Source organism: Rhodoferax sp. U2-2l, from assembly GCF_020594515.1.
GTDB lineage: Bacteria > Pseudomonadota > Gammaproteobacteria > Burkholderiales > Burkholderiaceae_C > Rhodoferax.
In genome coordinates this window covers 112257-153325 of sequence record NZ_JAJCTH010000011.1, presented here as the reverse complement: position 1 = coordinate 153325, position 41069 = coordinate 112257, and the positions used below count along the sequence as shown (strand labels likewise).

The window sequence follows — 41069 nt, the reverse complement described above, 5'->3', positions numbered from 1 at the left end:
TCCACTTGCTCCACCACCGACAGCTTAAAAGCCAACGTGTAGTCGCGCTGTGTGCGCTTCACTCCTGTATCCATCACACCTGCCCTTTCTTGACGGCAAATGTGTCAACTTCTGGCAGGACGGGTCATAGCCCACAAAAAAGCCCGCATCGAGCGGGCTTTTTTGTGTCAGGAACAAAGGCCGAATTACTTCAGCTTGATTTCCTTGTAGTCCACATGCTTGCGAGCTACCGGATCAAATTTCTTGATCAGCAGCTTTTCAGGAGTGGTTTTCTTGTTCTTGTCGGTCGTGTAGAAGTGACCGGTGCCGGCTGTCGATTCCAGCTTAATTTTTTCGCGTCCGCCTTTGGTTGCCATGATGATGCCTCTTAATTAGAAAGTTTCAGGCCTGGCCACGGGCGCGCAGGTCTGCGAGCACGGCGTCGATGCCATTTTTGTCGATCAAACGCAGACCGGCGTTGGAAATGCGCAGGCGAACCCAGCGATTTTCTGACTCAACCCAGAAACGGCGATATTGCAGGTTCGGCAGGAACCGGCGCTTGTTTTTGTTGTTGGCGTGGGAAACCGTGTTCCCGACCATCGGGCCTTTGCCCGTGACTTCACATACGCGTGCCATGTGGACACTCCGATACTTTTTAACGGCCCTGACTGACGCCAGGAGCCTCACCTCGCCAAGAAAAGGGTGGCGGTAACCCGATTGCTGACCGATTCCCTCACGGGGGCGTTCAGCAAAGCCCGGCATTATAGCCCGGTATCGAATTACGCCTGCTGTTCCAGAAAGCGCTGGGCATCTAGCGCTGCCATACAACCGGTGCCGGCGCTGGTGATGGCCTGGCGGTAAACGTGGTCTTGCACGTCACCGGCGGCAAAAATGCCCGGCACGCTGGTCTGGGTGGCAAAACCCTTGTTGCCGCCTTGGGTGATGATGTAGCCGTTTTCCATCGCCAACTGGCCTTCGAAAATGCCGGTGTTGGGGCTGTGGCCGATGGCGATGAAGCAGCCTTTGAGCGCCAGGTCTTCCAGCGCGCCGGTGGCCACGTTTTTGATGCGTACACCGGTCACGCCGGTTTCGTCACCCAGCACTTCGTCCAGCGTGCTGAAGGTGCGCAGTTCGATCTTGCCAGCAGCCACTTTTTCCATCAGCTTGTCGATCATGATCGGCTCGGCGCGGAACTTGTCGCGGCGGTGGATCAGGTAGACCTTGTTGGCAATGTTGGACAGGTACATGGCCTCTTCGACGGCGGTGTTGCCGCCGCCCACCACACAGCAGACCTCGTTGCGGTAGAAAAAGCCGTCGCACGTGGCGCAGCCGGACACGCCGCGGCCCATGAACGCTTCTTCAGAGGGCAGACCGAGGTACTTGGCCGAGGCGCCGGTGGCCAGGATCAGTGCGTCGCAGGTGTAGGTGGCGTTGTCGCCTTCCAGCGTGAACGGCTGTTTGGAAAAATCCACCTTGCTGATCTGGTCGAACACGATCTCAGTCTTGAAGCGCTCGGCGTGCTCCAGAAAACGTTGCATCAAATCCGGCCCTTGCACGCCATGCACGTCGGCGGGCCAGTTGTCGACCTCGGTGGTGGTCATGAGTTGTCCACCCTGGGCCATGCCGGTGATGATCACCGGCGACAGGTTGGCGCGGGCGGCGTAAATGGCGGCGGTGTAACCGGCAGGGCCCGATCCGAGGATCAGGACTTGGGTGTGGCGTTGGGTGGTCATCAGTTACCTTTTAATACATGTGAGAGTGGTGCGCGCAGCAGCGATTCGTTCTTAAACTAACGAGTTGCTTCGGACCCGGCATTTTTGTGGGTTTCAATCCTATCCGGTTCCTGGAAGGCTAGTTTATGAGGGTGATGCGATGGTCATGTTGACGACGCCATGCCTGCTGTGCAGGCGGTCGATTTTCTCAGGACGTTCACTGGCACAGATGTCGCAGGGGTACCAAGCGCTGCTCACGCCGTGCGACGAGCGGTATGCCCGGCGTGTGACGGGGTGGGTGCAGCGCCTGTGCCGTGTGCGCGGCACTGGCTGGCCGGTGCGGAGGGCACGATGACCTATTCCCTCAACACCCTGAATACGCCCCGCGGTGGCGCACCCAAGGGCGAGCGCACCGGTTTGGGGCGTTTTGCCGCCGAACTCTGGCTGGTGGTGGCCTCGGTGGCGCTGGCGCTGTGGTTGCTGGCGCTGCTGAGTTATTCGCCGCTGGATCTGGCCTGGTCAACCTCGGGCACGGGCGCGCCGGTGGGCAATGCCGCGGGCCAGGTGGGTGCCTGGCTGGCGGATGGCAGCTATTTCCTGCTCGGTTATTCCGTCTGGTGGTGCGTGGCAGCGGGACTGCGCGCCTGGTTGTCGGCCTTGGCGCGCTGGCTGCGCGGCCATGACGAGCCCTTGGCCAACCGCGCCCAGGTGGTGGATGGGCCGTCAACCGGCGGCAGCCGGGCGCTGTTCTGGCTGGGCCTGGTGTTGCTGACCTGTGCCAGCGCGACGCTGGAATGGACCCGTTTTTACAGCCTGGAGGCGCATTTGCCCGGCCACAGCGGTGGCGTTCTGGGGTATTTGCTGGGGCCGCTGGGCCTGGAGAGTTTGGGTTTTACCGGGTCGGGCCTGGTGGCCATTGCGGCCGGTGTGGTTGGCTCGTCGCTGGTGTTTGGTTTTTCATGGGGTTACCTGGCCGAGCGGCTGGGTGCCTGGATGTTTGGCCAGATCGAGACACACCGCGAAAAAGTGGCCCTGGAAGAAGATGTGGCGCTGGGCCAGCAGGCGGCGCAGGCGCGTGCCGAGGTGCTGGTGGAAGAGCGTCAGGACACCCTGGTGCTTCACCCCAAGCCGGTCGTGGTGGTGGAGCCACCGCTGGCCGATGTGCCCAAGAGCGACCGCGTGGTCAAAGAGCGCCAGAAGCCGCTGTTTCGCGAACTCGATGGCAAATTACCGCAGGTGGACCTGCTCGACGCCGCGCTGGTGCGCCAGGAAACCGTCGCCCCTGAGACGCTGGAGATGACCAGCCGCATGATCGAGAAAAAGCTCAATGACTTCGGCGTGGAGGTGAACGTGGTGCTGGCGCAGCCTGGCCCGGTCATCACGCGCTACGAAATTGAACCCGCCACCGGCATCAAAGGCTCGCAAATTGTCGGGCTGGCCAAAGATTTGGCGCGCAGTTTGAGCCTGGTGTCGATCCGCGTGGTGGAAACCATTCCCGGCAAAACCACCATGGCCCTCGAATTGCCCAACGCCAAACGCCAGACCATCAAGCTGTCCGAGATTTTGGGCTCCAAGATCTACAACGAGGCCAAGTCAATGCTGACCATGGGCCTGGGCAAAGACATTGTGGGCAACCCGGTGGTGGCTGATCTGGCCAAAATGCCGCACGTGCTGGTGGCAGGCACCACCGGTTCGGGCAAGTCGGTGGGCATCAACGCGATGATTCTGAGCCTGCTGTACAAGGCTGAGGCGCATGACGTCCGGCTGCTGATGATCGACCCCAAGATGCTGGAAATGTCGGTCTACGAAGGTATTCCGCACCTGCTGTGCCCGGTGGTGACCGACATGAAACAAGCGGCCAACGGCCTGACCTGGTGTGTGGCCGAGATGGAGCGCCGCTACAAACTGATGAGCAAGATGGGCGTGCGTAACCTGGCCGGTTTCAACACCCGTATGGACGAAGCCAAGGCGCGCGGTGAACTCATCGGCAACCCGTTCAGCCTGACGCCTGAAGCCCCTGAGCCGCTGGACCGCCTGCCGCACATTGTGGTGGTGATCGACGAACTGGCCGACCTGATGATGGTGGTCGGCAAGAAGATTGAAGAGCTGATTGCCCGCCTCGCCCAAAAAGCCCGTGCGGCCGGTATCCACCTGATTCTGGCGACCCAGCGTCCCAGCGTGGACGTGATCACCGGGCTGATCAAGGCCAACATCCCGACCCGCATTGCGTTCCAGGTCAGTAGCAAGATCGACAGCCGCACCATTTTGGACCAAATGGGGGCCGAAGCCCTGCTGGGCATGGGCGACATGCTCTACATGCCTAGTGGCACCGGCTTGCCGATTCGCGTGCACGGGGCGTTTGTCAGTGACGAAGAGGTGCACCGCGTGGTCAGCTACCTGAAAAGTCAGGGTGAACCCAATTACATTGAAGGGATTCTGGAGGGCGGCACGGTGGACGGTGAAGACGGTGCAGGCACACTCGACGGCGGTGGCGGTGAAAAAGATCCGATGTACGACCAGGCCGTGGAAGTGGTGCTGAAGAACCGCAAAGCCAGCATTTCGCTGGTGCAGCGCCACCTCAAAATTGGCTACAACCGCGCCGCCCGGCTGGTGGAAGATATGGAAAAAGCCGGTCTGGTGAGCAGCATGAGCAGCAGCGGCCAGCGCGACATTCTGGTGCCCGCGCGCAACGATTGATGGGTCATTCAATGCAATTTCAACGGTTTGTGATCACGGCGGCGTTACTGCTTGCCGGGGCGGGTTCCACCTGGGCCAGCGGCCTGAAAAGCCTGGAAGACTTCGTGAAAACGGTAAAAACCGGGCAGGCCGATTTCACCCAGGTGGTGACCTCGCCAGCCAAGGAAGGGCAGACGCCGCGCGTCAAAACGTCGAGCGGCCAGTTTGAGTTTTCCCGCCCCCATCGTTTCAAATTCATCTACGTCAAACCTTTTGCCCAGACCATCGTCGCCGACGGCCAGACGCTGTGGTTGTATGACCAAGACCTGAACCAGGTCACGACCCGTCAGCAGTCGCAGGTGTTGGGTTCAACCCCGGCGGCGCTGATTGCCTCAGCCGCCGATCTGAAGGCGCTGCAGGCCGACTTCACCCTCACCGATGCACCTGATAAGGATGGCCTGCAGTGGGTGCTGGCCGTGCCCAAGTCGAAAGACGGACAGTTGCAGTCGGTGCGGGTGGGCTTCAAGTCGAGCAGCGCCGAGGTGCCCACGCTGGAAGTGCTGGAGATACTGGACAGTTTTGGCCAGCGCTCGGTGCTGAGTTTTGCCGGTTTTCAGGTCAACCCGGCCTTGTCGGCCAAAGCCTTTGAGTTCAGGCCGCCTGCCGGCGCCGATGTGTTGAAGCAGTGACGTGTGTTCGCTGACCGTTGCGCCACGTTGGCGAAGTCGTCACCCACCGGCAAGCCAGGTTGAGGTTGATCAGCCTGGCCGGTTCAGCCGCCCCAGGGTGTTGAACGGGCCCGCTCGGCCACAATAGCGTCATGCGTATCGCGCCCCCGAACCACCCGCCACTTGCCGAACGACTGCGCCCCAAGACCTTGAGCGAGGTCATTGGCCAGCAGCACATGCTGGGTGAGGGCATGGCCCTGCGGCTGGCATTTGAGTCGGGCCAGCCGCACAGTTGCATTCTCTGGGGGCCACCCGGCACGGGCAAAACCACCATCGCGCGGTTGATGGCGGACGCGTTTGATGCGCAATTCATCACCATCAGCGCGGTGCTCGGCGGGGTCAAGGACATCCGCGAAGCGGTGGAGCAGGCCCAGTTGGCGCAAGCCCAGGGCAGGCGCACGCTGGTGTTTGTCGATGAGGTGCACCGGTTCAACAAAAGCCAGCAGGACGCCTTCTTGCCGCATGTGGAAAGCGGCCTGTTCACCTTCATCGGTGCCACCACCGAGAACCCGTCGTTCGAGGTGAACTCGGCGCTGCTGTCGCGCGCGGCAGTCTATGTGTTGCAGGCGCTGACACCTGACGATTTGAAGAAAATTGTGGCGTCAGCCCAGGCCCTGCAAGGGCTGCCAGCGATCGAGGAAGCAGCCGTTGAGCGGCTGGTGGCGTATGCCGATGGCGACGCCCGGCGCCTGCTGAACACGCTGGAAACCTTGGCGGTGGCCGCTGCGCAGGAGCGTCGCAGCGAGATCACCGACGTGTGGCTTCTCAAAGTCCTGGGTGAACGTTTGCGCCGTTACGACAAGGGTGGCGAGCAGTTTTACGACACCATCTCGGCCTTGCACAAAAGTGTGCGTGGCAGCGACCCCGATGCGGCGCTGTACTGGCTGGTGCGCATGCTCGATGGCGGCGCCGACCCCAACTACATGGCGCGCCGCCTGATCCGCATGGCCAGCGAGGACATCGGCCTGGCCGACCCGCGGGCACTGCGTCTGGCGCTGGACGCCGCCGAGGTGTATGAACGTCTGGGCACGCCCGAGGGTGAATTGGCGCTGGCCGAGTGTGTGGTGTATCTGGCCATCGCGCCCAAAAGCAATGCGGTCTACAAGGCGTTCAATGCGGCCAAGGCCTGGGTCAAACAGGACAGCACCCGCCCGGTGCCGATGCACCTTCGCAACGCGCCGACCAAGCTCATGAAGCAACTGGATTACGGCAAAGGCTACCGCTACGCGCATGACGAGGCGGGTGGTTTCGCCGCCGGGGCCACTTATTTACCCGACGGCATGGCCGAGCCGGGCTTTTACCGCCCGGTGGAACGCGGACTGGAAATCAAAATCGCCGAAAAGCTGCGCAGCCTGCGCGCTCAAAACCAGGCCGCGGCGCAGGCTGTCGGACCGTCAGCCAAAAGTTAGCCTGGCTGGTGATCGGGGCCATGGTCGTGACCGATGCCGTGATGGCTGTCACAGTCATGCGCTGGCCCGGTGACCAGTGGTAGCGTACCGTTCAACCATGCCGTGACGGCGCGGTCCGGGTCGGTTTCGGTGGTGACGGCGACCTGGATGCCTTTTTGTGCCAGCCGCGTCTGCAGGCCGCGTCCGGCACTGGCCGCAATCAGCAAACAGGTGCCGTCCAGCGGATGCGCGGCTTGGGGCCCGGCGGCATGGGCGCTTTCGTGAAAACTTTGTTCCAGAGGGAGTTCCAGAAGCGCCTTGCCGGCAATTTGCCGGTTGTGAATGTCATACACCCAGAACTTGCGGCATTTGCCGGCATGTTCGGTGATGGTTTTGCGGTTTTGACTGGTGACGGCGATTTTCATGGCGGTGTATCTGTGAAGCGGCTGGCGTCGGATGATGCCGCCAGTCAGGTATTGAGCAACCGCCGTGCCAACTTGAAAATTGATCCTAAGCTTTTGAAATTATTGTATTTTTCATCTGGGGTGTGTATCGCCGGGCATGCCAGGTGACAAAAATGGCAGCGTACCCGGCAGCGCGTTGGTTGCCTGCGCTGGCAGAGGCTTGACGGATTTGCAGCCTGGCTTAGGTGGGCGGGGCTCATCCCATCGCGCTGATCTGTTGTCGTGCGTGCTCAAGGGAAAACCCGCGGGCGCAAGTTCAAGACCCTCGGGCCACCTTGACTACAATCGCGGCCACTTCCGCCCCGGGCGGCACCGTTCTGGCAAGTTTATTGCTTGACGATTTGGGTTGTTGGTAGCGCAGGGTTTGGCAGGTTCACCACGTGAGCCGACGTACCGGCCGACACAGCTTTCGGCTAATTTCGGAGAACAAATATTTATGGAAACCTTGATACAGCAGATCATCAATGGTCTGGTGTTGGGAAGCATGTATGCCTTGGTGGCGTTGGGCTACACCATGGTGTACGGCATCATCGGCCTGATCAACTTCGCCCATGGCGAGGTGCTGATGGTCGGCGCCATGACCAGTTGGAGCATCATCGGTTTGATGCAAGAGTCCATGCCCGGCACGCCGGGCTGGATCATCCTGATTGTGGCCATGGTCATCGCGGCGGTGGTTGCGGCCACCTTGAACTTTTCCATTGAGAAACTGGCGTATCGGCCGCTGCGCAACAGCCCCCGGCTGGCGCCGCTGATCACCGCGATTGGAATGTCGCTGCTGCTGCAGACGCTGGCCATGATCATCTGGAAACCCAATTACAAGCCTTATCCCAACTTGCTGCCAATGGTGCCTTACGAGATTGGCGGTGCGGTCATCACGCTGACGCAGATCTTGATTCTGGCGATGACGGTGGTCTCGCTGGCGGTGCTGATGTGGCTGGTGAACTACACCCGGCTGGGTCGCGCCATGCGCGCCACGGCTGAAAACCCGCGCGTGGCCGCGTTGATGGGGGTCAAGCCTGATCTGGTGATTTCTGCCACCTTTGTGATTGGTGCCGTGCTGGCCGCCATTGCCGGCATCATGTGGGCGGCCAATTACGGCACGGTGCAGCACACCATGGGCTTCCTGCCTGGCCTGAAGGCGTTCACGGCGGCGGTGTTTGGCGGCATTGGCAACCTGGCTGGTGCGGTGGTGGGCGGTATTGCGCTGGGCCTGATCGAATCACTGGGCGCGGGTTACATCGGTGCCATCACCGGCGGTGTGCTGGGCAGCCATTACTCGGATATTTTTGCGTTCATCGTGCTGATCATTGTGCTGACGCTGCGGCCCTCGGGCCTGCTGGGTGAGCGTGTGGCGGACAGAGCCTAGGAGACCCGTCGTGCGACAAAAACAAATCATCGTTTTCCTGCTGGCAGCTGTTGGGCTGTTGGTGGCCCCCCTGATCCTGCAGAGCTTTGGCAACGCCTGGGTGCGTATTGCCGACATGGCGCTGCTGTATGTGTTGCTGGCCCTGGGCCTGAACATTGTGGTCGGTTACGCGGGTCTGCTGGACTTGGGTTATGTGGCGTTTTTTGCCATTGGCGCCTACATGTACGGTCTGCTGGCCTCGCCCCACCTGACCGACAACTTTCCCGCCATTGCCGCCATGTTCCCGGACGGTTTGCACATGCCGATCTGGATCATCATCCCGGCGGCGGCGGGTCTGGCCGCGCTGTTTGGCGTGTTGCTGGGGGCGCCCACGCTGCGCCTGCGCGGTGATTACCTGGCCATCGTGACGCTGGGGTTTGGCGAGATCATCCGCGTGTTCATGAACAACCTGGATCACCCGGTCAACATCACCAACGGCCCCAAGGGCATGGGTCAGATCGATTCGCTGACGTTTTTTGGCATGAGTTTTGGCAAACGCATCGAGGTGTTCGGCTACGACATCTCATCGGTCACGCTGTATTACTACCTGTTCCTGGTGCTGGTGGTGGTCAGTGTGATCATTTCGCATCGGCTGCAGTTGTCGCGCGTGGGCCGTGCCTGGATGGCCATTCGCGAAGATGAAATCGCCGCCAAGGCCATGGGCATCAACACCCGCAACCTGAAACTGTTGGCGTTCGGCATGGGCGCCACGTTTGGCGGTGTGTCGGGGGCCATGTTTGCCTCTTTCCAGGGCTTTATTTCGCCCGAGTCGTTCAGTCTGATGGAGTCGGTGATGATTGTGGCGATGGTGGTGCTGGGCGGCATCGGTCACCTGCCGGGCGTGATTCTCGGGGCCGTTTGCCTGTCGGCCTTGCCCGAGGTGCTGCGTTATGTGGCCGGGCCACTGCAGAGTCTGACGGGGGGGCGGCTGGACGCCTCCATCCTGCGCCAGTTGCTTATCGCCACCGCCATGATCAGCGTCATGCTGTTGCGCCCGCGTGGTCTGTGGCCCGCGCCCGAGCATGGCAAATCACTCGCCAGCACCAAGCCTTGAGCTGTGCTTGACAGTGCTTCAAAGGAATCGATAACCATGACAGACACAGTTCTCAACGTCTCTGGCGTGTCCAAGCGCTTCGGTGGCCTGCAGGCCCTGAGCGATGTGGGCATCCAGATCCAGCGCGGCCAGGTGTACGGCCTGATTGGCCCTAACGGCGCGGGCAAAACCACCTTTTTCAACGTGCTCACCGGTCTGTACACGCCCGACACCGGCAAGTTCGAGCTGGCCGGCAAGCCTTACCGGCCCACCGCCGTGCATGAGGTGGCCAAGGCGGGGATTGCCCGCACCTTCCAGAACATCCGCCTGTTTGCCGAAATGACGGCGTTGGAGAACGTGATGGTGGGGCGCCATGTGCGCACCCATTCCGGGCTGGTGGGCGCCGTGTTTCGCACCGCGGGTTTCAAGGCCGAAGAGGCTGCCATTGCGCAGCGCGCGCAGGAGTTGCTGGATTACGTGGGCATTGGCCGCCTGGCGGACTTCAAGGCGCGCACGCTCAGTTACGGTGACCAGCGTCGCCTAGAGATTGCCCGCGCGCTGGCCACCGACCCGCAACTCATCGCCTTGGATGAGCCCGCCGCCGGCATGAACAGCACCGAAAAGGTGATGCTGCGCGAGCTGATCGACAAGATCCGCAATGACAACCGCACCATTTTGCTGATCGAGCACGACGTGAAACTGGTCATGGGACTGTGTGACCGGGTGACGGTGCTTGATTACGGCAAACAGATTGTCGAGGGCACACCCGCCGAGGTGCAGCGTAACGAGAAAGTGATCGAAGCCTATTTGGGCACAGGTGGCCACTGATATGACAAAAACTCTTCTGAAAGTAAAAAGCCTCAAGGTCGCTTACGGCGGCATTCAGGCTGTCAAGGGCGTGGACTTTGAGGTGCGTGAGGGCGAACTGGTGTCGCTGATCGGCTCCAACGGCGCTGGCAAAACCACCACCATGAAGGCCATCACCGGTTCGCTGCCGATCAACGACGGTGACATCGAGTACCTGGGTAAAAGCATTCGCGGCCAGGGCCCGTGGGACCTGGTGAAGCAGGGCCTGGCCATGGTGCCGGAAGGCCGCGGCATCTTCACCCGCATGACGATTCTGGAAAACCTGCAGATGGGTGCCTACATCCGCAACGACAAGGCTGACATTCTGAAAGACATCGACAAGGTGTTTGGCATTTTTCCGCGCCTGCAAGAGCGCAAGGATCAGTTGGCTGGCACCTTGAGTGGTGGCGAGCAGCAGATGTTGGCCATGGGACGTGCGTTGATCAGCCGGCCCAAGGTCTTGCTGCTGGACGAACCCTCGATGGGTCTGTCGCCCATCATGGTCGACAAGATCTTTGAAGTGGTGCGTGATGTGTACGCACAAGGGGTCACCGTGCTGCTGGTGGAGCAAAACGCCAGCCGTGCGTTGGCGATTGCCGACCGTGGTTATGTGATGGATTCCGGCTTGATCACCATGACCGGTGAAGGCAAAACCATGCTCAAGGATCCCAAGGTGCGCGCCGCCTACCTGGGCGAGTAGTTCGTGCACTTTGGATGTCAGGCCACCGTTTGGTGCGGGCAGGTCGCTGATGACATCCGCCTTTCAAAGCGGGCAGGTTGACTCAGGCCGCACCGTTGGCCAACTGAATCGCCAGACGGTTGTGCTGTTCGATCAGCGGACCCAGATCCAGCGTGGTCAGCTGGCCTTCGCGCACCACCACCCGGCCATTGACCACCGTGTAGGCTGCCTGCTGGCTGGCGCACAGCAGCAGGGCACCGACCGGGTCGTGCACGGCGCCGCCGGCAAAACCCAGCGTGTTCAGATCAAACAGCGCCAGGTCCGCACACATGCCCGGTGCCAGGTGACCAATGTCGCTGCGGCCCAGCACCTGTGCCCCGCCCCGTGTGGCCATGCTCAGGGCGTCGCGGGCGGTCATCTCGGCCGGGCCCAGATCACAGCCAAAAAAGCCACGTGACTGGCCCGTGGCGTTGATGCGCACCTCGGGCGGCTGCATGGCGCGGCCCACGCGGGCCAGCAGCAGCGCCTGGCGGGCTTCATTCACCATGTGCGCGGCATCGTTGCTGGCGCTGCCATCCACCCCCAGGCCCACTGGCACGCCGGCATTGAGCATCTTGCGAATTGGCGCAATGCCACTGGCCAGGCGCATGTTGCTGCACGGGCAGTGCGCCACACCCGTGCGGGTGGCGGCAAACAGGCTGATGCCGACATCGTCGAGTTTGACGCAGTGCGCGTGCCACACGTCATGGCCCAGCCAACCCAGGTCTTGTGCGTATTGCGTGGGGGTGCAGTTGAACTTTTCGCGGCTGTAGGCCAGGTCGTGGTCGTTTTCGGCCAGATGGGTATGCAAGCGCACGCCATAACTGCGTGCCAGCAGGGCCGACTGGCGCATCAGGTCGCGGCTGACGCTGAACGGCGAACACGGCGCCACGGCCACGTTCACCATGGCGCCGTGCGCCGTGTTGTGCCAGGTCTCGATCAGGCGCTGGGTGTCTTTCAGGATGACGTCCTCTTTTTCCACCACCCGGTCGGGTGGCAGGCCGCCCTGGCTTTGCCCAACGCTCATGCCGCCGCGCGTTGCCACAAAACGCATGCCGATGCGCTGCGCCGCCTCGATGCTGTCGTCCAGCCGCACGCCATTGGGGTAGATGTAGAGGTGGTCGCTGCTGGTGGTGCAGCCGCTGAGCAACAGTTCGGCCATGGCGACCTGGGTGCTGACCTGGACCATCTCTGGCGTCAATCCGGCCCAGATCGGGTACAGGCCGCGCAGCCAGCCAAACAGCTCGGCGTTTTGCACCTGGGGGATGGCCCGCGTCAGGCTTTGGCTCATGTGGTGATGGGTGTTGATCAGGCCGGGTGTGACCAGGTGGTGCCGGGCGTCAATGACCTCGTCAGCCGTTGAGGGCAACTCGGCGGCCGGCCCGATGGTCTCGATGCGGTGGCCACGAATGAATACCGAAGCGTCATGCCACTCGCGGGCCTCAGACGGTTTGGCATGGTCAAAGGTGGCAATACAACGGGCGTTTTTGATCAGCAAGGTGGGCATGCGAGGCGTTTCGGGTGGCGTTGACATGGCTCCGATGTTCGCACCAAGCAGAAGCTGGCGAGGCGTTTCGTCGCAGCCGTGCGCTTGGTGGCAACACATTTGTCGGCAAAACTGAACAATAGCCGGATCCATGTCGTTGTTTTACATCATTTGACCTTCTATTTGATCTGGCTCAAGGTTGTCATGGGCGCGATACACCATATTAGAGGCTATGTTTACAGTCCACACCATCAATCCGCTCGCGCAAACGCGAACACTGGGCCGCGGCCAGGTGTTGCTGAGACGCGGTTTCGAAGCTGACCAGGTCAGTTTTATTGAATCCGGCCGGGTTGCACTGGGTGTGATGGGCTCGGACGAGATGGCGCACCAGATTGGTGTGCTGGAAGGCCCTTGCTGGCTGGACGCGAGTTCGGTCGTGTTGGGCCTGCCCCATTTGGTCGATGCCGTGGCGGACACCCCGCTGAAGCTCTGCACGGTAGCCGCCGTTGATTTCAAAAAAGCGATCGCCGAGATGCCGGGCGCTGCACAAGCCGTGTTGACCGACGTGGCGATGGCGCACCGCCGACAAACCGAATTTGCGATGAGCCGTCTGGCCAAGGACGCTGAGGCCCGTTGTGCCGAATGGTTGCTCAGCCATGCACGTTTTGGTGCCAAGGGTGATCTGGCGGTGGAGTTGCAGCAGCGCAAACGCAGCATCGCGGCGCAACTTGGCATCGCACCCGAGACCTTGTCGCGCGTGCTGCGTCATTTGCGTGAAAAGCGCCTGATCAGTGGGTCGGGCCGCGTGTTGAATCTGCTGAACCCCGGCGCCTTGCGTTCCCTGGCTGGTTTTTAAGCCAGCCCCAGCCCCAGGCCGAGCCAGAGCTTCGCAAGAGGGAAGCTCTTTTCATTTGGAGCGTCAGGATTGGCCCAGTGCCTGGAGCACGCGTTCAGGCGTGGCGGGCGCGTTGAGCTTCACACTTGCATCGCTGCGCGCCCGCGCCACCGCGTCGCGCAGCGCCTCAAACACGCTAATGGCCAGCATGAAGGGGGGTTCCCCCACCGCTTTGGAGCCCCCGACGTTGTCCTCGGTGTTGGGGGCGTCCCACAAATCAACCTTGAAATGGGCGGGAATGTCACCCGCTGTTGGGATCTTGTAGGTGCTGGGGGCGTGGGTGGTCAACAAACCCTTGTCATTCCAGACCAGCTCTTCGGTGGTGAGCCACCCCATGCCCTGCACAAATCCGCCTTCGATCTGACCCACGTCCAGCCCCGGGTTGATCGAGCGACCCACGTCGTGCAGGATGTCCACGCGCAAGACCTTGTTTTCGCCGGTCAAGGTGTCGATGGCGACCTCGGTGCAGGCCGCGCCATACGCAAAGTAATAAAACGGCCGACCACTGAGCGTGGTTTTGTCGTAGTGGATCTTGGGTGTGCGGTAAAAGCCGTCGCTCCAGAGCTGGATGCGGTTGGCATAGGCCAGCTGCACCACCGCATCGAATGTGCGCGTGGTCTTGGGGGTGAACACCTGGCCGTTCTGGAAGGTGACCGCACCCGCACCCACACCGTCGAGCCCACCGACAAAAGCCGCCAGGTTGTCGCGCACATGGCGCGCCGCAAACTGCGCGGCGCGGCCATTGAGGTCGGTGCCGGCCGAGGCTGCGGTGGCCGAGGCATTGGGGATTTTGCTGGTGTCACTCGCCGTGGCCAGCACCTTGTGCAGTGGCACACCGAGTTCGTCGGCCACAATTTGCGCCACCTTGGTGTTGAGGCCCTGGCCCATCTCAACCCCGCCGTGGTTGACCTGCACACTGCCGTCCAGGTAGACATGTACCAACGCACCAGCCTGGTTGAACAGCGTGGCAGTGAAGCTGATGCCGAATTTGACCGGTGTGATGGCGATGCCGCGTTTGACGGTGCTGTGGCTGGCGTTCCATGCGGAAATGGCCTCCAGCCGCTGTAGGTACTGGGCAGACTGTGCCAGTGTGGCGAGCATCGGTTGCAGGATGTTGCCTTCCACCTGCATGCCGTAGTGCGTGGTGTCGCGGCGTGCCGGGGCTGGCGCGCCATGCATCTGTAGCTGGACGGGTGGGGCAGCGCGTGAGGCATGCGCAGGCTGCCGCGCTTGGCGGGTCACTGCGTCAGCCTCCAGTGGCTCGTCGCTGTACAGGTTGCGCAAGCGCACGGCCAGCGGGTCCAGGCCGAGGTGGCGGGCGATGTCGCCCAGGATGACCTCGGTGACGATCATGCCCTGTGGCCCGCCAAAGCCGCGAAACGCGGTGTGGCTCTGGGTGTTGAGCTTGCAGCGGTACGAGGTGATGGCCACGTCCTGCAGGTAGTAGGCGTTGTCGGCGTGGAAGATCGCGCGGTCGGCCACCGGGCCCGATAGATCGGCGCTGAAGCCGCAGTGCGCCGCCATCATGAGTTTGAGGCCACACAGGCGCCCGGTGTCATCAAAACCCACGGTGTACTGGTAGCTGAATGGGTGGCGTTTGCCGGTGATCAGAAAGTCGTCGTCGCGGTCCAGCCGCAACTTGACCGGGCGCTTCACCTTGGCGGCGGCCACGGCAGCCCACACCGCCAGATGGCCGGCCTGGGTTTCCTTGCCACCAAAACCGCCACCGAGCCGGCGGCACTCGACGCGCACCGCGTGGTTGTCCAGCCCCAGCGCGTGCGCCACCCAGTGCTGTACCTCGCCCGGGTGCTGGGTGCTGCTGTAGATCAGCCACTGGTTCTGCTCCTGCGGCAGGGCGTAGGCCACCTGGCCTTCCAGGTAAAAGTGTTCCTGGCCACCGACTTCGAGGGTGCCGCTCAAGGTGTGCGGCGCGCGCGCCAGCGCGGCCTCGGCATCCCCACGCGCCACAGTCACTGGCGGCAGCACATAACTTTGCGCGGCCAGCGCGTCCTGCACGTTCAGGATGGCGGGCAGGGCGGTGATGTCGGCTTGCACCAGCCGGGCGGCACGGCGGGCCAGTTCAACGCTGTCGGCCACCACCAGGCCCATCACCTGGCCGATGTGTTGCACGGTGTCACGCGCAAACACCGGCTCGTCCCCGGCAAACGCCGCCAGCACAGGGTCACCCGGCACATCATTGGCCGAGACAATGGCGTGTACCCCGGGCAAAGCCAGGGCTGCCGACGCATTTAATCCATGCAGTTGACCATGCGCGACGGTGGACAAAATGGGGGCAGCATGCAAGGTGCCGCGCAGTTCTGGCAAATCGTCAATATATGGCGCAGCGCCTGACACCTGCGCTTTCGCACTTTCATGCGGCGCTGAACTGCCGCAAGCGCCCGACGATGCGGCGAGGTGCTTGGCTAAGGCTGCGGGTGGCGTCTGGCGCAACGCCGCGGTTGTCGCGGCAGAGGTCACGGTGTCGGGAAACGTGTTCATGCTTGCAAGGTCTCCAGCGACACGTCGGCTTCGCCCTGGCTCTCGCGCCACAGCCGTTGCAGCAGGTTGCCCAGCACCGTGCGGCGGTAGTCGCTGCTGGCGCGCATGTCGGAAATCGGCTGGAACTCGCCACGCAAGGTGGCCATGGCCTCGTCGACGGTGGCCGGGGTCCAGGGCTGGTGACGCAGCGCGGCCTCGGTTTGACGCGCGCGCACCGGCGTGGCGGCCACCCCGCCCACGCCGATGGAAGCCTGTGCGACCTGATCCTCTTTCAGGTGCAGCTGCACCGCCAGGCAGACGGCAGAAATGTCGTCTTCCAAGCGTTTGGATACTTTGTAAACCCGCAAAAATTCGCCTGGCGCAGGCTGCGGCACGATGATGCGGCTCAGCACCTCGTCCGCTGCCATCACGTTCTGGCGGTAACCGGTGTAGAGCGATTCCAAGGGCAGCTCACGCAACCCACGCACACTGGCGAGTTCAACCCGGGCGCGCAAGGCAATCAGCAGCGGCATCGAGTCACCAATGGGCGAGCCATTGGCCACATTGCCGCCCAGCGTGCCCGAGTTGCGCACCGGCGCACCGGCAAAACGCATGGCAAAAGCGTGCAGGGCAGGGCGGCTGGCTTCCAGCGCCGCAAAGGCGTCGGTCAGTGTGACAGCAGCACCGATGCTCAGGTGGGCCTCGTTTGAGCTGATCTGGCGCAGTTCTGCCACCCGGGTCAGGTCCAGCACCTGCGCAAAATCCTTGTGTTGTTTGTTGACCCACAGCCCCACATCGGTGCATCCGGCCACCAGTTGTGCCTGCGGCTGGGCGGCCCGCAGCGCCAGCAGTTCAGCCAGCGTGGTCGGGGATTGGTAGCTCACATCAGGCGCAAGCGCCCGTTCCGGCGTGGCCAGCAGCGCTAGTTTGGCGAGGATGTCCGCCTCGTTGAGCGCCACGGTCGGCCAGCTTGACATCTGCTGCGCCGCATCCAGAATGGGCCGGTAGCCGGTGCAGCGGCACAGGTTGCCCGACAGCGCATCCAGGGCCTGTTCGCGGCTCACGCGCTGGCCCTGGCACACCTGGTTCTGGTACAGGCCAAACAGGCTCATGGCAAAGCCGGGGGTGCAAAAGCCGCACTGGCTGGCATGGTTGGCCAGCAGCGCTTGCTGTACCGGGTGCAAGGTGCCGTCCGCTGCAGCCAAGTCTTGCGCCGTCCACAGCGCCAAACCGTGGATCGAATGGGCCAGCCGGATGCAACTGTTGACGGCGTTGTAATGCAGGCGCCCGTCGCGCCTTTCGCCCAGCACCACGGTGCAGGCGCCGCAGTCACCTTCGTTGCAGCCTTCTTTGGTGGCGGTCAAACCCAGGTCGTCGCGTAGCAGTTGCAGCAGGGTGCGGGTGGGGGGGACGTGGTGCAGCGTGACCAGTTCGCCGCGGTGCACAAAGTGAAGGTCAGGATGAGGCATGGGTGTCGGTATCCAAAGAAGGCTGAACGGGACAGGTGGCGTGATGGAGGGGGTGGCAGGTTGCAGCAAGATTCCTGCCAAGCGTGGCATCGTCCTTGCTTGACACGATTCTTGTTGTGCTTGGCGTTGGCCCCGGTTTATTCAATACACTTCCGTCCAAATTAGTTTTATATCCATCGTTGTCCGGCATTTTGAAACAAATCCTGTGCGCTCGCCCATCCTCACCCCCCGACTCCAGCTCAGTGGCATCACCAAGCGTTACCCCAGTGTGGTGGCCAACAGCGAGGTGTCTTTGACGGTACTGCCTGGCGAAACCCATGCCGTGCTGGGTGAAAACGGGGCTGGCAAATCCACGTTGATGAAAATCATCTACGGCTCGGTCAAACCCGACGAGGGCTCGGTGCTCTTCAACGGCCAGCCAGTCCACATCAAAAACCCGCAAGAGGCGCGCGCCCTGGGCATCAGCATGGTGTTCCAGCATTTCAGCCTGTTTGACACCATCACCGTGGCCGAAAACGTCTGGCTGGGCCTGAGCAAGACGCTCAGCCTGGCTGAGGTCGCCCGCAGCATCGAGGCCAAGGCGGCCGAGTACGGGCTGGACATCGACCCGGCGCGCCCGGTGCACACCTTGAGCGTGGGCGAGATGCAGCGGGTGGAGATCATCCGCGCGCTGCTGACCAACCCGCAACTGCTGATCCTGGACGAACCCACCTCGGTGCTGACGCCGCAGGCCGTTGAAAAACTGTTTGTGGTGCTGAAAAAGTTGGCCAGTGAAGGCTGCAGCATTCTCTACATCAGCCACAAGCTGCATGAAATCCGTGAACTTTGCAACGCCTGCACCGTGTTGCGCGGCGGCAAGGTCACCGGCGTGTGCAACCCGTCACAAGAGAGCAATGCTTCGCTGTCGCGCATGATGATTGGCGCCGAGCCACCGCAGCTGACGCACCGTGTGCAAGACCCCGGCCCGAGTGTGCTGCGGGTGAGCAACCTGACCCTGGCGCGCGAAGACCAGTTTGGCGTCGACCTGGAAGGCATTTCGTTTGAGGTGCGCGCTGGTGAGGTGGTGGGTATTGCCGGGGTGTCGGGCAACGGTCAGAAAGAGTTGCTGTGTGCGTTGTCGGGTGAAGACAACCGCGCCAAGCCGGGCAGCGTGCGCATGGGCCGGGTTGATGTCTCCAGCATGCACCCGGGGCGCCGGCGCAAGCTGGGTCTGCATTTTGTGCCCGAGGAACGTCTGGGCCGCGGTGCCGTGCCCACGCTCTCTCTGGCGCACAACCTGCTGCTGACGCGCCAGGAAGCCATTGCCTACCCGGGTTTTTTTGGCGGGTGGGTGCGTGTGAAACAACTGGAAGCGCAGGCGGCAGAGATCATTGCGCGTTTCAAGGTCAAGGCGGGTGGCTCACGTTCGGTGGCGCGGTCGCTGTCGGGGGGCAATTTGCAGAAATTCATTGTGGGGCGCGAAATTGACGCCAACCCCAAGCTGTTCATCGTCTCGCAACCCACCTGGGGGGTGGATGTGGGTGCTGCGGCGCAAATTCGCGGCGAAATTCTGGCGCTGCGCGACGCGGGCTGCGCGGTTCTGGTGGTCAGCGAAGAGCTGGACGAGTTGTTTGAAGTCTGTGACCGCCTGCATGTGATTGCGCGCGGCCAGTTGTCACCCTCAGTTCCGGCAGCTGAGGCCACGGTCGAAAAAATTGGTGAGTGGATGAGCGGTCTGTGGGACTATGAGGTGCAAGCCCACCTGGCGGAAATGTCGGGCCTGCAAGATGGCGGGCAGGAGGCGGGTCATGCTTAAGCTCGAAGCGCGCCCCGAGCCGTCACGCGTCTGGACCTATGCTTCGCCTCTGCTGGCGCTGGCGATCACCGTGCTGATCGGTGCGCTGATGTTTGCCGCTTTGGGCAAAGACCCGGTCAAGGGCTTGCAGATGTTTTTCTGGCTGCCGATCCAAAGCGGCTACGCCTGGGGCGAGTTGCTGGTCAAGGCCACGCCGCTGTTGATCATTGCGCTGGGGCTGGCGGTGTGTTTTCGCTCCAACGTCTGGAACATTGGTGCCGAGGGCCAGTACATCATTGGGGCCATTTTTGCCGCCGGGGTGGCGCTGATGGCTGATCGCTCCACCGGCGCCTGGATCGTGGTGCCGATTCTGCTGGCCGGTGTGCTGGGCGGCATGGTGTGGGCGGGCATCACCGCGCTGCTGCGCGACCGTTTCCATGCCAACGAGATTCTGGTGAGCCTGATGCTGGTGTATGTGGCGGTGCAACTGCTGAGTTACCTGGTGGGCGGCCCCTGGAAAGACCCGATGGGCTTCAACTTTCCGCAAAGCAAGACCTTTGAAGCCGTCACGCGGATACCACGCCTGTTCACGGGGTCGCGGGTGAGCATCGGGGTATTTTTTGCCTTGCTCGGTGTCATTGGCTTGTGGGTCTTTTTGTTTCGCACTCGGGCCGGGTTTTCATTGCAGGTGGGCGGCTTGGCGCCGGCGGCGGCGCGTTACGCCGGGTTCTCATCGCGCAAGGCGCTGTGGACGGCGTTGTTGATCTCCGGTGGCGCGGCCGGTTTGGCCGGTGCGCTGGAGGTGGCCGGGCCCATCGGCCAGCTCACGCCGTATGTGCCAGCGGGTTACGGTTTTGCCGCCATCATCGTGGCTTATGTCGGGCGGCTGCACCCGGTGGGCATGGTCTTGTCGGCCCTGTTGATGAGCATGTTTTACATCGGTGGTGAGCTGGCGCAGTCGCGCTTGGGGCTCACCAAATCGCTCACCGGTGTGTTTCAGGGCCTGCTGCTGTTCAGCCTGCTGGCTTGCGACACGCTGGTGAATTACCGGCTCACCTTGCATAAGAGAAGGAGCGCCTGATGGAGTCTTACGCGCTGCTGTTGGCGGCCACGTTAAACGCGGGCACGGTGCTGGCACTGGCCTCGCTGGGGCTGCTGATCAACGAGAAGGTGGGCATCGTCAACCTGGGGGCGGAGGGCATGATGCTCTGCGCGGCCATTGCCGGGTTTGCCACGGTGGTCACCACCGGCTCGGATGTGATGGGTTTTGCCGCCGGGATGGTGGTGGGCGCGGTGCTGGCAGGCATGTTTGGCCTGCTGGTGATCTGGCTCAACACCAATCAGTACGCCACCGGGCTGGCGCTGACCCTGTTTGGCGCCGGTTTCTCGGCCTTTGTGGGCACCTCTTTTGTGCAGGCCAAAATTCCCGAGCGTGCCGCGTTTGCCGTTCCCTATCTGTCAGATATCCCATGGTTGGGGGCGGCGCTGTTTCGGCATCACCCGCTGGTGTACCTGACCGTGCTGTTTGCGCTCGGGTTGATCTGGTTCATGTACCGCACCCGCAGCGGGCTGATCATGCGCAGCGTGGGTGAAAGCCCCGAGTCGGCCCATGCGCTGGGTTACCCGGTGCGCCTGATCCGCCTGCTGGCCGTGATGGTGGGTGGGGCCCTGTGTGGGCTGGCGGGCGCCTACATTTCGATCATCTACACGCCGCTGTGGGTGGAGGGCATGGTGGCGGGCAAGGGCTGGATTGCGCTGGCACTCACCACCTTCGCCACCTGGCGACCGGCACGGGTGTTGCTTGGGGCTTACCTGTTTGGCGGCGTGACGATGTTGCAGTTTCACTTGCAGGGGATCGGGGTCGATGTGCCGAGCCAGTTCCTGAGCATGTTGCCGTATGTGGCCACCATCGTGGTGCTGGCGCTGATCTCGCGCAACCCGCAGTGGATCCGCATCAACATGCCCGCCAGCATCGGCAAACCGTTTTATCCGGGTGCGTGAATCCAAGCTATTTCTGCTTGACGAAACCGTCCGGGACGCATTCATAATGGCTGTTTTTTTCTCAACTCGTCTCAACCCCTTTGATAAGGACCCGATATGACTGATCTGCAAAAACGTATGCTGCTCAAGGCGGCTGCACTCACCGCCGTGGCCTCTGCTGCGCTGGTGGGCTGTGGCAAAAAAGAGGAGCCTGCGCCCGCGCCTGCTCCTGAGCCCGCCCCGGTGGCATCGGCACCCGAACCCGCCAAACCAGATCCTCTGAAGATTGGTTTTGCCTATGTGGGCCCGGTGGGTGATGGCGGCTGGACGTTTGCGCATGACAACGGTCGCAAAGCCCTGGAAGCCGAGTTTGGCGACAAGATCGTCACCTCGTTTGTGGAAAACGTGCCGGAATCGGCCGATGCCGAGCGCGTCATCCGCGACATGGCCGGCCAAGGCAACAAGCTGGTGTTTGGTACCACTTTCGGTTACATGGAGCCCATGCTCAAGGTGGCCGCCGAGTTCCCGGACGTGAAGTTTGAGCACGCCACCGGTTACAAACAGGCCGCCAACATGCGCACCTACGACAGCCGCACCTATGAAGGCGCGTACATGGCCGGTGTGATTGCCGGTGCCATGACCAAGAGCAACACGCTGGGCGTGGTGGGTTCGGTCCCGATCCCTGAAGTGCTGCGCAACATCAATGCCTTCACCCTGGGCGCACAAAGCGTCAACCCCAAGGTCAAAACCAAGGTGGTCTGGGTGAACGGCTGGTTTGACCCGCCGAAAGAAACCGAAGCCGCCACTAGCCTGATCAACGGTGGTGCCGACGTGTTGTTCCAGAACACCGACTCGCCCGCGGTGCTGAAAACCGCTGAAGCCAAGGGCAAACGCGCCTTCGGTTGGGATTCCGACATGACCGCCTACGGCCCGAAAGCGCACCTGGCCTCCGCCGTGATCAACTGGGGCCCGTACTACATCAAGGCCACCAAGGAAGCCCTGGAAGGCGCCTGGACGGCCGGCGAAGGCACCCACAGCTGGTGGGGCGTGAAGGAAGGCGCGATCGACATCGTGTCGATCGCCGAGGATGTGCCGGCTGAAACCAAAGCCAAGGTGGAAGAAGTCAAGAAGGGTCTGGCTGACGGCTCCTTTGTGATCTGGAAGGGTCCGCTGAAGAACAACGCGGGCAAGGACATGCTGGCCGCTGATGCGGTGGCTGATGACAAGTTCCTCAGCGGCATCAATTTCTACGTCAAGGGCGTGGAAGGCAAAGTGCCCGGCGCCAAGTAAACTGGCATCGCCCCTGGTCAAGGCCGCCTTCGGGCGGCTTTTTTGTCTCCCCCACCCATCGCCTGCCATGCACACTGTCAAACCCGTTTCTACTGAGCGCCTTCCGCACCTGCTGCGAGCCATGCCCAAAGCCGAGCTGCACATGCACATCGAAGGCTCGCTGGAGCCCGAGCTGATGTTCGCGCTGGCTGCACGCAATGGCTTGAGCCTGCCCTACGCCGATGTGGCGGCGCTCAAACGGGCCTATGTGTTTGGCAACCTGCAGGAATTTCTGGACGTGTACCACGCGGGCACCCAGGTGCTGCGCACCGAGCAGGACTTTTACGACATGACCTGGGCCTACCTGCAGCGCGCGGCGGCCGACCAGGTGGTGCACACCGAAATTTTCTTTGACACCCAGACCCACACCGGCCACGGCGTGGACACCGACACCGTGATCAATGGGTTGCACCGCGCCTGTGTCGACGCGCGCTCCAAGCTGGGCATCAGTGCCGGGTTGATCTTGTGTTTCTTGCGCCATCTGAGCCAGGCCGAGGCTTTTGAAGCGCTGGAGCAGGCCACGCCGCATCTCGACAAGTTGCTGGGTGTGGGGCTGGCGTCGAGTGAACTGGGCCATCCGCCCGAAAATTTCACCGAGGTGTTTGCCAAAGCGCGCCAACTGGGCCTGCGCTTGGTCGCCCATGCCGGTGAGGAAGGGCCGCCAGCCTATATCTGGAGCGCCCTGGATGCGCTCAAAGTGGAACGGATTGACCACGGCGTACAAGCCATGAAGGACTCGGCGCTGGTGGCGCGGCTGGTGCGTGAGCAGATTCCGCTCACGGTATGCCCGCTGTCCAACCTGAAACTGTGTGTGTTCCCGACGCTGGCGCAGCACAACCTAGGCGCCATGCTGCAGGCCGGTCTGGTGGCCACCATCAACTCGGACGACCCAGCCTATTTTGGTGGCTACATCAACGAGAACTTCACCCAGACCTTTGCGGCACTGGGTCTGACCGCGCAGCACGCTTACCAGCTGGCAAGCAACAGTTTTGCGGCGAGCTTCATTGAGGCATCAGCCAAACGGGCCTACCAGGACCAGTTGGCTGAGCTGTTTGAAACCTTTGAATGAATGGACGAGGTATTGACCGGCAGCAAGTGGCCGGTCAAGGTGCTTATCGCACCGGCACCCACAGCTGCAGGCGCGGCAGCATCACCCGGTAGGGTGCCAGCAACACGGCGGCCATCAGCCACTTGATGCTCAGGTCACCAGCGGCCAGCATCAGCCAGTCCATGTCGGAACCCGCAAACGCCAGGAAGAAAAAGATGCCGGTGTCGACCACCGACGCCACCACCGAGCCAATCAGCGGTGCTTTCCACCAGGAACCGGCGCGCAAGCGGTTGAAAGCGACGATGTCGAGCAGTTGGCCCACAATGAACGCCACGCCCGAGGCCACCGCAATACGCCAGGGCGCCAGCGCCAACGACACCACCACCGCAATCGCGAAACCCACCCAGGCCACGCGCCGGGCTGCTGCGGTGCCCACCGCGCGGTTGGTCAGATCGGTCACCAGAAAAGCCACCGGGAAGGTGAAGGCGCCCCAGGTCAACCAGTCGTTGATGGGAAACTGCACCAGATAATTGGACGACACAATGACCAGCAACATGGCCAAAATCGGCCGCCAAAGCGCAAAAAGGTGAGGTTGGAGCGGTGTGTTCATGCCCGGATTATCGCTTCAGGGCCGTGCGGCACGCACCTTGGTCCGTCAAACCGGGGTAAATTGGGTAAGCTTGGCAGTCTATGAGAGCCTACCGCGCCGCCCTGTTGTATTTCAAGCCCGATGCTGATCCCTGCAGCAGCGCTGTCTATCTGGATGACGGTCTGCTGGTGACCGGCCCCGACGCGCAAGGCACCCAGGTGGTGCAGGCCGTCGGCCCTTATCGCGACCTGGTGGCACGATACCCGCAGCTGCCGGTGCAGCACTTTCCGGGGCGAATCATTGCGCCGGGGTTTGTGGATTTGCACAGCCATTACCCGCAAGCCAATGTGATCGGCTCGCCGGCAGATGGCTTGCTGCCGTGGCTGGAGCATTACACGTTTCCAGAAGAAAACCGCTTCTCAGCCCCTGACTACTGTGCGCAGGCAGCTGCCTTCTTCGTCGCAGAAATGCTGCGCAACGGTGTGACGACGGCCTTGACGTTTGCCACCTCGCACCCGGCATCCGTCGATGCGCTGTTTGCAGAGGCGAAAAAACAACAGCTGCGGCTGATCACCGGCCTGTGCCTGATGGACCGGCATGCACCGCCCGATTTGCTGAATCAGCCCTCCAGACCTGGCGCCTTGGACGCCACCGAGCAAAGCCTGATCGATTCCGAAGCCTTGTTGCAGCGTTGGCACGGCGTGGACCGGTTGGGCTACGCCATCACGCCGCGTTTTGCACCCACCAGCTCGGACGCTCAGTTGCGCGGCGCGGGTGAGCTGGCAGCGCGGTATCCGGACGTGTGGATTCAGTCCCATGTGGCGGAAAACCACGAGGAAATCGGCTGGGCGCGTGATCTGTTCCCGGCGTCTGACAGTTATCTGGCCACCTATGCCGACTTTGGCCTGCTGCGCCAGCGCGCCATTTACGCGCATTGCATCCACTTTGACGATGCTGACCGTGCGCTGATGCGCGACAGCGGTGCCGCCGCTGCGGTGTGCCCCACCAGCAATTTGTTTCTGGGCAGTGGTTTTTTTGATTACGCCAGCGCCGACCGTGTGGGCTTCAACTACGGCCTGGCCAATGACGTGGGCGGCGGCACCAGTTTTTGCCCGTTTCACACCATGCTGGCCGCTTATTACGTGGGGCGGGAAGGGCAGACCAAGGACGGTTTGTCACTGTCGCCCCAGCACCTGTGGTGGCAACACACCGCAGGTGCTGCGCAGGCGCTGGGGCTCTCTGGTGTGGTGGGCAACCTGTTGCCGGGTTGTGAGGCCGACTTTGTGCTGCTCAACCCGCAAGCCACGCCGCTGCTGGCGCGCAAGAGGGCGCTGGCGGCCAACCTGGATGAGCTGCTGTTCTCGATGATCGTGCTGGGCGACGACCGCTTGGTGCAGCAAACCGTGATTTCACAAGCTTTGTAGGCCTGCTGGCGCGGCCCATCTGGCGACGACAAGCTGACCCCAGCCAGGCCCTGCTTACAATCCGCTACCCCTTCCGGAGACTGACTTCCCATGAGCATCAAAAGCGACAAATGGATCCGCCACATGGCAGAGACCACCGGCATGATCGAGCCGTTCGAGCCCGGCCAGATCCGCCAGCGTGACGGCAACAAAATCATCAGCTACGGCACCAGCAGCTACGGCTACGACATCCGCTGCGCGCCCGAGTTCAAGGTCTTCACCAATATCCACAGCACCGTGGTGGACCCGAAGAACTTTGATGAGAAGAGTTTTGTCGACTTCAACGACGATGTCTGCATCATCCCGCCCAACAGTTTTGCACTGGCGCGCACCATGGAGTACTTTCGAATTCCGCGCAATGTGCTGACCATCTGCCTGGGCAAAAGCACCTACGCGCGCTGCGGCATCATCGTCAACGTGACCCCGTTCGAGCCTGAGTGGGAAGGTTATGTGACGCTGGAGTTCTCCAACACCACACCGCTGCCCGCCAAGATTTACGCCGGTGAAGGCTGTGCCCAGGTCTTGTTCTTTGAGAGTGACAAGGACGACGTCTGCGAAACCAGCTACAAGGACCGTGGTGGCAAATACCAGGGCCAGCGCGGCGTGACGCTGCCCAAGGCCTGAATTCAGAGCGCACCCTCATGAAGTGGGAAGGCAACCGCCAGTCAGACAACGTGGAAGACCGCCGCAGCGGCGGTTCGGGTGGTGGCGGGGGCCGCAAGATTGGCATTGGCTCGGTCGTCATCGCGCTGGTCGCGTCCTATTTCTTCGGTGTCAACCCGATGACGGTGCTCAATATCCTGAGCGGTGGCGAGCCCGCGACGCAGGTCTCGTCTGCGCCAGCCCAACGACCGCCCGCCGATGACCGGATGGCCAGTTTTGTCTCGACCGTGCTGGCCGATACCGAAGATGTCTGGAAGCAGGTCTTCACCCAGGCCGGTGGCACTTACCAGGAACCCAAGCTCATCCTGTTTCGCGGCAGCACCGCTACGGCCTGCGGGCAGGGTCAGGCCGCCATGGGACCGTTTTATTGCCCGGCCGACCGCAAGGTCTACATCGACCTGGGTTTTTACGAAACCCTGCAAAACCGGCTGGGTGCGCCAGGCGACTTTGCCCAGGCCTATGTGATTGCGCATGAGGTGGGCCACCACGTGCAAAACCTGCTCGGCATCACCGACAAGATGGACCAGATGCGCGGCCAGGTCAGCGAGGTGGCATACAACGGCCTGAGCGTGCGCCTGGAGTTGCAGGCAGATTGTTTTGCCGGCGTCTGGGCCAACCACGCGCAGGCATCGCGTCAGTTGCTCGAAGCGGGTGACGTGGAAGAAGCCATGAACGCCGCCGCCAAAATTGGCGACGATGCACTGCAGCGTGCCGGAGGCGGCCAGGTGGTTCCCGACAGCTTTACCCACGGCAGCAGCGCGCAGCGCCAGCGCTGGTTTGACATCGGCTTGCAAAACGGCAGCGTCAAGCGCTGCGACACCTTCAGCGCACGCCAACTTTGACGCTTGAGGGATAATCTGAGCTTTGCTCCAGTTCTTGGGGCCACACCAGCTATCGGATGGATAGCAACTTATCCTGGCTCTGAATGACCGACCTGACTCCTGATACCTCCAATGTTTTGACCGCCGACACACTGCCCATGGCCTTTGCCCAACTGCAGTTGTCAGACCCCTTGGCCCGCGCTGTGGCTGAAATGGGTTACGAGACCATGACCCCGATCCAGGCCCAGGCGATTCCTGTGGTGCTGCAGGGGCGCGACGTGATGGGCGCCGCCCAGACCGGCACCGGCAAGACCGCCGCATTTGCCTTGCCGCTGCTGCAACGCATGCTCAAGCATGAAAACGCCTCCACCTCACCGGCGCGCCACCCGGTGCGTGCGCTGGTGCTGCTGCCCACGCGCGAACTGGCGGACCAGGTGGCAGAACAGGTCCGGCTGTATGGCAAATACACCAACCTGCGCAGCACGGTGGTGTTTGGCGGCATCGACATGAAGCCGCAAACCCTGGAGCTGAAAAAAGGCGTGGAAGTGCTGGTGGCCACGCCCGGGCGGCTGCTGGACCACATCGAAGCCAAAAACTGCGTGCTCAACCAGGTGGAGTACGTGGTGCTGGACGAAGCAGACCGCATGCTCGATATCGGCTTTTTACCCGACCTGCAGCGCATCCTGAGCTACCTGCCTAAGCAGCGCACCACCTTGCTGTTCTCCGCCACGTTCTCGCCAGAGATCAAGCGCCTGGCCAACAGCTACCTGCAAGACCCGGTGACCATTGAAGTGGCGCGCTCCAACGCCACCGCCTCCACCGTGGAGCAACATTTTTACAGTGTGGGTGATGATGACAAGCGCCACGCCCTGCACCAGATCCTCAAGCAGCGCGGGCTCAAACAGGCCTTTGTGTTTGTCAACAGCAAACTCGGCTGCGCCCGCCTGGCGCGCTCGCTCGAGCGCGAAGGCCTCAAAACCACCGCGTTGCATGGTGACAAGAGCCAGGACGAGCGCCTCAAAGCGCTGGAGTCGTTCAAGAGCGGCGAGGTGGATTTGCTGGTGTGCACCGACGTTGCCGCCCGCGGGCTGGACATCAAGGACGTGCCGGCGGTGTTCAACTTCGACATTCCGTTCCACGCCGAAGACTACGTGCACCGCATTGGCCGCACCGGTCGTGCCGGGCAGTCTGGCCTGGCAGTGACGTTTGTTTCCAAGAGCGACGGTCGCCTGGTGGCCGAGATTGAGAAGCTCCTGAAGACCAAGCTGGATCTGGAACCCATCGAGTTTGAGGAAGACCTGCCCGATATCCGCAAACAAGGCCACATCAACGATGGCCGGCGCATGTACCAGCAAGAGGCCGAGCGTGGACGCGAAGCGGGTTCCCCACGGCCACCGCGCGAGGCGCGCAGCGACTACAAGCCGCGCGTCAGATCGGCGCCCGCTGACCCGTTTTTTGACAAACCGTACGAGCCCTCGTTGCCACCCGAGGCGGCACCTTCCTGGGAAGCGGCTGCTGCCAGGCCTGGCGTGCGCGCTATTTCGGGCAACATCCGGCCCAAGCGCAAGGTGGCGGCGCTGTTCACGCCCGTTTAAGCGCCCTCAACTGCCCGGCTTTTGCGCCTGAGGGCAGCGCACCTGGATCAATTCGTGGGTGTTTGGGCCAGTTTCTTGGCCCAATTTGAGCGCAGTCAGCGAGCCGCCCCACACGCAGCCTGTGTCCAGCGCCAGTACATCGGATCGGTCCAGCCAGCCCAAGGTGGACCAGTGGCCGAAGGCCACACACACATCCGCACTGTGGCGCCCCGGTACGTCAAACCACGGCATATAGCCCGGCGGCGCGGCATCTGCTGCGCCCGTGACCGAGAACTCCATCTCGCCCTCAGGTGTGCAAAACCGCAGCCGTGTCAGGGCGTTGACGATGACGCGCAGACGGTCGACACCGGTCAGGCTGTCGTGCCAGCCAGCGGGCGCGTTGCCATACATCTGATGTAAAAACGCGGGCAGATCCGGGCCGCGCAAAACGGTTTCAACCTCCTGGGCCAGCGCCATGGTTTTGGCCGCACTCCAACCTGGCAGGACACCGGCATGGACCAACAAGTACGTCGTGGTTTGATGGGGCAGCAGGATCGCCAGGTGTTGCTGGCGCAACCAGTCCAGCATCGCCGGTCGGTCGGGGGCGTTCAGCACATCGTGCAACGTGTCTTTGCGGCTGGGTTGGCGTGCGCCGTGGGCCGCAGCCAGCAGGTGCAGATCGTGGTTGCCCAACAGGCATTGCGCCGCATGGCCATAAGCCATCAGGCGGCGCAGCACGCCGGCCGAGTCCGGCCCACGGTTCACCAGGTCACCCAATAGATACAAGGTGTCACGGCTGGGGGAAAAGGATATTTTGTCCAGCAGGTGTTGCAGGCAAGCGTTGCAGCCCTGCACATCGCCAATCAGGTAAAGTGCCATGATGTTGATTGTCGCGTGCCCTGCATGGAATTTTTGCTGATTGTTTTTTTGACGCTGCTCAATGGCGTCTTCGCCATGTCTGAGTTGGCGCTGGCGGCCAGCCGCAAGTCCCGGCTGACGGCCATGGCCGAAGACGGTGACAAGGGCGCGCAAGCCTCACTCAAACTGCTCGACAACCCCAACCAATTTTTGTCAACGGTTCAAGTCGGCATCACCTCCATCGGGGTGCTCAATGGCATTGTGGGTGAGGCGGCTTTCAGCGATGGATTGGCCAGTTGGCTGCAGGCCATGGGTGTCGCAGAGAAAGCCGCAGCGTTGTCAGCCACCGCTCTGGTGGTCACCATCATCACCTTCACCACCATCATTTTTGGTGAACTGGTGCCCAAACGCATTGGCCAGCTTTACCCCGAGCCGGTGTCGCGCTGGGTGGCTCGGCCCATGTTGTGGCTGGCACGCGCCGCCGGCCCGTTTGTCAAACTGCTCTCCGGTACCACTGCGGCTGTTTTGCAACTGCTGCGCATCGACACCACCGCCTCGCGGCCCATGACCGAAGAGGAAATCACCGCCAGCCTGGAAGAGGGGGTGGACGCTGGCGTGATTGAGGAGCATGAGCACCAGATGGTGCAAAACGTGTTCAGCCTGGATGATCGTCCGCTCACCTCGCTGATGGTGCCCAGCGCCGAGATCGACTGGCTGGACGCCAGCATGACGGTGGCCGAGAGTTTGCAAAAGGTGGGTGCCGATGGGGCGCAAAAGTCGCACTCCTGGTACCCGGTGTGCCGGGGGTCGCTGGACGATGTGATTGGCAAGATCAGCGTGGCGCGATTGCTGGAGCTGGGCGCATACAGCCCCGGCACCTTGGCGGACTACGTCACGGTGGCCGTGTTTGTGCCCGAGACGCTCAGCGGCATGGAGTTGCTGGAGCAGTTTCGGGCCAAGGTGGGGCGCCTGGTGTTGGTGGTGGACGAATATGGTGTGGTCCAGGGGCTGCTGACGCCCTACGACCTGCTGGAAGCTATCACCGGTGAACTGCAGCCGGGCTTGCAGACCGATGCCTGGGCAACACAGCGCGACGACGGCAGCTGGCTGCTGGATGGTTTGATGCCCATCAACGAACTCAAGGCACGGCTGGACATTGATGAGTTGCCGGCCGAAGAACGGGGGCGCTACAACACCTTGGCCGGTCTGTTGATGGCGGTGAGCGGCCACTTGCCGGTGACGGGTGAACAAATCGTGTGTGAGAACTGGCTGTTCGAGGTGGTTGACCTGGACGGCAAACGCATTGACAAGGTGCTGGCCAGTCTGGTGCCGCCAGCCGAGTTGTGACCCACGGCGGTTGCTTTATGCGCGCCCGGCCAGGCGGTAGGCCAGCAAGCCCAGCACTTCATGCAAGGCCAGCCGCCATCGTTTCACCCCCTGATCCATCGAATACTGCGTCCATGGCGTGGCGCTGCCACTGCGAAAGTCCACCGGGTAGGCGATCACGTTCCAGCCCGCCCGCCGAAACGCCGCCATGGCCCGCGGCATGTGGTAGGCCGATGTCAGCAACAGCCACGGCTTGGCCGCTTCAACACCCGGTATCTGTTGGCTCAGGACCGCGTTTTCATACGTGGTGCGGGACGCAGATTCCAGAATCAGCTGCTCGGCGGCCAAACCCTGGGCTTCGAAAAACTGCCGCGCGCGTTCTGCCTCTGACGGCCCGGTGCCAAACAGTTCGCCCTCACCGCCGGTAAAGAGCACCTTCAAGTGGGGCTGTTGGCGCAGCAACGGCGCCACTTCCGTCATCCGCTCAGCGGCCTCGTTGAGCGCGCTTTGACCGGGATGGTTCCAGAGATAAGCCGACTCCAGCGCCCCGCCCAGCACAATCACGCCAACAGCGTGTGTCTGGCTGTCATTGGGCGTGGTGGCCGGGTACTGGTTTTCAAGGTAACGCAGCGCGGCATTGGGCAAGGGCTCCCAGCCCAGAACCAGCAAGAGTCCCAGCGCCGCCACGTTCAGTCTGCGAGCCACCGCGGGGCGGCGCCTAGCCAGCAAAATGCCCAGGGTCATCAGGCAAGCCACCCAAGCCAGGGGTTGGGTCAAAAAGGACATGAATTTGGAGGCCAGAAACATGGGGCCAGTTTAAGCAATCGTCAAAATGGAGCCCCATTCGTAGGTGGCTGATCCATGTCAAAGAACTTGTAATAATCAATTCATAATTAGAGGGCGGGGCTATACTGCGGCGCAGCAAAGCACGCGACCCGAGTCATTGGAGTTCGGTTTGCCAGTGCATTGAAGGCTTGTCAGACAAAACAATCCAGCGGGACCCGTGATGACCCTACCCATCGAAGCCATGAACACCTTGCGCCAACGGCGCGAGAAAGTGATCAACAATGTCAGCCCGGAGAAGCTCGCCGCACTGCACGCCAAAGGCATGTTGTCGGCCCGCGAACGGGTGAATGCCCTCTTTCTTGACGGCAGTTTTCAGGAAATGGGCATGCATGCCCACCACAACGCGGTGTCGTTTGGCATGGCGGGGCGCGAGTTGCCAACCGATGGCGTGATCACTGGCACCGGGTACGTGGGCAACATGCAGGTGGCAGCTTTCAGCCAGGACTTCCAGGTGCTGGCTGGCACCATGGGCAAGATGCAGGCGCGCAAGATCGTTCGCCTGATGCGCCATGCCTTGCGGGTGGGCGTGCCGATGGTGGCTTTCAAGGACTCGGGCGGCGCTCGGATTCAAGAGGGTGTGGATGCCTTGTCCGGTTATGGCGACGTTTTTTATTACAACGTGGCGCTTTCTGGTGTGGTGCCGCAGATTGCCGTGGTGCTGGGCCCATGTGCCGGCGGTGCGGCCTATTCACCAGCCTTGATGGACTTTGTCATCATGGCGCGGCACAACGCCTACATGTTCCTGACCGGCCCGGAGGTGATCAAGGCCGTGACCGGGCGCACCACCACCATGGACGAAGTGGGTAGCGCCGAGATGCATGCCTCAGTCAGTGGCAACGTGCACTTCATCGCCGAGGACGACCAGCATGCCATCGCCCTGGTGAAAAGCCTGCTGTCGTTCCTGCCCTCCAACAACACCGAAGAACCACCGCATGACCTGTCGATCCCGATCGACGAGGTGGTTGACGAGGGCATGAAGGACCTGATTCCCTCCGATTCATCCGAACCGCTGGACATGCACGCGGTCATTCGGCGTCTGATGGACCGGGGTGAGTTGCTGGAAGTGCATGCCAGCTTTGCCCGCAACGTGATCGTCGGCTTTGCCCGCATTTCAGGCGTGGTGGTGGGGGTGGTGGCCAATAACCCGATGGTGATGGCGGGTGCACTCGATCTGGACGCCGCCGACAAAATCGCCCGCTTTGTGCGCACCTGCAATGTCTTCAACGTGCCATTGGTCACGCTGGTCGATGTGCCGGGTTTCCTTCCGGGTGTCGAAGAAGAGCGTGGCGGCATCATTCGCCATGGCGCCAAGATGTTGCACGCTTTTGCCTCTGCCACGGTGCCCAAGCTCACCGTGATTCTGCGCAAGTCGTACGGCGGCTCCTATCTGGCCATGTGCAGCCAGGAGATGCGTGCCGACATGGTCTATGCCTGGCCATCCGCCGAAATCGCCGTGATGGGCGCTGAAGCCGCCGTCAAAATCCTGTACCGCAAAGAGCTCAAGGAAGCCACCGACCCCAAGGCCAAGGCGGCTGAGCTGACCCAGCAATACCGCGACGAATTTGCCTCGCCCTACGCAGCGGCCTCCAACTTCTACATCACCGATGTGATTGACCCGGCCGACACCCGCTGGACTCTGGCACTGGCACTGCGTAAAACATTGGGCAAACGCGAACTGCGGCCCGGCAAGAAACACGGCAACATGCCGCTCTGACGTTCACCAGGAACATTTTCACCATGAACCAGCCCGTTCTTTTCTCGCTGCAGGTTTACGGCATCGCCATCGTTATCGCCATGCTGGTGGCTGTTCTGATCAAGCTCATGGTGCTGGTCACCGGGCGGCTTGAGCGTGGCGCGGCTGCCAAGGCGGTGCCACAAGGCGAGGTGTGTCCGGTGGCCTTTGGCATCCCGGACGAGGATGTGGCGGCTTTGACTGCGGCTGTTTTTGCGGCCATCGGGCCGCACCGCATCTTGCACATTTCGCCCACCAACCGCTCCTGGTCCAGCCATGGGCGTGCGGCGCAACACACTTCGCATGCCGTGCTGCAGCGGCCTCAACATTGATTCAAACAGGAACCCACCATGACCCGATTATTCAAAGTAACTGTCAATGGCCGTGAATATGACGTGGCTGTTCTGGAAGTGACTCCGGGCTCGACAGCTGCGTCGGCGCCGGTGATGCCCATGCCTGCCAGTGAGGCATCCGTGTTCAGCGCGCCGCCACCGGTCCGGACGCCTGTGCCAGCACCCGCCACGGCAGCTGGCGCGGGTGACGAGGTCGCGCAGATGGGTGGGGTGGTCGTCCAAGTCGAGGTCAAGGTCGGTCAAATCGTGGCCAAGGGTGACAGTTTGCTGGTGCTCGAAGCGATGAAAATGAAAAACCACTTGCTGGCCAGCCGCGCCGGGACGGTGACGCGGGTGATGGTGGCCGCGGGGGACGCGGTTGAAGGTGGTCAGCCCGTGATGACCATTCAGTAAGCTCGCCCCAGTTCGAGCCACGCGCGATGGAACACTTAAGTTTTCTCGATCTGTTCCAGGGCATTGCCACCCTGGTCGCAGCGGACCCGTCCATCATGTATGGGCGCATCTTTTTGATGCTGCTGGGATTTTTGCTGATTTATCTGGGATCTCGCGAGGTCCTGGAGCCGCTGTTGATGATCCCGATGGGTCTGGGCATGTCTGCCATCAACGCCGGCGTGATGTTCCTCGACAGTGACAAGGCCGGTACCTTGTTCATTGACCCGCTGATGTCGAACCCGACCGATCTGGTCAACATCCTGCAGATCAACTGGCTGCAACCCATCTACACCTTCACCTTCAGCAATGGCCTGATCGCCTGCTTTGTCTTCATGGGCATCGGTGTGCTGCTGGATGTGGGGTACGTGATGGCACGGCCCTTCCAGAGCATGTTCATCGCGCTGTTTGCCGAGTTGGGCACGTTTGCGGTGTTCCCGATTGCCATCGCCCTGGGCATGGCGCCGGGCCAGGCGGCGTCGGTGGCCACCATTGGTGGCGCCGATGGCCCGATGGTGTTGTTCACGTCGCTGATTCTGGCCAAAGACCTGTTTGTGCCGATCACGGTGGTGGGTTATTTGTATCTTGGCCTCACCTACGGCCTTTACCCTTATCTGATCAAGTGGCTGGTGCCTGAGCACATTCGTGGCATCAACATGTCCACGGATCTGGGGCCAAAAATCAGCCGCGCACAAAAGATGGTTTTCGCCGTGGTAGCCTGCACGCTGCTGTGCCTGCTGTTCCCGGTGGCGGCCCCGCTGTTTTTCTCGCTGTTTGTGGGCGTGGCGGTGCGCGAAAGCGGGCTGGAGTCGTTCTCCAAATTGTTGGGTGAAACGTTTCTCTACGGCGCCACGTTCTTCCTGGGCTTGACCTTGGGTGTGTTGTGTGAAGCCAGCACCTTGCTGGACCCGGTGGTGCTCAAACTCTTGTTGCTGGGCATGTTGGCGCTGTTGATCTCGGCGCTGGGCGGTTTGCTGGGGGGTTACATCCTGTACTTTGCCACCGGCAAAAAATTCAACCCCATCATCGGGATAGCAGGGGTGAGTTGTGTGCCGACCACAGCCAAGGTGGTCCAGAAAATTGCTTCAACTGCCAACCCCTCTGCCATCATCCTGCCGCAGGCGCTGGGTGCCAATATCAGCGGCGTCATCACCAGCGCCATCATTGCCGCGACGTTTGTCAGCGTGTTGCGCTAACGGCTCAACATGTCTTGCACTGTGTGATCAGCACGGTCCAGGAAACCTTGGGTGCTGTAGCTGCATGGTTGTGGCCGGGGAACCATGACGACGTGGTGTCTCGACCATAATCGCCGGGGTGGCTGACGATCTTCAGCTCCACACCTCTGTCCCATACTCCTGCATGGCCAAAACCTTTTAAGAAATGTTCCGATGTCTGAAAACCGAGCGCTCCAAGCTAAAAATAAACTCTTCAAAATTTACGCCGGTGGCATCATTGCGCTAACTTTGATTTTTGGTACCCTGACTGTCACCTATTTTCTTTTGGCGCAACTGAAAATGAGCTGACGTTCCGGTGTGACGGGTCTGACATAAAAAAGGGTTCACTGCTGATGGACAGCAATGAACCCTTATTCATTCTGGTGCCGGAGAGATGAATCGAACACCCGACCTTCTCATTACGAATGAGCTGCTCTACCGACTGAGCTACACCGGCTTGGTAAGCCCGTCATTATAACCAGCCGATCAGGCCTCGGCGTGGTAGCTGATGACGCGGTCGACCTCGTTTTTGGAGCCCATGAACACCGCCACACGCTGGTGCAGTGCTGTGACCGGGATGTCGAGAATCCGCTGTTGGCCGTCGCTGGCTACACCGCCAGCCTGCTCGACCAGCCAGCTCATCGGGTTGGCCTCGTACATCAGGCGCAGCTTGCCGGGCTTCTCGGGTTCACGTTTGTCCCAGGGGTAGAGGAACACGCCGCCGCGGGTCAGGATGCGGTGCACGTCGGCCACCATGGAGCCGACCCAGCGCATGTTGAAGTCCTTGCCACGCGGGCCATCCCGGCCTTGCAGACATTCGTCAATGTAGCGGGTGACCGGTGCCGCCCAGTGCCGTTGGTTGCTCATGTTGATGGCGAATTCCTTGGTGTCTTCCGGAATCTGCAAGTCTTCCTGCGTCAGCAGGAACGAGCCCTGTTCGCGGTCCAGGGTGAACACCGCCACGCCGTCGCCCACGGTGAGCACCAGGGTAGTTTGAGGGCCGTAGACGCAGTAGCCAGCCGCCACCTGCTTGGTGCCAACCTGCAAAAAATCCTGCTCTGACACGCCGGCGCCTTCGGGCTTTTTGAGCACGCTGAAGATGGTGCCGATGCTCACGTTCACATCGATGTTGCTGGAGCCGTCCAGCGGGTCAAACAACAGCAGGTATTCGCCCTGTGGGTAACGGTTGGGCACCACGTGGATGCCTTCCATTTCCTCGCTGGCCATGGCCGCCAGGTGGCCGCCCCATTCGTTGGCTTCGATCAGCACCTCGTTGGCGATGATGTCGAGTTTCTTTTGCATTTCACCCTGGATGTTCTCGCTGTCGGCGCTGCCCATCACCTCACCCAGCGCGCCTTTGTTGACGGCTTGGCTGATGCGTTTGCAAGCACGCGCCACCACTTCGAGCATCAGTCGCAGCTCGGGCGAAATGTGTCCGTTCAGGCGTTGTTTCTCCACCAGATAACGGGTGAGGTAGGTTTTTTTCGGCATCAATAGCTCCCGGAGTGAATCAATCGGCCAGCGCGCGGGTGACCACCTCGCGCACATCATTGCTCAGGTCGGCCTTGGCGGCGACGCGTTTCAGGGCTTCGCGGGCTGCGTTCTGGTAGGGCTCGGCCAGTTTTTTCCAGCGGTCCAGCGCACGCGCCAGGCGGGCGGCGACTTGCGGGTTGATGGCGTCCAACTCCAGCACCTGTTCACTCCAGAACACGTAACCCGCCGCATCACTGCGGTGGAACGCGCCGGGGTTGGCACTGCAATAGCTGAAGATCACGCTGCGGGCGCGGTTGGGGTTCTTGAGGTTGAAGTCGGCGTGTTTCATGAGCGCGCGCACCGCAGGCAGCACCTGGCCACCGCGGTCACAGCAACCGGCTTGCAGCGCAAACCATTTGTCCAGCACCAGCTCCTCACCCTTGAACAGGCTGTGGAAGCGTGCCAGCGCGGGTTTGGCCAGCTCGTGGCCGCTGTGCACCAGGGCCGACAGGGCGTTGAGCCGGTCGGTCATGTTGTCAGCGTCCTTGAAGCGCTGGTAGGCCTTGCCGGGCCAGACCGTGTCTTCAGAGCTGCGGGCGGCCAGGCACAGGTAGTTGAGCGCCAGGCCAGCCAGGGCGCGGCGACCGCTCGACAGGGTGTCGGGGCGGTAGCTGCCGTTGGCCTTGTGGGTTTCAAACGCCCAGACCCAGTCGTCCAGCAGTTCACGCGCGAGCTGTTCACGCATGGCTTCACGCACCGCGTGCACACGTTGCGGGTCCACCACGTCGAGCTGTTCGGCGATGTAGGTCTCACTTGGCAGGGTCAGCACCAGTTCCTTGAACGCGGCATCCAGCGTCGGGTGGCGCAGCACGGCGCGCATGGCCTCGACATAGGCATGATTCAGACCCTTGGCCCTTATACCGTCTGGGCTGTCCACTATGGATTGAATAGCGCTGCGCAGGGCCAGACGTTGCCCGGCTTCCCAGCGGTTGAAGGGGTCGTGGTCGTGGGCCAGCAGGGTCAGCAACTGGGCGTCGGTGTAGTCAAAGTCCAGGATCACTGGCGCGCTGAAGCCGCGCAGGATCGAGGGCACCGGCTCTTCGTTCACGTTCTCAAAGGTGATCGACTCGCTGGCCTGGGGCAGCACCAGCAGGTGGCTGTCGCCCACACTGCCCAGATCGTTCTGGATGTGCAGGGGCAGGGCGGCGCCGCTGGCACCCACCAGGCCGAGTTGGACCGGGATCACAAACGGCTCTTTGCTGTCCTGGCCAGGGGTGGCGGGGCAGCTTTGGGTGAAGGTGAGCTTGTAGGTGCGCTCGGCGGCGTTGAACTCGCCAACCGCTTTGACACGCGGTGTACCGGCCTGGCTGTACCAGCGTTTGAATTGCGGCAGCAGTTTGGCCAGCGCGGAGTCCGGGTTGGCATCGGCAATCGCCTGGGCAAAGTCGTCGCAGGTGACGGCCTGACCGTCAAACCGCTCGAAGTACAGCGCCATGCCTTTGGCAAAACCGCTGCGGCCCGAGGGATCGGAGGGCCCTTCGGTAGCCAATGTTTGCATCATGCGCACCACCTCGGCACCTTTTTCGTAGATGGTGACGGTGTAGAAGTTGTTGATCTCGATGTAGCTGTCAGGCCGCACCGGGTGCGCCATCGGGCCGGCGTCTTCGGGGAACTGGGCGGTGCGCAACACCCGCACGTCTTCGATGCGTTTGACGGCGCGGGCAGACGGCTCGGCGCACAGGTCCATGCTGAATTCCTGGTCGCGGAACACGGTCAGGCCTTCTTTCAGGCTGAGCTGGAACCAGTCGCGGCAGGTGATGCGGTTGCCGGTCCAGTTGTGGAAGTACTCGTGGCCAACGACCGACTCGATGTTGGCAAAGTCGACATCGGTGGCGGTTGCCTGGTTCGCCAGCACGTACTTGGTGTTGAAGATGTTGAGGCCCTTGTTCTCCATGGCGCCCATGTTGAAGTCGCTGGTGGCGACGATCATGAAACGCTCCAGGTCCAGCGGCAGGCCAAAGCGGGCTTCGTCCCAGATCACCGAGTTGATCAGTGACTGCATCGCGTGTTCGGTCTTGTCCATGTCGCCGGGGCGCACATAGACCTGCAGCAAATGCTCTTTACCGTTGCGCGCCACGATGCGCTGTTCACGCGCCACCAGCTTGCCCGCCACCAGGGCGAACAGGTAGCAGGGTTTCTTAAACGGGTCGACCCAGCGCGCGAAATGGCGGCCGTCTTCCAGATCACCTTGCTCGACCAGGTTGCCGTTGGACAGCAGCACCGGGTAGCGCAGCTTGTCAGCGCGCAGCGTCACGCTGTAGCTGGCCATCACGTCCGGGCGGTCCATGAAGTAGGTGATGCGCCGGAACCCCTCAGCCTCACACTGCGTGAAGAACGAGTCGTTGCTGACGTACAGGCCCATCAGTTTGGTGTTTTTGATGGGGGCGCAGGTGGTGAAGATCTCCAGCTCAAAGCTGCCTTCAGCGGGCAGGTTTTCCAGCACCAGCTGGCTGCCGTCCATCTTGAACGAACAACCGGCGCCGTTGACCAGCACCCGCGCCAGGTTCAGCTCGTCACCGTCCAGGCGCAAGGCTTGTGCGGGCACGTCAGGATTGCGGCGCAACGTCATCTTGTTGAGGACGCGGGTCTTGGCCGGGTCCAAATCGAAGGTCAGCGCCACGGTGTCGATCCAGAACGCCGGGGTCGAGTAGTCGGCGCGGCGCACCACGGTGGCCCCCGATGCATCACGCAGTTGCAACATGTAGTGTCTCCAGAAATTTTGATTCGATGAGTTCGAGGTAATTGCCTGCAGCCGCGATCACGTGCGGCCCGGCCAGCTCCTCGGCGCGGTGACTGGTGCAGATGGCTACCGCCCGCATACCGGCACGCCGCGCGGCCTCGATGCCCAGTGGTGCGTCTTCAAAAACAATACAGTCTTCAGGCCTGATTCCCATTCGCCTGGCGGCTTCTAAAAATATAGCGGGCTGGGGTTTGCCGGGCAGGCCTTCATCACCGCCGACCACCGCATGCGGTGCCTGGGGCAAGCACAGGCGCTGCATGGCAAATGCGATGTTGTGGCGGTCGCCCGCCGTGCCTACACCGAGTTTCAGGCCGCGCTGCAGGGCTTGCGCGGCAAACTGTTTGAAGCCAACCACCTCGGCAAAGATCGGTGCGAACAGGTCGCGGTAGAGCTGTTCCTTGATGGCAATGTAGCCCCAGGCCTCGGCATCGGTCATGTCACGCTGGAACAGCTCGCGCATGCATTCGGCGCCGGTGCGCCCGGTGGTGCGGCGCATCAGGTCAGGGATGTCGATCTCGATGCCGTGCTGCTGCACAAACGCCACCCAGCTCTTGGCATGGCTGGCCATCGAGTCGATCATGGTGCCGTCCATGTCGAAAATAAACGCCCCCACGTTTGTGGCTTCGCGTACTGCACTGCCCCCCAAGGGGGCCCTCGCGCCTTGGGGCGGCCCGGCGGCGCTCAAGACGTTGGTAACCGACGACTGGTTGGTACTCATACGCCTTGCTTCAAAGAAGCTTCAATGAACGGGTCCAGATCCCCGTCCAGCACCTTTTGTGTGGCGGACGTTTCATAGTTGGTGCGCAGGTCCTTGATGCGGCTGTTGTCCAGCACATAGCTGCGAATCTGGTGCCCCCAGCCCACGTCCGTTTTGCCATCTTCGAGTTTTTGCTGCTCTTCTTTTTGCTTGCGCAGTTCAAAGTCGTACAGCTTGGAGCGCAAGCGCTGCCAGGCGATGTCGCGGTTGCCGTGTTGGCTGCGGCCGTCCTGGCACTGCACCACGATGCCCGTGGGGATGTGCGTCAGCCGCACGGCCGAGTCGGTCTTGTTGATGTGCTGGCCACCGGCGCCGCTGGCGCGGAAGGTGTCAGTGCGCACATCTGACGGGTTGATGTTGATCTCGATCGAGTCATCAATCTCGGGGTAAACAAACACGCTGGCAAAGCTGGTGTGGCGGCCGCCTGATGAGTCAAACGGGCTCTTGCGCACCAGCCGGTGCACGCCAGTTTCGGTGCGCAGCAGGCCAAAGGCGTATTCACCTTCCACCCTGAACGACGCGCCCTTGATGCCCGCCGTGTCACCGGCCGTTTCGTCTTCCACCTCGGTCTTGAATCCCTTGCGCTCGCAGTAACGCAGGTACTGGCGCAGCAGCATGCTGGCCCAGTCGCAGGCCTCGGTACCCCCGGCGCCGGCCTGGATGTCGACAAAACAGTTCAGCGGGTCGGCCGGGTTGTTGAACATGCGGCGGAATTCCAGGCCCTTGACAATCTCTTCGAGCCGGACAGCGTCTTCCTCGATGG

37 protein-coding genes and 1 tRNA gene (1 of these 38 only partly in view) are annotated in these 41069 nt (G+C 61.8%); 23 read left to right on the top strand and 15 right to left on the bottom strand.

Annotated elements, in window-relative coordinates:
- Positions 1 to 185: 185 nt before the first annotated feature.
- The 3 genes from rpmG to trxB form a co-directional block, all read right to left on the bottom strand.
- Positions 186 to 356, bottom strand: a complete 171-nt coding sequence (gene rpmG / locus LHU53_RS11695; RefSeq protein WP_101102312.1) for a 50S ribosomal protein L33 — start codon at positions 354 to 356, stop codon at positions 186 to 188.
- A 25-nt stretch (positions 357 to 381) separates the two neighbouring features.
- Positions 382 to 615: a 50S ribosomal protein L28 gene (rpmB, locus tag LHU53_RS11690; protein WP_078363766.1), complete on the bottom strand. Its 234-nt coding sequence runs from the start codon at positions 613 to 615 to the stop codon at positions 382 to 384.
- 143 nt (positions 616 to 758) lie between these two features.
- Complete coding sequence (trxB, locus tag LHU53_RS11685) at positions 759 to 1712, bottom strand: thioredoxin-disulfide reductase (protein ID WP_227332830.1); 954 nt, start codon at positions 1710 to 1712, stop codon at positions 759 to 761.
- Between the two features lie 330 nt (positions 1713 to 2042).
- On the opposite strand from trxB, the gene LHU53_RS11680 reads away from it, so the two are divergent.
- The 3 genes from LHU53_RS11680 (at position 2043) to LHU53_RS11670 (ending at position 6504) form a co-directional block, all read left to right on the top strand.
- Positions 2043 to 4388 (top strand): DNA translocase FtsK, encoded by a 2346-nt coding sequence (locus tag LHU53_RS11680; protein WP_227332829.1) that lies wholly within the window; start codon positions 2043 to 2045, stop codon positions 4386 to 4388.
- A gap of 11 nt (positions 4389 to 4399) precedes the next feature.
- Positions 4400 to 5056 (top strand): outer membrane lipoprotein chaperone LolA, encoded by a 657-nt coding sequence (gene lolA / locus LHU53_RS11675; protein ID WP_227332828.1) that lies wholly within the window; start codon positions 4400 to 4402, stop codon positions 5054 to 5056.
- 131 nt (positions 5057 to 5187) lie between these two features.
- Positions 5188 to 6504 (top strand): replication-associated recombination protein A, encoded by a 1317-nt coding sequence (locus tag LHU53_RS11670; RefSeq protein WP_227332827.1) that lies wholly within the window; start codon positions 5188 to 5190, stop codon positions 6502 to 6504.
- Here LHU53_RS11670 and LHU53_RS11665 read toward each other — a convergent pair.
- A complete protein-coding gene (locus LHU53_RS11665; protein WP_227332826.1) occupies positions 6501 to 6908 on the bottom strand; it encodes a NifB/NifX family molybdenum-iron cluster-binding protein in 408 nt (135 codons plus the stop codon). The genes LHU53_RS11670 and LHU53_RS11665 overlap by 4 nt on opposite strands.
- A gap of 475 nt (positions 6909 to 7383) precedes the next feature.
- On the opposite strand from LHU53_RS11665, the gene LHU53_RS11660 reads away from it, so the two are divergent.
- Genes LHU53_RS11660 through LHU53_RS11645 form a run of 4 tightly spaced genes read left to right on the top strand, consistent with a single transcriptional unit; the run spans position 7384 to position 10931 of the window.
- On the top strand, positions 7384 to 8313 hold the full coding sequence (locus LHU53_RS11660) for a branched-chain amino acid ABC transporter permease (protein ID WP_227332825.1): 930 nt from the start codon (positions 7384 to 7386) through the stop codon (positions 8311 to 8313).
- A gap of 10 nt (positions 8314 to 8323) precedes the next feature.
- Positions 8324 to 9406: an ABC transporter ATP-binding protein gene (locus LHU53_RS11655; RefSeq protein ID WP_227332824.1), complete on the top strand. Its 1083-nt coding sequence runs from the start codon at positions 8324 to 8326 to the stop codon at positions 9404 to 9406.
- Between the two features lie 36 nt (positions 9407 to 9442).
- Positions 9443 to 10213 (top strand): ABC transporter ATP-binding protein, encoded by a 771-nt coding sequence (locus tag LHU53_RS11650; RefSeq protein WP_227332823.1) that lies wholly within the window; start codon positions 9443 to 9445, stop codon positions 10211 to 10213.
- Between the two features lies 1 nt (position 10214).
- Positions 10215 to 10931, top strand: a complete 717-nt coding sequence (locus tag LHU53_RS11645; protein WP_227332822.1) for an ABC transporter ATP-binding protein — start codon at positions 10215 to 10217, stop codon at positions 10929 to 10931.
- 82 nt (positions 10932 to 11013) lie between these two features.
- Here the strand turns inward: LHU53_RS11645 and LHU53_RS11640 are convergent, their stop codons facing one another.
- Positions 11014 to 12456: an 8-oxoguanine deaminase gene (locus LHU53_RS11640; protein ID WP_227332821.1), complete on the bottom strand. Its 1443-nt coding sequence runs from the start codon at positions 12454 to 12456 to the stop codon at positions 11014 to 11016.
- A 211-nt stretch (positions 12457 to 12667) separates the two neighbouring features.
- On the opposite strand from LHU53_RS11640, the gene LHU53_RS11635 reads away from it, so the two are divergent.
- Positions 12668 to 13291 (top strand): Crp/Fnr family transcriptional regulator, encoded by a 624-nt coding sequence (locus LHU53_RS11635; RefSeq protein WP_227332820.1) that lies wholly within the window; start codon positions 12668 to 12670, stop codon positions 13289 to 13291.
- Positions 13292 to 13354: 63 nt separating this feature from the next.
- On the opposite strand, the gene xdhB is transcribed toward LHU53_RS11635, so the two are convergent.
- Complete coding sequence (gene xdhB / locus LHU53_RS11630) at positions 13355 to 15829, bottom strand: xanthine dehydrogenase molybdopterin binding subunit (protein ID WP_227332819.1); 2475 nt, start codon at positions 15827 to 15829, stop codon at positions 13355 to 13357.
- On the bottom strand, positions 15826 to 17277 hold the full coding sequence (gene xdhA / locus LHU53_RS11625; RefSeq protein ID WP_227332818.1) for a xanthine dehydrogenase small subunit: 1452 nt from the start codon (positions 17275 to 17277) through the stop codon (positions 15826 to 15828). Before xdhA ends, xdhB begins: the two co-directional genes overlap by 4 nt.
- Positions 17278 to 17494: 217 nt before the next feature.
- Between xdhA and LHU53_RS11620 the strand changes: the two genes are divergently transcribed.
- The 5 genes from LHU53_RS11620 to LHU53_RS11600 all read left to right on the top strand — a co-directional run bounded on the left by LHU53_RS11620 (position 17495) and on the right by LHU53_RS11600 (position 23429).
- Positions 17495 to 19072: an ABC transporter ATP-binding protein gene (locus LHU53_RS11620; protein ID WP_227332836.1), complete on the top strand. Its 1578-nt coding sequence runs from the start codon at positions 17495 to 17497 to the stop codon at positions 19070 to 19072.
- Positions 19065 to 20132 carry an ABC transporter permease gene (locus LHU53_RS11615; protein WP_227332817.1) on the top strand — a complete coding sequence of 356 codons (1068 nt, stop codon included), beginning with the start codon at positions 19065 to 19067 and terminating at the stop codon, positions 20130 to 20132. Before LHU53_RS11620 ends, LHU53_RS11615 begins: the two co-directional genes overlap by 8 nt.
- A complete protein-coding gene (locus LHU53_RS11610) occupies positions 20132 to 21052 on the top strand; it encodes an ABC transporter permease (RefSeq protein WP_227332816.1) in 921 nt (306 codons plus the stop codon). The genes LHU53_RS11615 and LHU53_RS11610 overlap by 1 nt, the downstream gene beginning before the upstream one ends.
- Positions 21053 to 21148: 96 nt before the next feature.
- A complete protein-coding gene (locus LHU53_RS11605; RefSeq protein WP_227332815.1) occupies positions 21149 to 22321 on the top strand; it encodes a BMP family ABC transporter substrate-binding protein in 1173 nt (390 codons plus the stop codon).
- Positions 22322 to 22388: 67 nt separating this feature from the next.
- Positions 22389 to 23429 (top strand): adenosine deaminase, encoded by a 1041-nt coding sequence (locus tag LHU53_RS11600; RefSeq protein WP_227332814.1) that lies wholly within the window; start codon positions 22389 to 22391, stop codon positions 23427 to 23429.
- A 43-nt stretch (positions 23430 to 23472) separates the two neighbouring features.
- On the opposite strand, the gene LHU53_RS11595 is transcribed toward LHU53_RS11600, so the two are convergent.
- The gene (locus LHU53_RS11595; RefSeq protein ID WP_227332813.1) at positions 23473 to 24018 is read right to left on the bottom strand and encodes a VUT family protein; all 546 of its coding nucleotides are present in this window, start codon (positions 24016 to 24018) and stop codon (positions 23473 to 23475) included.
- Positions 24019 to 24098: 80 nt separating this feature from the next.
- On the opposite strand from LHU53_RS11595, the gene guaD reads away from it, so the two are divergent.
- From guaD to LHU53_RS11575, 4 genes are all read left to right on the top strand, one after another.
- Positions 24099 to 25421, top strand: coding sequence for a guanine deaminase (gene guaD / locus LHU53_RS11590; protein ID WP_227332812.1), 1323 nt, complete (start codon positions 24099 to 24101; stop codon positions 25419 to 25421).
- A gap of 90 nt (positions 25422 to 25511) precedes the next feature.
- The gene (dcd, locus tag LHU53_RS11585; RefSeq protein WP_227332811.1) at positions 25512 to 26084 is read left to right on the top strand and encodes a dCTP deaminase; all 573 of its coding nucleotides are present in this window, start codon (positions 25512 to 25514) and stop codon (positions 26082 to 26084) included.
- A 17-nt stretch (positions 26085 to 26101) separates the two neighbouring features.
- On the top strand, positions 26102 to 26965 hold the full coding sequence (locus tag LHU53_RS11580; protein ID WP_227332810.1) for a neutral zinc metallopeptidase: 864 nt from the start codon (positions 26102 to 26104) through the stop codon (positions 26963 to 26965).
- A gap of 137 nt (positions 26966 to 27102) precedes the next feature.
- Positions 27103 to 28539 (top strand): DEAD/DEAH box helicase, encoded by a 1437-nt coding sequence (locus LHU53_RS11575; protein ID WP_370632280.1) that lies wholly within the window; start codon positions 27103 to 27105, stop codon positions 28537 to 28539.
- 6 nt (positions 28540 to 28545) lie between these two features.
- Here LHU53_RS11575 and LHU53_RS11570 read toward each other — a convergent pair whose 3' ends face one another.
- The gene (locus LHU53_RS11570) at positions 28546 to 29397 is read right to left on the bottom strand and encodes a symmetrical bis(5'-nucleosyl)-tetraphosphatase (RefSeq protein WP_227332809.1); all 852 of its coding nucleotides are present in this window, start codon (positions 29395 to 29397) and stop codon (positions 28546 to 28548) included.
- Between the two features lie 24 nt (positions 29398 to 29421).
- Here LHU53_RS11570 and LHU53_RS11565 point away from each other — a divergent pair, with 24 nt between their 5' ends.
- Positions 29422 to 30723 carry a hemolysin family protein gene (locus LHU53_RS11565; protein ID WP_227332808.1) on the top strand — a complete coding sequence of 434 codons (1302 nt, stop codon included), beginning with the start codon at positions 29422 to 29424 and terminating at the stop codon, positions 30721 to 30723.
- A 15-nt stretch (positions 30724 to 30738) separates the two neighbouring features.
- Here LHU53_RS11565 and LHU53_RS11560 read toward each other — a convergent pair whose 3' ends face one another.
- Positions 30739 to 31509 (bottom strand): YdcF family protein, encoded by a 771-nt coding sequence (locus LHU53_RS11560; protein WP_227332807.1) that lies wholly within the window; start codon positions 31507 to 31509, stop codon positions 30739 to 30741.
- 199 nt (positions 31510 to 31708) lie between these two features.
- Here LHU53_RS11560 and LHU53_RS11555 point away from each other — a divergent pair, with 199 nt between their 5' ends.
- From LHU53_RS11555 to LHU53_RS19710, 5 genes are all read left to right on the top strand, one after another.
- Positions 31709 to 33262: an acyl-CoA carboxylase subunit beta gene (locus LHU53_RS11555; RefSeq protein ID WP_227332806.1), complete on the top strand. Its 1554-nt coding sequence runs from the start codon at positions 31709 to 31711 to the stop codon at positions 33260 to 33262.
- A 23-nt stretch (positions 33263 to 33285) separates the two neighbouring features.
- Positions 33286 to 33612: a hypothetical protein gene (locus tag LHU53_RS11550; RefSeq protein WP_227332805.1), complete on the top strand. Its 327-nt coding sequence runs from the start codon at positions 33286 to 33288 to the stop codon at positions 33610 to 33612.
- An 18-nt stretch (positions 33613 to 33630) separates the two neighbouring features.
- Positions 33631 to 34026, top strand: coding sequence for a biotin/lipoyl-containing protein (locus LHU53_RS11545; protein ID WP_227332804.1), 396 nt, complete (start codon positions 33631 to 33633; stop codon positions 34024 to 34026).
- 26 nt (positions 34027 to 34052) lie between these two features.
- Positions 34053 to 35258 carry a sodium ion-translocating decarboxylase subunit beta gene (locus tag LHU53_RS11540; protein WP_227332803.1) on the top strand — a complete coding sequence of 402 codons (1206 nt, stop codon included), beginning with the start codon at positions 34053 to 34055 and terminating at the stop codon, positions 35256 to 35258.
- 192 nt (positions 35259 to 35450) lie between these two features.
- Positions 35451 to 35585 carry a hypothetical protein gene (locus LHU53_RS19710; RefSeq protein ID WP_255632003.1) on the top strand — a complete coding sequence of 45 codons (135 nt, stop codon included), beginning with the start codon at positions 35451 to 35453 and terminating at the stop codon, positions 35583 to 35585.
- Between the two features lie 72 nt (positions 35586 to 35657).
- Here LHU53_RS19710 and LHU53_RS11535 read toward each other — a convergent pair.
- From LHU53_RS11535 to prfB, 5 genes are all read right to left on the bottom strand, one after another.
- Positions 35658 to 35733: transfer RNA gene (locus tag LHU53_RS11535), tRNA-Thr, on the bottom strand.
- Between the two features lie 29 nt (positions 35734 to 35762).
- The gene (locus LHU53_RS11530) at positions 35763 to 36767 is read right to left on the bottom strand and encodes a class 1 fructose-bisphosphatase (protein WP_227332802.1); all 1005 of its coding nucleotides are present in this window, start codon (positions 36765 to 36767) and stop codon (positions 35763 to 35765) included.
- A gap of 19 nt (positions 36768 to 36786) precedes the next feature.
- Entirely contained in the window at positions 36787 to 39510 is a 2724-nt protein-coding gene (pepN, locus tag LHU53_RS11525; RefSeq protein ID WP_227332801.1) for an aminopeptidase N, read from the bottom strand.
- The gene (locus LHU53_RS11520) at positions 39494 to 40267 is read right to left on the bottom strand and encodes an HAD family hydrolase (RefSeq protein WP_370632278.1); all 774 of its coding nucleotides are present in this window, start codon (positions 40265 to 40267) and stop codon (positions 39494 to 39496) included. The genes pepN and LHU53_RS11520 overlap by 17 nt, the downstream gene beginning before the upstream one ends.
- Positions 40264 to 41069 (bottom strand): peptide chain release factor 2 gene (prfB, locus tag LHU53_RS11515; protein WP_227332800.1) (it continues 299 nt past the right edge of the window). Within the gene, positions 40264 to 41069 belong to an annotated coding region that runs on past the window's edge; the region does not span the whole gene. The genes LHU53_RS11520 and prfB overlap by 4 nt, the downstream gene beginning before the upstream one ends.

What these genes read in the sequence shown, in the direction of transcription:
- xdhA (WP_227332818.1), bottom strand. Translation starts at nt 17,277, where the DNA reads ATGCCTCATCCTGACCTTCACTTTGTGCACCGCGGCGAACTGGTCACG.
- LHU53_RS11605 (WP_227332815.1), top strand. Translation starts at nt 21,149, where the DNA reads ATGACTGATCTGCAAAAACGTATGCTGCTCAAGGCGGCTGCACTCACC.
- guaD (WP_227332812.1), top strand. Translation starts at nt 24,099, where the DNA reads ATGAGAGCCTACCGCGCCGCCCTGTTGTATTTCAAGCCCGATGCTGAT.
- LHU53_RS11520 (WP_370632278.1), bottom strand. Translation starts at nt 40,267, where the DNA reads ATGAGTACCAACCAGTCGTCGGTTACCAACGTCTTGAGCGCCGCCGGG.
- LHU53_RS11595 (WP_227332813.1), bottom strand. Translation starts at nt 24,018, where the DNA reads ATGAACACACCGCTCCAACCTCACCTTTTTGCGCTTTGGCGGCCGATT.
- LHU53_RS11530 (WP_227332802.1), bottom strand. Translation starts at nt 36,767, where the DNA reads ATGCCGAAAAAAACCTACCTCACCCGTTATCTGGTGGAGAAACAACGC.
- xdhB (WP_227332819.1), bottom strand. Translation starts at nt 15,829, where the DNA reads ATGAACACGTTTCCCGACACCGTGACCTCTGCCGCGACAACCGCGGCG.
- LHU53_RS11545 (WP_227332804.1), top strand. Translation starts at nt 33,631, where the DNA reads ATGACCCGATTATTCAAAGTAACTGTCAATGGCCGTGAATATGACGTG.
- LHU53_RS11640 (WP_227332821.1), bottom strand. Translation starts at nt 12,456, where the DNA reads ATGCCCACCTTGCTGATCAAAAACGCCCGTTGTATTGCCACCTTTGAC.
- LHU53_RS11645 (WP_227332822.1), top strand. Translation starts at nt 10,215, where the DNA reads ATGACAAAAACTCTTCTGAAAGTAAAAAGCCTCAAGGTCGCTTACGGC.
- LHU53_RS11555 (WP_227332806.1), top strand. Translation starts at nt 31,709, where the DNA reads ATGACCCTACCCATCGAAGCCATGAACACCTTGCGCCAACGGCGCGAG.
- pepN (WP_227332801.1), bottom strand. Translation starts at nt 39,510, where the DNA reads ATGTTGCAACTGCGTGATGCATCGGGGGCCACCGTGGTGCGCCGCGCC.
- LHU53_RS11665 (WP_227332826.1), bottom strand. Translation starts at nt 6,908, where the DNA reads ATGAAAATCGCCGTCACCAGTCAAAACCGCAAAACCATCACCGAACAT.
- LHU53_RS11610 (WP_227332816.1), top strand. Translation starts at nt 20,132, where the DNA reads ATGGAGTCTTACGCGCTGCTGTTGGCGGCCACGTTAAACGCGGGCACG.
- LHU53_RS11560 (WP_227332807.1), bottom strand. Translation starts at nt 31,509, where the DNA reads ATGTTTCTGGCCTCCAAATTCATGTCCTTTTTGACCCAACCCCTGGCT.
- LHU53_RS11660 (WP_227332825.1), top strand. Translation starts at nt 7,384, where the DNA reads ATGGAAACCTTGATACAGCAGATCATCAATGGTCTGGTGTTGGGAAGC.
- LHU53_RS11580 (WP_227332810.1), top strand. Translation starts at nt 26,102, where the DNA reads ATGAAGTGGGAAGGCAACCGCCAGTCAGACAACGTGGAAGACCGCCGC.
- LHU53_RS11615 (WP_227332817.1), top strand. Translation starts at nt 19,065, where the DNA reads ATGCTTAAGCTCGAAGCGCGCCCCGAGCCGTCACGCGTCTGGACCTAT.
- LHU53_RS11650 (WP_227332823.1), top strand. Translation starts at nt 9,443, where the DNA reads ATGACAGACACAGTTCTCAACGTCTCTGGCGTGTCCAAGCGCTTCGGT.
- LHU53_RS11600 (WP_227332814.1), top strand. Translation starts at nt 22,389, where the DNA reads ATGCACACTGTCAAACCCGTTTCTACTGAGCGCCTTCCGCACCTGCTG.
- LHU53_RS11670 (WP_227332827.1), top strand. Translation starts at nt 5,188, where the DNA reads ATGCGTATCGCGCCCCCGAACCACCCGCCACTTGCCGAACGACTGCGC.
- LHU53_RS11635 (WP_227332820.1), top strand. Translation starts at nt 12,668, where the DNA reads ATGTTTACAGTCCACACCATCAATCCGCTCGCGCAAACGCGAACACTG.
- LHU53_RS11540 (WP_227332803.1), top strand. Translation starts at nt 34,053, where the DNA reads ATGGAACACTTAAGTTTTCTCGATCTGTTCCAGGGCATTGCCACCCTG.
- LHU53_RS19710 (WP_255632003.1), top strand. Translation starts at nt 35,451, where the DNA reads ATGTCTGAAAACCGAGCGCTCCAAGCTAAAAATAAACTCTTCAAAATT.
- LHU53_RS11565 (WP_227332808.1), top strand. Translation starts at nt 29,422, where the DNA reads ATGGAATTTTTGCTGATTGTTTTTTTGACGCTGCTCAATGGCGTCTTC.
- lolA (WP_227332828.1), top strand. Translation starts at nt 4,400, where the DNA reads ATGCAATTTCAACGGTTTGTGATCACGGCGGCGTTACTGCTTGCCGGG.
- dcd (WP_227332811.1), top strand. Translation starts at nt 25,512, where the DNA reads ATGAGCATCAAAAGCGACAAATGGATCCGCCACATGGCAGAGACCACC.
- rpmB (WP_078363766.1), bottom strand. Translation starts at nt 615, where the DNA reads ATGGCACGCGTATGTGAAGTCACGGGCAAAGGCCCGATGGTCGGGAAC.
- rpmG (WP_101102312.1), bottom strand. Translation starts at nt 356, where the DNA reads ATGGCAACCAAAGGCGGACGCGAAAAAATTAAGCTGGAATCGACAGCC.
- trxB (WP_227332830.1), bottom strand. Translation starts at nt 1,712, where the DNA reads ATGACCACCCAACGCCACACCCAAGTCCTGATCCTCGGATCGGGCCCT.
- LHU53_RS11680 (WP_227332829.1), top strand. Translation starts at nt 2,043, where the DNA reads ATGACCTATTCCCTCAACACCCTGAATACGCCCCGCGGTGGCGCACCC.
- LHU53_RS11550 (WP_227332805.1), top strand. Translation starts at nt 33,286, where the DNA reads ATGAACCAGCCCGTTCTTTTCTCGCTGCAGGTTTACGGCATCGCCATC.
- LHU53_RS11575 (WP_370632280.1), top strand. Translation starts at nt 27,103, where the DNA reads ATGGCCTTTGCCCAACTGCAGTTGTCAGACCCCTTGGCCCGCGCTGTG.
- LHU53_RS11570 (WP_227332809.1), bottom strand. Translation starts at nt 29,397, where the DNA reads ATGGCACTTTACCTGATTGGCGATGTGCAGGGCTGCAACGCTTGCCTG.